Source organism: Streptomyces sp. E-08 (assembly GCF_049913095.1).
Lineage (GTDB): Bacteria > Actinomycetota > Actinomycetes > Streptomycetales > Streptomycetaceae > Streptomyces.
In genome coordinates this window covers 6,229,313-6,286,219 of the sequence record NZ_CP183971.1, presented here as the reverse complement: position 1 = coordinate 6,286,219, position 56,907 = coordinate 6,229,313, and the positions used below count along the sequence as shown (strand labels likewise).

The window sequence follows — 56,907 nt, the reverse complement described above, 5'->3', positions numbered from 1 at the left end:
TTGGCCACCAGCGGACCCCCGCTGTCGCCCTGGCACGCGTCCTTCCCGCCCTGCGGGTCGCCGGCGCACAGCATCGTCCTGCGCTGGTAGCGGACACCGAAACCGCCCGGGTACGCACGCTCGCACGCCGTGTGCGGCAGCACCTGGACGCCCGCCGTCCGCAGCGTGGAGGCATAGGCCCCGTTGCCGGTGGTGTCGCCCCAGCCGTAGACGTCCGCCTCCGTCCCCGGTGCGTACGCCGCGTCTCCCGAGCGGGCGACGCCGATCACGTACGACTGCGGCAGCGCGCTCACGAGCGTCAGCACGGCCAGATCGCCCGAGTTGGTCGTCGGGTCGTAGTCCGGGTTGACCCAGGTGTCCGAGATCCGGACCTCCTGGCCCTCCTGTCCGCCCAGCGCCGCACGGCCCGCGATGACCACGAAGTCGCGGACCTCCCACGGCTCGCCGCCGAGCACCTCACGGCCCATGCAGTGAGCCGCCGTGAGCACCTTGGTCGGCGCGACGACCACACCCCCGCAGAACTGCCCCGCGCGCGTACCCCCGAACCGGTCACGGCTGGACAGCGCCACGACCCACGGCGCGTCCGTGATCTGGGCCGGCCGGCCGCCCACCACGACGCTGTCGGCGGCCACGGGACCGGCGGTGGCAAGCTGTCCCGCCGCCGCGGTGATCAGGCCCAGAGCACCCGTCAATGCTCGGGTGAGGGAACCACGCATGGAGCCTCCTGACTCTCCGGTGATGTCGGTTCACCCAGCGTCCAGCACGAGTCCCCGCCGTGCACCCGCGCAAAGCCGGAGGGCCCGGCTCCCCCTCTCGGGGAACCGGGCCCTTCCGTGTGCCGATGCCTACCTCGTACGGATCAGTCGAGGTAGTCGCGCAGGACCTGCGAGCGCGACGGATGACGGAGCTTCGACATCGTCTTCGACTCGATCTGACGGATCCGCTCGCGCGTCACGCCGTAGACCTTGCCGATCTCGTCCAGCGTCTTCGGCTGGCCGTCGGTGAGGCCGAAGCGCATGGAGACGACGCCCGCCTCACGCTCGGAGAGCGTGTCGAGGACGGAGTGCAGCTGCTCCTGGAGCAGGGTGAAGCTGACCGCGTCGGCCGGCACGACCGCCTCGGAGTCCTCGATGAGGTCACCGAACTCGCTGTCGCCGTCCTCACCCAGGGGGGTGTGGAGGGAGATCGGCTCACGGCCGTACTTCTGGACCTCGATGACCTTCTCAGGGGTCATGTCGAGCTCCTTGGCCAGCTCCTCCGGGGTGGGCTCACGGCCCAGGTCCTGGAGCATCTGGCGCTGGACGCGCGCGAGCTTGTTGATGACCTCGACCATGTGCACCGGGATACGGATGGTGCGGGCCTGGTCGGCCATGGCGCGGGTGATCGCCTGACGGATCCACCAGGTGGCGTACGTGGAGAACTTGTAGCCCTTGGTGTAGTCGAACTTCTCGACGGCGCGGATCAGACCCAGGTTGCCCTCCTGGATCAGGTCCAGGAAGAGCATGCCGCGGCCGGTGTAGCGCTTGGCCAGCGAGACCACCAGACGGAGGTTGGCCTCCAGGAGGTGGTTCTTGGCCCGGCGGCCGTCCTCGGCGATGATCTCCAGCTCGCGCTTGAGCTTCGGGGCGAGCTTGTCGGAGTTGGCGAGCTTGTCCTCGGCGAACAGACCGGCCTCGATGCGCTTGGCGAGCTCGACCTCCTGCTCGGCGTTGAGCAGCGGGACCTTGCCGATCTGCTTGAGGTAGTCCTTGACCGGGTCGGCGGTGGCACCGGCGACGGCGACCTGCTGCGCCGGAGCGTCGTCCTCGTCCTCGTCGGACAGGACGAAGCCCTTGCTCTCGCCCTCGGTCTCCTCTTCCTCACCCTTGCCGGGCGCCACGTCCTCGATGAGCTCCTCGCCCTCGGCGAGCTCGTCGTCCTTCTTGGACGTGGTCTTCTTGGCCGCCGTCTTCTTGGCGACGGTCTTCTTGGCGACCGCCTTCTTCGCGACGGTCTTCTTCGCGGCCGCCTTCTTGGCGGGCGATCCGGCCTCGTCGGCCGGGTCGGTGCCCTCTGCCGCGGAGGCCGTGGAGGCCGAGACGGTGGTCTTCGTCACGGTCGTCCTGGCGGTGACGGTCTTGGTGGCGGTGCGCTTGGCCGGGCTCTTCGCCGCGACGCTCTTGCGGGCGCGCTTCGGCGACTCCGCTGCACTGACCATCAGCGTCACACCCTCTTCCTCGAGGATCTGATTGAGGCTGCGCAGAACATTCTTCCACTGGGTTGGCGGAATCTGGTCAGCTTCGAAGGCCCGACGCACGTCATCGCCGGCGATCTGCCCATCAGCCTTTCCCCGCTCGATGAGCGCCATCACAGACTCGGACTCGGCGATCTCCGGCGGGAGCGTACGGGATGTGCTGGCCGACACGAACAACCTCTCGGAACGATGGAAACGGCTTCCGGCCCCGCCCTGGATCGGGTTGGAGCCGACGACCGTCGACGGGGAATGTGTCGACGGCGCGGGTTGGACCGGGGAACTGCACAGCGCCTCCACGGGCTGCTGTATTCCTTCCTCGGCTGTCACCTCTTAGGTCATCGCACGGCTCGGAGGAGTGTTACGCCCAATCTTCGTGGCCCGAGTCACACCTCATTTGCGACGTAACACCCAGAGCGTCCGATCACTACACATTGTGCCGCCGGAACCCGGGCGCCACCCGGGGAGACCCTCTCGGCCCCCCGGGTGGTGCTCGGACCCGGCGGCACGCGGTGCGTGCACCTCCGCGCTCCCGGCCACGGCTCGCGAATCAGTGTTCGCGAGGGGCGGGGACGACGCGCTCCACCTCGGGATGGACCGTGAGCAGCTGCCGCATGGCGCTCTCGGCGCCGTGCGCGTCCCCGGCGGCGAGGGCGTCCACGATCCGGGCGTGGTGCGCGAGGCAGGCCTCACTCGGACGGTCACAGCCGGTGGCGGGGCCTCCGGAGACCTGGAGGGCGGCGGCGACGATGCCGGAGAGGTGCTCCAGCATGCGGTTCCCGGCCAGCTGGATGAGGAGGGAGTGGAACTCCGTGTCGGCCCGGGAGAAGGTGATGCCGTCGCCCTGGGCGAACGCGTGCCCCATGATCTCGACCATGTCGGCGAGGCGCTGCTGCACGTCCTCACGGCCGTGCCCGGCGGCGAGGCGGGCGGCGAGGGGCTCGATGGTCCACCGCAGCTCGTTCAGCTCACGGCGCTGGTCGTCGCGCTGCGGGCCGAAGGCGCGCCATTCGATGATGTCGGGGTCGAGGAGGTTCCAGTCGCTGACGGGCCTGACCCGCGTCCCGACGTTCGGGCGGGCACTGACGAGCCCCTTCGCCTCCAGTACGCGCAGCGACTCGCGCACGACGGTGCGCGAGACCTCGAAGCGCTGACCGATCTCCTCGGGGACGAGCGGGCGGTCGGCTCCGAGGTCGCCGGAGACGATCATCTGACCGAGCTGCTGGACGAGCTGCCCGTGCAGCCCGCGGCCCCTGTTGCCGGTGGTCCGGCGGCCGACACGGCCGAGGTCGGTGTCCACCCCCTCCCAGGAGGGCGGGCCCACACGGCCGGCGGCGGGCGCCTCCGCGTAGGGGTAGCGGTCGAGATCGCCCGGGGCGCCGAGGCCGGTGTCGACGGGGCGGGCGGCGGTCATCATGGTGTGCGCAAGGGTACTCACGCATCCTTTGTCGGCGTTGCCTCCGTGACCCTTGAGGTCTTTGGTGAAAAGCACACGAAAGGGTGATCGGCACCCCCTACACAATTGACGATTAATCGGACATACGAGGCAGAGTTCAAGGGAGTTGACGGCAAACCGGAACCTCTTGATCCGAAAGTGGTCACCAACGGGCCCTGCGTCGAAGGCCGGTGAACACATAGGCGCAGAGCAGGCCCGTCAACGTCAGCGAGAGCGCCACCCCCGCAGGCTGGGCGACCACCTTCAGCGCCCCCGCCAGCCACCGATCGAGGGCCGGGGCCCACTGCGGCCCCGCGAACTCGCGCAGCCGCGCAGGAAGTCCGGCAGCCGAGCGCACCGACGGCCCCGTCAGCACCTTCTGCAGCACCGGAACGATGGCGACCGGCACCGCGAGCACCGCCGCCACCCCGGCGGCGGCGGCCCTGAACACCCCGGCGCCGAGCACTCCGGCCCATGCGCAGCCGACCACCAAGCACAGCCAACTCGCGCAGAGATTCGGCCAGTTCTTCGGTAGGGGGATCAACTCACCCCCGTGGATGAAGCGCAGGGCCTCCAGGTCCACCGCCACGACGAGCACCCCGAGCACCAGGGCGACGCCGGCGGCCACGGCGAGCTTCGCGAGCAGCAGACCCGGCCTGCGGGGCACGGCCCCGCGCCCCGTGGTGAGCGCGGGATAGCGGTACTCCTCGCCGAAGGAGAAGGCACCGAGCAGCCCTGCGCCGAGAGCCGCGGGCGGCAGCGGGGAAAGCGCGGGCCAGCCGGTCAGGACCGCGGGCAGCTCGGCCCGGCCGCTGCGGCCCAGGAGCAGGGCGAGCGTCAGGGAGACGAGCAGGACGGCAGCCAGGACGAGCGGGGTGGAGGGCACGCCCAGGAGCCGGTGGAGCTCGTACCGCAGCGGACGCAGGGGCGAACGCGCCGGCCTCCGCGCGGCACATCGGCCGGTGTCCGAGGCCCGGGAACCTCGGCCGATGTCCGGGGGCACGGCTGCCCGTCCGGGGCCTGAGGTCGCGGAACCCCGCCCGGGGTCTGAAGCCTCGGCGCTTCGCCCGGAGCCCGAGGCCGCGGCAGTTCCTCCGGGGCCCGAGGCCTTCCCCGCGGCCCCGGAGGGCTGTCCGGCACCCTTCGGGGCCACCGGGCGGCTCTCCGGGGTCCCGGACCCTTCGCCCGCCGCCGTCCGCCGCACCTCCCCTCCCACGGCACGGCCGCGCCCGGGAGCGGCGTCTCGTTCGCCCCCTCTCTCGTCGGCGAGCCGGTGGATCGGTACACCGTGCCGGAACGCGGTGTCACCGACGGCCGCGCAGTCGCTGCCGTAGACGGACAGCCGGTTGCCGCCCTCGGCGACCACCTCGACCGGGCGGCGGGCGGCCCTGGCCTCCTGGGTCACGGCCGCGGCCAGGCGCGCCGCGTGCGGGGTACGGACGACGACCCTGGGGCGCAGGCGGGTGCGGGCGAACTCGACGGCGTCCTGGTCGGCGACGAGCCGGCCGCCGCCGAGCGTGACGACGCGGTCGGCGTTGCACGCCGCGTCCCTGGGGTCCGCCGTGGTGTAGAGGACGGTTCCCCCGTCGGCGGCGTGCGCCCGCAGCAGCTCGTGCAGCCACGCACTCTCGGGTACGGAGAGACCCGCGGCCGGTTCGTCCAGCAGGAGGGTGTGGGGGGTGCCCAACAGGGCTGACGCGAGCCCGAGTCGACGGTCCGCGCCGATCGACAGGGTGCCGATCCGGCGACGCTCCAGGCCGCTGAGGCCCACGGTCCGGACCAGCTCCTCGGCCCGCGCGGGGGGCACCCCGGTGGCCGCGCAGAGCATCCGGAGCTGGCCCCGGAGCGTGCGGGAGGGGTGCCCGGGGACGTCACCGAGGAGCACGCCGACCTCGCGCGGGGGGTGCGCGATGCGGTGCAGCGGCCGACCGCGGAAGTAGGTGATCCCCCGGCCCGGCTCGAGTTCGAGCATGAGCCGGAGAGCGGTGGTCTTGCCGGCGCCCCGCGGGCCGAGCAGGGCGGTCACGGCACCCGGCCGCGCCTCGAAGGTCAGATCGTCCACGGCGGGCGGGCGATCGCGGCGGGGAGTGCTGGTCAGTCCGATTGCCTGGAGCATCGCTTCTCTCGCGGTAGATGACACCGCTCCGCGGCAGGGCGGCGCTTCCGCAGCAAGATAACGCTCTATTTCGGACTTTCGGCGCAGGGTCGGAACGCAGGGGCGCCGGTGCGCCCGGGTATCAGACCTCGGGGCGCAGCATCGGCGGGTTGAGAAGGGTCGCCCCACCTGCCCGGAAGAGCTGCGCGGGGCGCCCTCCCTGACGGGTCGTGGTTCCTCCGGCCGGTACCAGGAAGCCGGGCGTGCCGGTCACCTTGCGGTGGAAGTTCCGCGGGTCGAGGGACACGCCCCAGACGGCCTCGTAGACGCGCCGCAGCTCTCCGACCGTGAACTCCGGCGGACAGAAGGCCGTGGCGAGGGAGGAGTATTCGATCTTGGAGCGGGCGCGCTCCACCCCGTCGGCGAGGATCCGGGCGTGGTCGAAGGCGAGCGCCCCCGGCCCTCCGTCCCCGGCCCTGGCGGTCTCGTCCTCGCCCAGGAGCTCTTCGACCGGGGCCCAGCGGGCGCTGTTCGCGTCGCCGCCCGCGCGCGGTGCGGGGAGGTCGGGTGCCAGCGCCAGGTGGGCGACGCTCACGACCCGCATGCGCGGGTCGCGGTCGGGTGCCCCGTACGTCGCAAGCTGCTCCAGGTGCGCGCCGTTGCTCGGCACGGGCGGCGGGGCGGCCGGGTCGTGCGCGCAGAGGCCCGTCTCCTCGACCAGTTCGCGCGCGGCCGCGGTCCCGAGGTCCTCCTCCGCCTGCACGAAACCGCCGGGCAGCGCCCAACGACCCTGGTACGGCGACTCTCCCCGCCGAACGACCAGGGTGCACAGTGCGTGGCGCCGCACGGTGAGCACGACCAGATCGACGGTCACGGCGAAGGGAGGAAAGGCCGACGGGTCGTAGGGAGGCATGCCGCGATCATAGTCGTCTTCCTGACGATAAACACGTCCCGCGGAAGCATCGGCCGCGACTTCCTCACCGCGCCGCGAGGCTTCCCTCGTCTCCGTGCCCGGCATCCCGTCACACCCCCAGTTGAAGGCCCTCAGCGGCCTCCTCGACCATACCGAGACCCAGCCTGCCGACCCGCACGGCGAACGGTTCGCCGGCGACCACGAGCCCCGAGAACCTGATGGCGCCGAGCGGGGCCGAGCCCAGCGGGTACACCGCCACGGACCGGCCCGGGACATCGGGTCTGACGCCCGCGAGGGCGAGCAGCGCGTGGACCGCCCCGGCGGCCGCGACGGCCGCGGGACGGCACGCCGCCGGGTGAGGCACCGGGCGTCCCCCCGTCGTCCGCTGCTCACCCGCGTACATCTCGGGGAGCCGGTACGTGAAGGCCGCCGCCGCGTCGAGCAGCCCCCGCAGGAGGGAGGCGGCCTCCTTCTCGTGACCCGCGGCGGCGAGACCGGCCACGGCGACCGCCGTCTCGTGCACCCGGACCGCACCGGCCCGGTGCCCGAACGGGTTGTGGCCCGGTTCCTTGGCGCCGAGACCGCGCAGCCCCCAGCCGGAGTCGAGCGCCGGGGTGCCGAGCAGCCTCGCCACCTGTTCGGTCTCCGTCCGGTCCAGGAGGCCCGCCGCGTACCGCCCGCCGCCCAGCAACCCGGTGTCGAGCAGATGCGCCGCCCAACCGCCCTGGTGGGGCCAGGTCCGGCCGTCCGGACCGCGGGCCACGGCGGGGCGTCCACCCGCCGGGTCGTCGAGCCAGAACTCGCGCCGGAACCGCTCGCGCAGGGTCCGCGCCCCGTCGCGCAGGGCGTCGCCTCCGGGCCGCCCACAGCCGTCGAGGAGGTCGGCGCCGAGCAGGGCGGCGCGGTGCGCGTGGGCCTGGGTCTCGGCCCGCCAGGGCCCGGCGGGCCCCGGGTCCGGAACGAATCCGTCCCGGCCTGCGGTACGCCGGAGCCAGTCGAGGCAGCGCTCCGCCACGGGAAGCAGCTCCTCCAGATCCGCGGCCGGAAGCCCCCAGCGGCGGGCCTCGGCGAGCACAGCGGGAAAGGCGAGGGTGGCTTCGATGCCGGTGCAGCGGGGCGGAAGGTGCGGGCCGGCGTCCCTGAGGGGCCCCTGGAGGCGACCGGACTCGGGTCCGCCACCGGAGAGTTGGGTGTGTCCGAGGGCGCGGAGGGTGGTGGCGGCGAGCCGGGTGCCGAGGGGCAGGGCCATGCGGGCCGCCCAGAGCGCCTCGGCGGTGACCGGTCCGCAGCGCCAGGGCACGCCGGCCGCGAGGTGGACGTCCGCGGGGCGGGCGGGGTCACGTTGGAGCAGGGCCCGCAGGTCCTCGACCGAGCTGCGAAGCAGGTCCCCCGGTCGCGGGTCGTCGCCCTCGGCGCGGGCTTCGGCGAGCAGGTGGCCGCCGGGCCGTCCGGAGCCCGCACCCGTGGAGGTGGTGGGGCGGCCCGCCAACTCCCCTCGCACCCGCAGCCGGACCGTGAACGCCGCTCCCGGCGCCAGCTCGGCTTCCCAGCGGAGCACTCCCGCCGCCGCCAGGGAGTCCATGGGCGGCGGGTCCGCCGTGACGGCGGCGGATCGGCCGTCGGCGCCGGTCCACCGCAGTCCGGTGCCGTGGACGCTGGCGGCGAGTTCCGGGCCGGTTCTCCCCGACGCCACGGCGCCCAGGTCCGCGAGATCCGTGCCCAGAGCGACTTCCACCGAGAGCCGGAGGGGCCGTGCCGCGGCGCTGCGCAGGGTGATCCGCTCGGTTCCGTCGGCGCTCCGCGTGCGTTCGACGGTGAGGGCGGGGTCGGGCCCGGTGTCCCCGGGGACGCGGACGGCGCCGAGAAACACCGCCCGGTCGGCGGTCGCCATGCGTCCCTGGAGTGCGACGGGTTCACGGCCGGCGACCCGCAGGACGCAGCGGGACAGGAGCCGTCGCCCGGTGTCGTACACCCCCTCGGGTCCTTCTCCGGTGAGCTGGCCGTGCTCGGCGCAGACGGCGAGGGCGGGCAGGGCCACGCAGAGGAGCGCTCCGTGCACCGAGGGGAGTTCCGCAGGACGCGGCGCTCGCGGGAGTGCGATGCCGGCGCCGGACGTGTGTCCGGAGGCGGGTCCGGACGGCTGGGCGGTGGGCCGGCCGGGGGCCGGGACGGGGCTGGGAGCCATGGCGGGTACGGGCTGCTCTCTGTGCGAACCGGGCGGCCGGCGGGGCGGCGGCGGGACGGTTCGTGCGACTCCGCCAGAGAGCTGAACGCGCTCGCGGGCGGCGGGGTCACGGTCGTCATCGGCCGCTCCTGGAGCCGCGCGTCCCGCCGGGCCGCGGAGTCCCGCTCCCCGGCCTCCCCTTCGCGGGTCCGCCGGGGCGGACTCCCGCCGTCGTCCGGCGCTCGTTCCCGCCGGTCTGGCGCCCCGGCTTCCTGAGGGTCGGCGGGGTGCCTGGGCGGCGGCCGGCGCGCATCCGGATCCGCCGGGAGGGCGGCGGAGCCTCCTGGTCCGGGGCCGACCGGGCGTCCCGCTCGCTCCTCAGACAGGAGCGGAGCGACTCGGGGTCCAGCCCTTCGTTGCACGCCTGGTGCAGCAGCCGGGCGAAGACGTATTCGGGGTCGGCGTCGAGCGCGAGCCCGAGGGCGACCCGGGCGGTCGGCTCGTCGCCCGTGGACCAGGCCGTCCAGCCCGCGAGGGTGAGGGGCGCGGCGGCGTGCTCCTGGTAGGGCGTGACGCAGCGCCGGGCCAGGACGCGCCACAGCCGCAGGGCGGCGGTGCCCTCCCAGCCCTCCATCCACTCGGCGGCGCGGTCCCGGGTGACGCGGTCCTGGAGACCGAGGACCAGGGCGGCGGCCTCCTCGGTGGTGACCAGTGCGTCGTCGGCCGCGTCGTCCTTCGCCGTCGAACCGACGGGCCGTCCCGGGAGGACCGACCGCACCGGCCCTACCGTGCTCGGCGGGGCCGCCACACCGACCTGGCCGCTCGCAACCCCCGGCCGCTCCGGGCTCCGACCGTTCCTGGTGCCGGCGAAGCGGCGGAGGATCTCGCGGGCGAGGCCCAGGGTCGTCTCGCGCACCTCCAAGCGGCCCTGTTCTTCGGGCCCTTCCAGGACGCGGGGGACGATCGAGCGGGCGGCCGCGTCCAGGGCGGCCCGCTGCTCCTCGTCCCGGGGCCCGCCGCGCGGCTTCAGACGGGCCTCCATCTCGCGCTGGGTGCCGCGTACCTGCACGCCCGCGTACGCGGCGGTCGCCGCCATGACCGAGGTGCCGTTGAGCGCGAGCGGGGTGCCGTCCGGCGGGCAGCAGCGCTGGTCGGGGCAGCAGTAGGAGAAGTAGAGCCCGTCGGTGATGCAGAGGGCCTCGTAGACGGGGATGTCGAGGGCGCCGCAGGCGGTCCGCAGTCGCTGGGCGAAGGGTCGCAGTCGCTCCATGACCCTGCGGCCCGTCTCGCCGGGGGCGGGGTCCTGGCAGAGGAAGACGACGATGCCGTCCGGCCGGGCGCCGGATCGGGCGCCTCCCTCGGCAAGGCACTCGGCGAGGTGGTCCGCGGTGGACGCCCACTCCCGGGGCGAGCGCGGGATCCCGAGCCTGACCCGGCCGCCGAAGCGGCCGAGCTCGCCGTGGAGGGCGACCAGGACGACGGAGTCGGTGGGATGGAAGCCCAGCACGAACGGCAGGGCGTCGGCCAGTTCCGCCGGGCCGCGCAGGGTGATCTGCTGGGGACGGGCAGGGCTGCTGGATTCGTGGTGATTCGCGTTCATGGTCAGGACGGTCTCGTGATCTCCCGAAATCCGAAACCCCTGTGGATAACTCCCGGATCGCGGCATCCGCCGTCCTGCCGAGTTGTCCACAGGTTCGATGTCTCATTCGCGCGATGTCCGAGGCATCGGGTTGCATGGGGGCATGACCCAAGCAGCCCCGCAGGAAGACCGCGCCGCCCTCCGAGCCGCCGCCGATGCCGTGCTCGCCCGTCTCGTCTCCGACCCGACGGGCAGGGCCAGACTGCGCGAGGACCAGTGGCGGGCCATCGAGGCGCTGGTCGCCGACCGGCGCCGGGCGCTGGTGGTGCAGCGGACCGGGTGGGGCAAGTCGGCCGTGTACTTCGTGGCGACCTCGCTCCTCCGTGAGCGCGGCAGTGGCCCGACCGTGATCGTCTCCCCCCTGCTCGCGCTGATGCGCAACCAGGTGGAGGCGGCGGCCCGGGCGGGCATCCGCGCCCGGACGATCAACTCGTCGAACACCGAGGAGTGGGACACGGTCCAGGAGGAGGTCGCCGCCGGCGAGGTGGACGTGCTCCTGGTGAGCCCGGAGCGGCTCAACAATCCCGACTTCCGCGACCAGGTGCTCCCCCGGCTGGCCGCCGCCACCGGTCTGCTCGTGGTCGACGAGGCGCACTGCATCTCGGACTGGGGTCACGACTTCCGGCCCGACTACCGCCGACTGCGGACGATGCTGGCCGACCTGCCGTCCGGCGTCCCGGTGCTGGCCACCACGGCGACGGCGAACGCGCGGGTGACCGCGGACGTGGCCGAGCAGCTCGGCACCGGTGCGGGCACGGACGCCCTGGTCCTGCGCGGGCCCCTCGACCGGGAGAGCCTGAGCCTGGGTGTGGTCAGGCTTCCGGACGCGGCTCACCGGCTGGCCTGGCTCGCCGACCACCTCGGTGAGCTGCCCGGCTCCGGCATCATCTACACCCTGACGGTCGCCGCGGCCGACGAGGTCACCGCCTATCTGCGCCAGTGCGGGCACACCGTCTCCTCGTACACCGGCCGTACGGAGAACGCCGACCGGCAGCAGGCGGAGGACGACCTGCAGGCCAACCGGGTCAAGGCGCTCGTCGCGACCTCGGCCCTCGGCATGGGCTTCGACAAGCCGGACCTGGGGTTCGTGGTGCACCTCGGGTCGCCTTCCTCCCCCATCGCGTACTACCAGCAGGTCGGCCGGGCCGGGCGCGGGGTGGAGCACGCCGAGGTGCTGCTGCTGCCCGGGCAGGAGGACGAGGCGATCTGGCGCTACTTCGCCTCGGTGGCCTTTCCGCCCGAGGAGCAGGTGCGTCGCACGATCGACGTGCTCGCGCAGGCGGGGCGGCCCCTGTCCCTGCCCGCCCTGGAGCCGCTGGTCGAGCTGCGCAGGACCCGGCTGGAGACCATGCTCAAGGTCCTGGACGTCGACGGCGCCGTGCATCGGGTGAAGGGCGGCTGGGAGAGCACCGGGCAGCCGTGGGTGTACGACACCGAGCGGTACGCCTGGGTGGCCCGGCAGCGGTCGGCCGAGCAGCAGGCGATGCGCGACTACGCGGCGACGACCGGGTGCCGGATGGAGTTCCTGCGGCGCCAGTTGGACGACGAGGAGGCCGCTCCGTGCGGCCGTTGCGACAACTGCGCGGGGAACCGCTTCGACCCGAAGGTTTCCGTGGCCGCTCTGGACGCCGCCAAGGGCGAGCTGGGACGGCCCGGCGTGGAGGTCGAGCCCCGGAAGATGTGGCCCACCGGGCTCGCCGCGGTCGGGGTCGACCTCAAGGGCCGCATTCCCCCCGGGGAGCAGTCGTTCGGCGGCCGGGCCCTGGGACGGCTGTCCGACATCGGCTGGGGCAACCGGCTGCGGCCGCTGTTGGCGGACGGCACGCCGGACGGGCCCGTGCCGGACGACGTGGTGCAGGCCGTGGTGCACGTGCTCGCGGACTGGGCCAAGGGACCCGGCGGCTGGGCCTCCGGGGCGCCGGACGCACCGGCCCGGCCCGCCGGTGTGGTCACCGTCGCCTCGCACCGCAAGCCGCAGCTGGTCGGCTCGCTCGGGCAGCGGATCGCCGAGATCGGCAGGATGCCCCTCCTCGGAGTGGTGGAGTACGCGCCGGAGGCTGAGGAACTCCGGCTCTCGCGGACCAACAGCGCCCAGCGGGTCGTCGGTCTCCAGCGCACGCTGACGGTCCCTCCGGAGCTGGCCGGGCAGCTGGCGGGCGCGGGCGGGCCGGTTCTCCTCGTGGACGATCTCTCGGACACCGGCTGGACGTTGGCGGTGGCATCGCGGCTGCTGCGCCGGGCCGGAGCGGAAGGGGTGTTTCCGCTGGTGCTCGCCGTCCAGGGGTGAAACAGGAGAGAGAACGGGGAGTGAACAGTGGGCAACTGGGCAGGGATATGAGTGGCATACCTACTCATTACCGTCAGCGGTCTCAATTGCTCGTTGCCGCCCGCGCACGGGCCCGCAAGAATTGGGAAACCGCCCCGCACGGCCCGTCAGCGGTCCGGAAGGACTGTGCTGTGGTGCGCCCTCACCCGACCTTGCCCGCCCAGCGGGCGCGTATCCGAAGGGAGGACCGTGACCCTCGGATTCGCTCCGCCCACAGCCGCCTCGCTCAGATCGTCGTCCCAGTCCGCCAGCCGCCTCGCTCGGATGGTCGAACCGTCCGAGTGGACCGCGGCGGGGATTCCCTTGCTGCGCAACCCGCGTGAGGTCGTCAGCGGCCTCCACTCGCGGCACGCGCCCACGCCCTCGACGGCGGTCCTCGCCGTCCTGGACCACGAGGAGCGGCTCGCCGCCAGCGCCTCGTTCGTCCGCCGCCCCGTCGCGGCGGACGGCTGGGAGTTCCGCAACGCGCTGCTCGCGCATCTGCGGCGGGTCATTCCGCACGACCTCCGGAGACGGGCGCCCGTGCGGACCGCGGTCCTGCTGTACTGCCGTGAGGGCGACGAGCGGTGGACGGAGGAGGACGGGGCCTGGATGTGGGGGCTCCGGGACGCCTGCACGCTGCACGGGCTCCGCTGCGGCGCGTACATCACGCTGACCGGAGGGGGCTGGCAGGTGCTCGGCGAGGGCCGGGGCGGCCGTCGGCCGAGCTCTGACTCGCTCCCCCTGCCGCTGGGTGACGGGCCGGCCGAGCTCGGCCTGCTCGCACCGAGAACCGCGAGCGGCGCGACCGAACCCCTGCGGCGGGCGGCCGCACGCTGATCGCGCACGAAGCCCTCGTGCGGCGGGTCGGCGCACGCTGATCGCGAAGGCCTCGCATGCCGGACCGGCACACTCTGATCGCGAAGGCCTCGTGTGGCGCCGCCGCACGCTGATTGCGAGAGTCTCGCGCGGCAGGGCCGGACGGCCTCCGCCCGACCTCCGCCGGTCCCCGTGGGGTCCGGCGGAGGAGCGGTCGGTCAGACGCCGGCGCCGGCTCCGAGGAGCGCCGTGGCGCCCTGCGCGTCACCGCACACGACGAGCAGCGCGCCCGCGCGGGCCATCGCCGACGGAAGGGTCCTGGCAGCCGTCTCCTCGTCGCCGCCGTTGACGGCGACGATCACCACGGGACGGGCGGTGGCCCGCTCCACGGCGGAGGCGTCCGCGAAGAACACGTCGTCGCCGGTGTCCTGCTGGGCCCAGTAGGCGGCCTCGCCGAAGGACAGCTCGTGAGCCGCCCACGGGTGCGGGTCGCCGGTGGTGAGCACCAGGATCTCGCCGGGCGCGCGTCCGCTCTCCAGGAGCAGGTCCAGGGCCTCCTCGGCGGCGTCGAGCGCGCCGTCGACCGGGGCCGGGATCAGCTGGAGCTGCGGGGTGGATCGCTGGTCGGAACGATTCTCCGGGCGCTTGGCCGGAGACTGTCCGGCACCGGGGTGCGGCGCCGGCGCCGCGGGTCCGGCCGGACCGGGACCGGGGCGCCCGGGGCGCGGAGAGGCCGCGGAACGCGGGCCGGGTACGGGACGGGGGGTCGACGCGGGGCGGCCGGCGGCCGCGGTGGCGCGGGGACCCTGGGCGCTCTCGTGAATCTGAGGCTCCTCGGGGATGAGAGGCATGAATGGATGTCTATCAAACGCCGCTGCGCGAGGCACCGGCGGGTGGGCACACATGTGCACCCCGACCGCGTGGGCGGCCGTTGGACGGGCCCCCCGCGACCGGAAGTTCAGAAGTCGAAGCCGAGTTGGCCCCCGCTTTCCAGCGCGGCCGCCTCGGCGGAGAGGCGGACCTTCTTGAGGTGGCGCCACTGGGGCAGCGCGTCCAGGTACGACCAGGAGAGTCGGTGGTACGGGGTCGGCCCCAGCTCTTCGAGCGCCGCCTTGTGGACCGGCGAAGGGTAGCCCGCGTTGGCACCGAAGGCGTACGCGGCGTACGGGCCGCCCTCGGCCTCCAGCTCCGCCATGAGGGCGTCACGCCGGACCTTCGCGATGACGGAGGCGGCCGCGACGGCGATGCAGGACTGGTCGCCCTTGATCACCGTACGGACCCGCCAGGGGCTGCCGAGGTAGTCGTGCTTGCCGTCCAGGATCACCGCGTCGGGCCGCACGGGAAGGCCTTCGAGGGCCCGGACCGCCGCGAGCCGCAGCGCCGCGGTCATCCCGAGGTCGTCGATCTCCTGCGGGGAGGCGTCGCCGAGCGCGTACGCGGTGACCCACCCCTCCAGCTCCGCGGCCAGCACGTTCCGGCGCTTGGGGGTGATCAGCTTCGAGTCGGTGAGCCCTTCCGGGGGGCGGCGCAGGCCGGTGACGGCCGCGCACACCGTGACGGGGCCGGCCCACGCCCCGCGTCCGACCTCGTCGACCCCGGCGACGATCTTGGCGCCGGTGGTGGCTCGGAGCGACCGCTCGACAGTGTGGGTGGGAGGTTCATACGGCATGGCGCCAGACAGGTTACGCCGCCTGACGCCACCCGCGATACCCGGTTTCGCCCCAGCCACCCGAAGTCCCGTGCGATCACGCGCCGAAGACCGGGAAACCCGTCGTCCGGCGACCCGCCCAACAGCCCACACGGCAGCCCGCCCACCGACCACACCGCGGCCCGCCCACCGACCGCGCCGCGACCCGTCCCCCGACCGCGCCGCAGCCCGCCCACCGTCCCGCGCCGCAGCCCGTTCACCGACCCGCGCCGGGGCCCATCCCCGTACCCTCGCACGCCCCGTTCCGGCCTCAGGCGCGCAGCAGCGGCACCATGATCCGGTCGATCACATCGGCGATCTCACTGTCCGGCCATTCGCTTCCGCACACCTTGGATCGGTACATCATCATCGCGGGAATGACATCGAGTACGAGATCGTCGATCGCGTCATGGCGCACCTCTCCCCGCGAGATTCCACGCCACAGCACCTCCCGGAAGAGGCTCTTCGACGGTTCGACCACGCCCGTCTCGATCAGCCCGTGGAAGCGCGCGGCGGCCTCGGCATCGCATTCGTGAAGCACAGCACGAAGGGCGAAACCGGGCTTGGAATACATCACGTCCCGGACCCGGAGGCATAGCTGGTACAGGTCTTCACGCACGCGACCGGTGTCCGGAGCCTCGTCGAGCCTCGGCAGCCCGGCCTGGAGAGCGTCCGCGACGAGGTCTTCCTTCGACGGCCACCGCCGGTACACCGCGGCTTTGCCGGTCTGCGCGCCGACCGCGACACCCTCCATCGTGAGGCCGCTCCAGCCGACACTGCTCAGCTGGTCGAGCGCGGCCTCCAGGATCGCCCGCTCGAGCACGGGGCCGCGGCGCCGTAGCGCCACCCCCTCCGGCCGGGCGGCGGCCGTGGAGCGCGAAGTAACCATCAGGATCTCTCCGTTGACGCGATTCGATTCTTCGGCAGTGCTCAGTGAACGGTTGCGTTCACTGAGGGGGACTCACTACCGTGGCGAAAAGTGAACGGGTGCGTTCACTAATTCTTCCGTGGGGGATCCATAGTGACAACTTCTCCGGTGGACACACAGACCAAGGACGAGCCAGCTCGCGCCGCAGGTCGGCCGGGCATCGCCTTGACCGTCATCGCCGCCTGCCAGCTGATGGTCGTCCTCGACGCCACCATCGTGAACATCGCGCTGCCGCACATCCAGGACGCGCTGTCCTTCTCGACCACCGACCTGTCGTGGGTGCTCAGCGCCTACACGCTCACCTTCGGCGGCCTCCTGCTCCTCGGCGGCCGCGCCGGCGACATCCTGGGCCGCCGCCGGGTGTTCATGGCCGGAATCCTGCTCTTCACGTTCGCCTCGCTGCTCGGCGGCTTCGCCCAGGAGCCCTGGCAGCTGCTCGCGGCGCGCGCCCTGCAGGGCGTGGGTGGCGCGATCGCGTCGCCCACCTCGCTCGCGCTGATCACCACGACGTTCCCCGAAGGACCGGAGCGCAACCGGGCGTTCGGCGTGTTCGCCGCGGTCTCCGCCGGTGGCGGCGCGATCGGTCTGCTCGCCGGCGGAGCGCTCACGGAGTGGCTCGACTGGCGCTGGGTCTTCTTCGTCAACGTGCCGATCGGCCTGCTGATCGCCTTCCTCACCCCGCGCTACATCGCGGAGTCCGAGCGCCACCCGGGCCGGTTCGACATCGCGGGCGCCGCGACGTCGACGCTGGGCATGGCGGCACTGGTCTACGGCTTCATCAGGGCTTCCGAGAAGGGCTGGAAGGACAGCCTGACCATCGGCTCCTTCGTCGCCGCGGTGGTCCTGCTCGTGGCGTTCGCCGTCGTCGAGTCGCGGGCCAGGGAACCGATCACGCCGCTGCGCATGTTCGCGGACCGCAACCGCTCGGGCACGTACGTCATCATGCTCAGCCTGTCGGCCGCGATGTTCGGCATGTTCTTCTTCATCGTGCTGTGGGTGCAGAACGTCCTGGGCTACAGCCCGGTCCAGGCCGGACTCGCCTTCCTTCCGGTGACCGTCGCGATCGGTGGCGGCGCGGGGCTCGCCCAGCGGCTGCTGCCGGTCCTCGGCCCCAAGCCGTTCATGGTGGCCGGGGCGACGCTCACCGGCGTCGGCCTCTTCTGGCTGACGTTCATCTCCTCGGGCAGCAGTTACGTCGGCGGGGTCCTCGGCCCGATGGTCGTGTTCGGCTTCGGCATGGGCCTCAACTTCGTGACGCTGACGCTCACCGCGGTCTCCGGGGTCGCCCAGCACGAGGCGGGCGCCGCCTCGGGTCTGCTCAACGCGACCCAGCAGGTCGGCGGCTCGCTCGGCCTCTCCATCCTGGTCACCGTCTTCGGCACGGCCAGCCGTGAGGAGGGCGAGAAGCAGCTGCCCGACTTCCTCGCGCACTCCACGCCCGAGCAGCAGGCCGAGGCGCTGAAGACGAAGGAGCTGCCCGCGCCCTGGGGCCACGAGGTGCTGACCTCCGGCATCTCCTCGGCCTTCACCGCCGCCGTCGGCATGGTGCTGATCGCGCTGGTCACGGCCGTCCTGGTGATCCGGGTCCGCAAGAGCGACCTGGAGGCGCTGAGCGGCCGTGCCGAGGCCGCCGGTCCGGTGGCCTGAGCACACAACCACCTGCAGTCCGGTGGCCTGAGCACACACACCTGCGGTCCGGCGACCTGAGCACACACCACCTGCAGTCCGGTGGCCTGAGAACGCACCACTACAGACCGGTGGCCTGAGCACACACCGCCCGATCCGCACCCGTGCGGCCTATGTCCCCTGTGCCCCCGAAACGGGGCCCAGGGGACATCGCGCTCACCAGGGCCCCAGGGCCGCCGCGCCGCGTCAGACCTTGCCGTCCGGGACCCACCCCGGAAGCTCCTCCGTCTGCCGCAGCCAGTCCTCCGGCGGCGCGCCGGCCGCCGCGGAGGCGACCACGCCCCCGGCGATGGCGCAGGTCGTGTCGACGTCGCCGCCGACCTGCGCGGTCGTCCAGAACACCCGCTCGAAGTCGCCGAGCCCGCGGGCGGCCGACCACAGCGCGAAGGGGACCGTGTCGTGCGCGCTCGTGCGGCGTCCGCTGCCGAGCACCGCGGCGACCGTGCTCGCGTCGCCGTAGTCGAGCATGTCCCGGGCCCTGCGCAGGCCCGCCCCGACCGCGCTGCGCGGGACCAGGGCGATGACTCCGTCGAGCAGCGCCTCGGGCGTCGGCGGTCCGGCGGGGTCGGCGGCGATCGCGGCCGCGGCGGCGACGGCCATGGCTCCCACCACGGCCTCCCGGTGCTGGTGCGTCGTGTAGGCGGAGATCTCGGCCTGGTGCGTCGCCTGCTCGGGGTCGTCGGCGTACCAGGCGCCCAGCGGGGCGATCCGCATCGCGGCGCCGTTGCCCCAGGACCCCTGGCCCTTGAAGAGCGCGGCGGCGAGTTCCCGCCAGTCGCCACCCTCCCGGATGAGCCGGAGCATCCGGTTGACCGCCGGGCCGTAGCCCCGGTCGAAGTCGTGGTGATGTGCGAAGGACAGGGCCAGGGCGTCCTGGTCGATCCGGTCGTGGTGGACGAGGACGGCCAGGACGGAGCAGGCCATCTCGGTGTCGTCGGTCCACTGCCAGGGGCCGGCGGGCAGCTCGCGCCGCTTCAGCAGGGGGTAGTGGGCGGGTACGAAGAACTGGGAGCCCAGGGCGTCTCCCACGGACAGCCCGCGCAGGCTGGCCAGGGCGCGGTCGAAGCGCCGGTCGGGTGAGGAGTCAGCGGTCATCGGTCTGCCACTCTATCCGGTGGGGCCGTACGGTTCCGGGGTACGCCAGCGTTCGAACGGCCGGTCCAGGCTGTACCGGCCGTCCTCTCCGAGCAGGAGCGTGCGGGTCTCGGCGTTGCCGGGATTCGACAGCGACTCGAAGTCCGCGACCGTCCAGTGGAACCAGCGCATGCAGAACAGCCGCATGGTCAGCCCGTGGGTGACAAGGAGGACGTTGGGCGGGTGGTCGGGCGCCTCGAAGCTGCGGTACAGACTCTCCAGGAAGGCGCCGACCCGGTCGTACACGTCGGCACCGGACTCGCCCTGGGCGAAGCGGTAGAAGAAGTGCCCGTACGCGTCCCGGTAGACCTTCTGCAGGCGTACGTCCTCCCGTTCCTGCCAGTTGCCCCAGTCCTGCTCCCGCAGCCGCGGCTCCTCCCGCACCCTGACCTGCTCCGCGGGGAGCCGGAAGGCCCGGAGGGTCTCATGCGTGCGGCGGTACGGCGAGACGTAGACGCTGACCGGCTCCTCCCCGAAGAGCTCCCGCAGCCTCTCCCCCGTCTCCTCGGCCTGCCGCCACCCGGTCTCGGTCATCCTCAGGGCGTGGTCGGGCTCGCGCTCGTACACCGTGTCATCGGCATTGCCCTCGGACTCTCCGTGCCGTACGAGAACGATGCGCCGCGGTCGTGCCATACCCCGACCCTAGAACGCCGCTCTCCGGCAGGCTCAGCCGAGGCGGTGCCCGGGCGCCATCCGGGGGAGGAGCGGGCGTTCGGAGGCGCGGGAGGGATCAGACCGTCCAGGCCGCTTCGAGCTGCACGACGTCCCCGTTCAGCGCCGCCACGTCGGCCGCGGTCCGGGCCCGCAGCCCGAGCCGCTCCACGCGCTCGACCCGGTATTTTCCGTGCTCGGCGGCCGACTGCCACATCGAGAGGACCAGGAACTCGCTGCCGGGCGCCTCGCCGAACAGGCCCCGCAGCATGCCGGGAGACCCGGCCATGGCGGGGTTCCACACCTTCTCCTGCATGAGCGCGAAGTGCTCGGCACGGTCCTCGTGGACCCGGCAGTGCGCCACCCTCGCCACGTCGGCGTCGGCGAACCGCGGCTCGAACCCCGTCTTCACGTCGAAACGGTGGTCGAAGAGCTTGACCTGGATGTCCTTGAACGTGCCCACCTGGGCGGCCGCCAGACGATCGTGCGACCGCGCCATGAACGAGTCGTAGAAGGCCCGGCTCTCCCAGAACCCGAAGATGTGGGCGACGTCCGGGCGACCCCGGCTCCACCCGCCGCCCTGTCCCCGGAATCCCGGCTCACCGAGCAGCCCCGCCCATTTCCGCTGTCCCCGCTCGAACCCTCGACGGTCCACCACGGTGCAGCGAATCCACTTGACCAGCACCGCGCCATCGTACGGGGCGGGAGAGCGCCCCGGCAGACCCTGTCAGGCTCCCGCCGCGTGCACGTGCTCCAGGCCCGTGCGCTCCTCGTCGTCCAGTTCGATTCCGAACTCGGTCTTGAGCGCCTCCGCCAACTCGGCCACGCCGACGTTCCGTTCCCCGGTGGTGCCGTCCACGTGCACGGCGGACAGCCTCTCGCGCAGCAGTGACCTGCGCACGTCCGCGCCGGGCTGCTGGACCACGACCTGGCCGAGGAAGCGGGACAGCGGATGGCTGGAGCTGTAGTGGTTCATGATGAGGAAGTCCCCGGGGTAGAGGCTCTGCGGCGAGAACGCGTACAGATCGGTCCAGCCCTCCGGCCGCAGCGAGCGCAGCACGTGGATGCCCTCGTCCTCGACGGTGATCCCGAACGTCCACCCGCTCTGTTCCACGCGCGCGCCGTCCCGCAGAGGCACGGGCTCCAGTGGGCCCTGCCAGCCGAACCCGACGTCGGCGAGCCACTGTTCGCCCTCGATGGTGACGGCGAGGAGCGCGTGCGTGACCGGCGGCAGCGTGGCGCCTCGTGAGCGGTTGCGCGCGCCGCGACCGGCCACCTGGAAGCCGATCCGTTCGAGGACCGCCGCGAAGAGGGAGTTCTGCTCGTAGCAGCAGCCTCCTCTGCGCCGCTCGACGAGCTTCGCCTGAAGGCTCTTCAGGTCCAGGGGGATGTGCCGTCCGAGGGCGACGTCGAGGTTCTCGAACGGAACGGCCGTGACGTGCGCCCGGTGAAGGGCCGTCAAGGTGCGCAGATCGGGGCCGAGTTCCCCGCCCCGTGCGCTGTCGTAACCGATTCGAGCCAGATATGCGTCGAGATCCAGCTCCTCACCGCTCCACAAACCGCTCTCCCCCTCCAGCGCCGGGTCCTCTGTCGTAGGCACATGACACCATGAGCAACCGGCCCACGACCACGGGCTTTTGAACGGGTCGACGGTACGAGGCGAGGCGCGCGCGGGGGCGTGCGCGGAGAGGGGAAGCACCATGAGCGGACTCAACAAAGGGGTGGGACGCATCGAGGTCACGCTCAAGTGGGACCCCGCCCCGGCCGGAAGCCCGGCCCACGACCTGGACCTGGTCGCCGGGGTGTTCCCCGCCGGCGACCCGCACGGTGCCCCGGCCCATCTGGTGTACTTCGGCAGCCGCTCCCCGGACGGCACGATCACGCTGCACCGCGACAGCCGCACGGGCCAGGGCTTCGGCTACGACGAGGCCATGACCCTGGAGCTGGACCGGCTGGACGCGCGGTACGCGCGCGTGGTGGTGGGCGTGGCCATACAGCAGGGCGGCGGGCGGCTGACCTTCGGCGACGTGGTGAACACGGGCATACGGGTCCGCGAGGGCTACACCGACCTGCTGACCCATGACTTCGCGGACGTCCCCGGTGCCCGTGCGGCGACGGTCGTCGAGTTCACCCGTGACGGAGCGGACGGCTGGGCGTACCGCTCGATCAGCCGCGGCTTCGACGCCGATCCGCAGACCTTCGGCACGCTCATGGGCTCCGCACCCTCCTGAGCCCACCGGCCCCACGCGAAAAGGGGCGCCGACCGGTGGTCGGCGCCCCCTCACGGGCGGTCCGGTGCGCTCAGCGGCTTCCGCCGCTCAGCGCACCGGGCGGCGTCAGCTGCAGCCGCTGGTCGAGCCGCAGCCCTCGCAGATGTAGCAGGAGCCGGCTCGCTGCATCTTCGTGCCGCAGGAGAAGCAGAGCGGGGCGTCGGCGCTGATGCCGAGCTGCATCTCGACGAGTTCCGCGGAGGTGTGGGCCTGCTTCGGGGCCGGGACCTCGACCTTCGGGGCCGGGACCGCGACGGCCTTCAGCTCCTGGGTGCGGGGCGCGGACTGGGCCAGGGCCTCGACGTCGACGTCCTCGTCCTCGGACTGCTCGTACGAGCCGGTGTCGAGGTGACGCTGGCGCTCCTCGGCCGAGTGGATGCCGAGGGCGGAACGGGTCTCGAAGGGCAGGAAGTCGAGCGCCAGGCGGCGGAAGATGTAGTCGACGATCGACTGCGCCATCCGCACGTCCGGGTCGTCCGTCATGCCGGCCGGCTCGAAGCGCATGTTGGTGAACTTCGAGACGTACGTCTCCAGCGGGACGCCGTACTGCAGACCGACGGAGACGGCGATGGAGAAGGCGTCCATCATGCCCGCGAGGGTCGAACCCTGCTTCGACATCTTCAGGAAGACCTCGCCGAGACCGTCGTCCGGGTAGGAGTTGGCGGTCATGTAGCCCTCGGCGCCACCAACGGTGAAGGAGGTGGTGATCCCCGGGCGGCCCTTGGGCAGACGCTTGCGGACCGGACGGTACTCGACGACCTTCTCGACGGCCTCGCGGATCGTCGCCTCGGTCTTCGCGGTGACCTCGGCCTTCTCCTCCTCCTTCTTCTTGGCGGAGAGGGGCTGGCCGACCTTGCAGTTGTCGCGGTAGATGGCGAGCGCCTTGACGCCCATCTTCCAGGCCTCGAAGTAGACCTCTTCGACGTCCTCGACCGTGGCCGTCTCCGGCAGGTTCACGGTCTTGGAGAGAGCGCCGGAGATCCACGGCTGGATGGCGGCCATCATGCGGACGTGGCCCATCGCGGAGATGGAGCGCTCGCCCATGGCGCAGTCGAAGACCTCGTAGTGCTCGGTCTTCAGGCCGGGGGCGTCGATCACATTGCCGTTCTCGGCGATGTGGGCGACGATCGCCTCGATCTGCTCCTCCTGGTAGCCCAGGCGGCGCAGGGCCTGCGGGACGGTGCCGTTGACGATCTGCATCGAGCCGCCGCCGACGAGCTTCTTGAACTTGACCAGGGCGAGGTCGGGCTCGAGGCCGGTGGTGTCGCAGGACATCGCGAGACCGATGGTGCCGGTGGGGGCGATGACCGAGGCCTGGGCGTTGCGGAAGCCGTTCTTGGCGCCGAGGCGGATCACGTCCTGCCAGGCCTCCGTGGCGGCGGCCCAGATCGGCGAGTCCAGGTCGTCGACGCGGACGGCCTTGGTGTTCTCGTCGGCGTGCTGCTGCATGACGCGCTGGTGCGGCTCGGCGTTGAGGGCGTAGCCGTCGTACGCGCCGACGACCGCGGCGAGCTCGGCGGAGCGCTTGTACGAGGTGCCGGTCATCAGGGAGGTGATGGCGCCGGCGAGGGCGCGGCCGCCGTCGGAGTCGTACGCGTGGCCGGTCGCCATCAGCAGGGCGCCGAGGTTGGCGTAGCCGATGCCGAGCTGGCGGTAGGCGCGGGTGTTCTCACCGATCTTCTGGGTGGGGAAGTCGGCGAAGCAGATGGAGATGTCCATCGCGGTGATGACGAGCTCGACGACCTTGGCGAAGCGCTCGACGTCGAAGGACTGGTTGCCCTTGCCGTCGTCCTTGAGGAACTTCATCAGGTTCAGCGAGGCGAGGTTGCAGGACGTGTTGTCCAGGTGCATGTACTCGCTGCACGGGTTCGAGCCGTTGATGCGGCCGGACTCGGGGCAGGTGTGCCAGTGGTTGATCGTGTCGTCGTACTGGATGCCCGGGTCGGCACAGGCCCACGCGGCCTCGGCCATCTTGCGGAAGAGCGACTTGGCGTCGACCTCCTCGATGACCTCGCCGGTCATGCGCGAGGTGAGGCCGAACTTCCCGCCGGACTCGACGGCCTTCATGAACGTGTCGTTCACGCGGACGGAGTTGTTGGCGTTCTGGTACTGGACGGACGTGATGTCGTCGCCGCCCAGGTCCATGTCGAAGCCCGCGTCACGGAGGGCGCGGATCTTCTCCTCCTCCTTGACCTTGGTCTCGATGAAGTCCTCGATGTCGGGGTGGTCGACGTCGAGGATGACCATCTTGGCCGCGCGGCGGGTGGCGCCGCCCGACTTGATGGTTCCCGCGGAGGCGTCGGCGCCGCGCATGAAGGAGACCGGGCCGGAGGCGTTGCCGCCGGAGGAGAGCAGCTCCTTGGAGGAGCGGATGCGGGAGAGGTTCAGGCCGGCGCCGGAGCCGCCCTTGAAGATCATGCCCTCTTCCTTGTACCAGTCGAGGATGGACTCCATGGAGTCGTCGACGGACAGGATGAAGCAGGCGGAGACCTGCTGGGGCTGCGGGGTGCCGACGTTGAACCAGACCGGCGAGTTGAAGCTGAAGATCTGGTGCAGGAGGGCGTAGGCCAGCTCGTGCTCGAAGATCTCGGCGTCGGCGGGCGAGGCGAAGTAGCCGTAGTCCTCGCCGGCCTTCGTGTACGTCTTCACGATCCGGTCGATGAGCTGCTTGAGACCGGTCTCGCGCTGCGGGGTGCCGACGGCCCCGCGGAAGTACTTGCTGGTGACGATGTTGACCGCGTTCACCGACCAGAAGTCGGGGAACTCGACGCCACGCTGCTCGAAGTTGATCGAGCCGTCGCGCCAGTTGGTCATGACGACGTCACGGCGCTCCCACGCCACCTCGTCGTACGGATGCACGCCGGGGGTGGTGTGGATGCGCTCGATACGCAGGCCCTTGCTCGCCGACTTGGCTCCCTTGGTGCGGGAACCACGTGCCGGGCCGCTCGCCGTCTCTGTCATGCCGCCTCCCATATACGGGCAAAACACACTTTGGCGCCCAGATAGTCCCAGGGCACCGTCTTCTGTACGCACTTCTGTACTGCTGCCACGGGGACCACAGGGGTCGCCCGGGGCACGTCTGCCGGGCCGCACGGCGGCCGATCGCCGGGCCGTCGAGCGGCCCGGTCCGCCGGTCAGTCGGCGGCGGTGGCGGGAACGGGGACCTCGGGGGTCGCACCGGTCCCGCGGTTCTCAGCGGGAGGCCGCACGCGGAGTTCCGCGATGGCGGCCTCGAAGTCTTCGAGGCTGTCGAAGGCCTTGTACACGGACGCGAAGCGCAGGTACGCGACGAGGTCGAGCTCCTGCAAGGGGCCGAGGATGGCCAGGCCCACGTCGTGGGTGGTCAGCTCGGCGCTTCCGGTGGCGCGCACCGCCTCCTCGACCCGCTGGCCGAGCTTGGCGAGGGCGTCCTCGGTGACCGGTCGCCCCTGGCACGCCTTGCGCACGCCGGAGATGACCTTGTTACGACTGAAGGGTTCGGTGACACCGGAGCGCTTCACCACCATGAGCGAGCACGTCTCCACCGTCGTGAAACGACGGGAGCAGTCGGGGCACTGGCGGCGGCGTCGGATCGACGTCCCGTCGTCCGTGGTGCGACTGTCGACGACACGGCTGTCGGGGTGCCTGCAGAAGGGGCAGTGCATAGGTTCCGACCCTCCTCACGGCACGACTGACGAGCCTCACCGGCCCGTCAAGGCCCTGCGAAGCGACCTCCAGCATAGGCGATGCGAGCACCCCCGGCAGACCGGGGACCACTACCCCTGGGTGGTCGATGCCATCCAACCACTAGATCTTGGGTTGTGGCCTATTCGGGGCCCTCCGCGTGTCGCGGCCCGGGCGCTCCCGCGGATCCACGCGCGCGGGTGCGACACTGGGACGGCGCACCGGCCCCTCGCGGTCCAGCGGCGAAGGCTACCGTAACGGCAGATTCGGGACGCCCGAGTGAGCGTGCTCATACACCCCCGCACATACACGCGTAAGGCAATCCGCGAATTTTCACTCGAACGTGTGTTTGGCGCAACCTTTCGAAAGCCACTACCGTTGTGCCAGCCAGGGAGACCATTCGAGAGGGGCCGACGACGTGACCACCACCGCAGACAGTGCCACCATCACCGCCCAGGACCGCTCCCAGGGCCGACTCGAGCCGGTGCACGCCATGAATGACGCAAGCATGAACGGCGAGGAGCCCGGGCGACCCGCCCGCGCCCTCCCCGGGCGACCTCCAGGCATCCGCGCCGACAGCTCCGGACTCACCGACCGGCAGCGCAGGGTCATCGAAGTCATCCGCGACTCGGTCCAGCGCCGCGGCTACCCGCCGTCGATGCGGGAGATCGGGCAGGCGGTCGGCCTCTCCAGCACCTCCTCCGTGGCGCACCAGCTCATGGCCCTGGAGCGCAAGGGCTTCCTCCGCCGCGACCCTCACCGGCCCCGCGCCTACGAGGTCCGCGGCTCCGACCAGCCGAGCACCCAGCCGACCGACACCACCGGCAAGCCGGCCGCGTCGTACGTCCCGCTGGTCGGCCGCATCGCGGCCGGTGGCCCGATCCTGGCCGAGGAGTCCGTCGAGGACGTCTTCCCCCTCCCCCGGCAGCTGGTCGGCGACGGCGAGCTGTTCGTCCTGAAGGTCGTCGGCGACTCGATGATCGAGGCCGCCATCTGTGACGGCGACTGGGTCACCGTCCGCCGCCAGCCCGTCGCGGAGAACGGCGACATCGTCGCCGCGATGCTCGACGGCGAGGCCACCGTCAAGCGCTTCAAGCGCGAGGACGGCCACGTCTGGCTGCTCCCGCACAACGCGGCGTACCAGCCCATCCCCGGCGACGAGGCCACCATCCTCGGCAAGGTCGTGGCGGTGCTGCGGCGGGTGTGACGCACCCGCCGGCTCTGACCGGGCCCCGGGACCCACTGCGCCGGTCCCGGGGCCCTGCCGTGTCCCGACGAGCACGGCCTCCCTGCTCGCCAGGCGTGTCCTGGCGGGCAGGGCCTACGCACCGGCCGTCGCAGGGCCTACGCGCCGGCCGTCTTCGAGGCCGCGTCGATGGCCGCGAGCGACTTCCGCACCTGGTTGCGGTCCGTGGTGTACCAGAAGTCCGGCAGCGAGGCCTTCAGATAGCTGCCGTACCGGGCGGTGGCCAGCCGGGGATCGAGGACCGCCACGACGCCCCGGTCACCCGTGGCCCGCACCAGCCGGCCGGCCCCCTGGGCCATCAGCAGGGCCGCGTGGGTCGCCGCGACCGCCATGAAGCCGTTCCCACCGGCCTCCTCCACGGCCTTCTGCCGTGCGCTCATCAGCGGGTCGTCCGGGCGCGGGAACGGGATCTTGTCCATGACGACGAGCTGACAGCTGGCCCCCGGGACGTCCACTCCCTGCCAGAGCGAGAGCGTGCCGAACAGGCAGGTCTTCGGGTCGGCCGCGAAGTTCTTGATCAGCTCGCCCAGGGTGTCTTCGCCCTGGAGCAGGATCGGCAGCTCCGGGATCCGGGTCCGCAGCTCCTCCGCGGCCTGCTGCGCGGCACGCATGGAGGAGAAGAGACCGAGCGTGCGCCCGCCGGCCGCCTGCATCAGTTCGGTGAGCTCGTCGAGCATGTCGCTCCGCTCCCCGTCGCGCGCGGGGCGCGAGAGGTGCTTGGCGACGTACAGGATGCCCTGCTTCGGGTAGTCGAACGGGGAGCCGACGTCGATGCCCTTCCAGACGGGCAGGTCGTCGCCCTTGGTGCCCTCCGGGGCCAGCCCGAGAGAGGCCCCGACGCCGTTGAAGTCGCCGCCCAGCTTGAGCGTGGCCGAGGCCAGCACCACGGACCGCTCCGTGAAGAGCTTCTCCCGCAGCAGGCCCGAGACGGTCAGCGGCGCGACCCGCAGCGAGGCCCCGAAACGGTCATGACGCTCGTACCAGACGACGTCGTACTCCGAACCCTGCGTGATCCGCTCCGCCACGCCGTGCACGGTCTCCACCGAGGCCATGGCCTGCTTGCGCACCGCGTCCTCGTCCTGCACGGCCCGGTCCCGGGTGTTGCCCAGGGCCGTGATCACCGCGCGGGCCGCGTCGCGCAGCGCCATCAGCGCGTACGCGAGGTCCTCCGGGATCTCCTCCAGGCGGCCCGGCAGCGCCAGCTCCATGACCCGCTCGAAGCCCTCCGCGGCGGTCTGCAGCTGGTCGGCCGTCTTCTCGTCCACGAGCTTCGCGGAGCGCCGTACGGCGCGGTTGACCTGGCCCGGCGTGAGCTCGCCGGTGGCGACGCCGGTGACCCGGGAGACCAGCTCATGCGCCTCGTCGACGATCAGCACCTCGTGCTGCGGGAGCACCGGGGCGCCCTCGATGGCGTCGATGGCGAGCAGGGCGTGGTTCGTCACGACGACGTCCGCGAGCTTGGCGCGCTCGCGGGCCGCCTCGGCGAAGCACTCCGGCCCGTACGCGCACTTGCTCGCGCCGAGGCACTCGCGGGAGGAGACCGAGACCTGGGCCCATGCCTTGTCGGAGACGCCCGGCGTCAGGTCGTCCCGGTCGCCTGTCTCCGTCTCGTCCGACCAGTCCCGGAGGCGCAGCAGGTCCTGGCCGAGCTTGCTCGTGGGCGCCGCCGCCTCGAAGGGGTCGAAGAGGCCGTCCTCCTCGTCCTGCGGGACGCCTTCGTGCAGCCGGTGCAGGCAGAGGTAGTTCGACCGGCCCTTGAGCATGGCGAACTGCGGGCGGCGGCGCAGCTGCGGGTGCAGCGCGTCGACCGTCCGGGGAAGATCGCGCTCGACGAGCTGGCGCTGGAGCGCCAGGGTGGCCGTGGCCACCACCACCCGCTCGCCCTGGGCCAGTGCCGGCACGAGATAGCCGAGCGACTTGCCCGTGCCGGTGCCGGCCTGGACGAGGAGGTGGGAGTTGTCGTCGATGGCCTCGGCCACGGCCTCGGCCATGGTGACCTGGCCGGGCCGCTCCGTGCCGCCGACGGCGGAGACGGCGGCGTGGAGGAGGTCGGGGAGGGATGGCTTCGTCATAGCGCTTCCACCCTACGGGGCGGCACTGACAGCCGGGTCACACGAGCACCTCACGCGAGCGGGTTGGGGACGGTCCCGTGGACGGCCGCGTGCGGACGCTCGGGCCGGTCCCGGTAGCCGTCCAGGTGCAGACGGTTGCGGTTGAGGCAGAGCCGCTCGATGCGCGGGGTGAGGAGGTCGAAGAGCTCGAACCGTTCCTTCAGCTCGGGGAAGCGGGCCTGGTGCCGCAGGATCTCCGCCCGGACGAGGCCCCAGAAGTCTTCCTCCGGCACTCCGAGTTGTTCCTCGCAGAGCGGTGCCAGGTAGCGGAAGACGCCGACGAAGAGCCCCGAATGGATGAACTGGATCAGGAATTCGGGTTCCTCGGTGAGGAGGACGGCGCGGACGTCGTCGGGCAGCGTGTCGTGCTCGGGGAGCGGCTGGGCGCTGATGTTGACGTCGTCGACGAAGTCCTTGATCGCGAGGCGGACGGGGACGTCCTCGCCGTCGTAGACGACGATGGCGTTCTCGCCGTGCGGGGAGAAGACCGTGCCGTAGCGGTACAGGAAGTGCAGCAGCGGCGGCAGCAGGGCGGCGAAGAGGCGCTGGAGCCAGACGGTGGGGGCGAGCCCCGAGCGCTCGACGAGTTCGGCGACGAAGGCCCGCCCCTCGGGGTCGGTGTGCAGGAGGGAGGCGAGGGTGCGGGCCCGCTCGCCCGGGGGCAGTCGCAACGGCTCGCGCCAGATCGCGCCGAGGAGTTCCTTGTACTGGTACGGGACTTCGGGCAGCCGGTCGTACAGGGGGTGCTCGACCGTGACGGAGGCGACCTCGCCGAGGAGGATCACTCCGCACTCGTCCCGCAGGAACGGGTCGGTTTCGCGCAGGCCGTGGACCCAGGCGGTCACGGCGGGCGCGGCGAGGGTCCGCTCGGTGGGCAGTCCGCGCCAGACGAGGGTGTTGAGCACGGACAGCGGCAGTTTGACGGTGTGCCGGTCGGGGCGGCTGGTGTTGAGGAAGGTACGGACGGACTGCTGCGGCAGGCGGAGGTCGCCGTCGGCGGGGAGCGGGACGACGGTCCCGGCCGCGATGGCCGGGGCGTAGAGCGGCAGCAGGATCTCGTCCCACTGCCAGGGGTGGACGGGCAGCAGGAGGTAGTCGTCGGGTTCGTGGCCGCGGGCGGTCAGCGCGGCGCGGAATGCGGCGTGCACCTCGGGGTCGAGCTCCCGGGCGTACAGCAGGTCGGGGGTGCCGAGGCCGGACACGCCCCGGTAGGCGGCGAGGTGGTTGCTGACGGCGATCCAGGGCAGCCGGGTCTCGCGACGGGCCTCGGGGGCCCAGCGGGCGGCGTCGGCGGCGGAGAAGCCGATGCGGCCCTTGTTGAGGACGAGCCAGGGGTGGCCGGTCTGGTGGCCTTCGAGTTCCGCGTAGGAGAGCTGGGCGAGGCCGGCGGCGGGGAGGGCCGTGTGGTCGAGGCGGGCGTCGGCGGCGAGGGTGGCGGACAGCTCGCGGATCAGGTGGCCGAGGGTGGCGCCGTCGAGCCGGAGGAGGTGGCGCGCCCGGACCAGGAAGTCGAAGGGGTCGGTGAGGGGGCGGCCCTCGTGGGTGACCGAGCCGGCGGTGACGTGCCAGCTGCCGTAGGCGCCGCGGCGGGCACGGAAGGTGAGCGTGGTGCCGTCGTCGAGCCGCAGGGCGTGACGGTCGGGTTCGCCACCGGCCGCGGGGACGGGTTCGACGATCTCCTCGTAGGCGAACTCGGAGAGGGCCTTGGCGAGGAGCCGGGCGGACGCCCGGGCCCAGGCCTCGGCGTTGAGCTCGGGCGGCGCGAGCAGCTCGGGGGGTGTTTCGGGCCCGGTGCCCGGCTCCGGAGCGGGCGGGGTGGGTGGTGCGGAGTCGTGAGGTGCAGGGGACGTCGACACGAGGACTCCTCGGGGTGGGAACCGCTGTGGGTCGAGCGGTGTATTTAAGACAGAGGTGTTCACAGAACGTGACGGAGGGCCCGGTCACGGATCATGAGCGCGGCTCTTTTGTCGGGGAGGTCGACTTCCGCCGCGTAGCGGAAGCCGCCGCTGAGGAACGCGGAGACGGAGGGGGTGTTGCGGATGTCGGGTTCGGCGACGACGCGGGTGCAGCGGGGACGGTGGTCGAGGACGAGGTCGGCGACGGCGCGCAGGAGTGTGGTGCCGACGCCACGGCCCCGGTCGGTGACGCCTCCGATCAGCAGGTGGATACCCGTGTCGTGGGGCAGCGCCGGGTAGTACCGGGCGATCGGGTCGAGATCGGCGCGGTAGATCTCGAAGTAGCTCATGGGCGTGCCGTCGAGGACGCCGAGGCAGGGGACACTCCGGCCGTCGCCTTCGAGCTGGGCGAGGACGTGCTCGGCGGTGACGGTGTCGGGTCCCGCGAGCTCCCAGAAGGCGGCGACGGCGGGGTCGTTCATCCATCCGGTGATCAGCGGCAGATCCCGTTCGAGTCGCACGGGTTCGAGGCGGAAGGAGCCGGCGGTGGTGTCGGCGGGGCTCCAGGCGGCGACGGAGTCCAGCAGGTCGCCGTCGAGGAGGGCGACGAGGTCGTCGACTCTCAGGTCCAGGGTGTCGTCCCCGGGCGGGTCGACCGGTGGGCGGGTGGGTGACACGGTGTCGCTCTCCTCTCGGCGGTGTGGTCGGGGTGCGGCGCTCCGGCGGGTTCAGGTACGGAGGGGGTTGGTGACGGTGACGTAGACGGACTGGGTGTCGACGGGTCCGACGAGCTCGTCCAGGCCGTGCAGGCGGGTGAGGAGATTGGCCTTGCTGCGCAGGGTCGCCGCTTCCAGGAGCCGGTGCGGAAGGGGCGAGCCCAGGCTGGTGGCGGAGGTGAGGAAGCTGCGGAAGGCGGCGAGCAGGACGCGTTCGTCGGCGAGGTGCTGGGCGCCGAAGGCGCCGATCAGACCGAGGACGTTGTTGATGCCGAGGTAGTAGGCGAAGCGCTCGTCGGTGACCTGGTCGGAGACGAAGGTGTCGCTGTCGTCGCCGATGCCGGGGAGGCGGCTCTCCAGCTCGCCGCGGTGGGACTCGCGGAAGTAGTAGCCCTGGTTGTCGCGGTAGCGGCCGCCGACCGGCCAGCCGTCCGGGTCCAGGAGCACCAGGGTGTTCTGCTGGTGGGCCTCCAGGGCGATGCCGGCGTGGCCGTCGAGCCAGAGGACGGGGCGGACGACCTGGTCGAGGTAGCGGAGGAACCACTCGGCGGCGACGGCGGTCGTGGGGCGGCCGGTGCGGGCGGCGAGGCGTCCGATGACGTCGGCGAGCCGGGAGCGCATGGTGGTGGCTCCGGGCCAGGGGCGGGGCGCCGTGAGGGAGGCGATGCAGACGGCGTCGTCGCCGGGACCGAAGGGGTTGTGGCGGACCATGACGTCGAGGCCGGGGACGGGGGTGCCGTCCGGGGCGTCGACGGCGAGCCAGGCGGGGTCGCGGACGATGTCGAAACCGGGGTGGGCGGCCTGCCACTCGTCGACGAGGCCGGTGCGGAGGAGCCGGTGGACCTCGACGCCACGGTGGAGCTCCTTGCGGAGGTTCTCGCGGCGGGAGTTGGTGATGCGCAGGCCGAGGGAGAGTTTGAGCATCGCCCGGGCTCCGGGGCGGTGCACGGTGCGGACGGAGGAGGTGGGGTGCCAGGGGCTGCCGTGGAGGCCGAGGTCGTGGAGGAGACCCGCGTCCAGGAGGGCCCGGACGTCGGGGCGGTGCAGGAGTTCGCGAGCCTGCCAGGGGTGCACGGGCAGTGGTGCCGTTCCGGCGGGGAGTGCCAGCCCTTCGGCGAGGCCGGAGGCGAGTTGTTCGGCGGTGACGGGCCGGCCCTGTTCGGTCCAGGCGGAGTCGGTGGCGAGGAGGGTGTGGTCGACGGCGATCCAGTGGAGGGGGAAGGAGCCGTGGAGTTCGGGTGAGTAGAGCCGGCCCTCGGCCTCGGACAGTCCTTCGCGGCTCTTGGGGGTGGGGTGGAGCGGGTGGCCGAGCAGCAGGGACTGTTCGGCGGCGAGGAAGAGGTCGGCGTCCGGGTGCGGCTCGGGGTGGCGGCGGCGCTCGGTGAGGAAGTCGGCGGTGCGGCGGGCGGAGTCGGCGACGCGGCCGACGAGATCCGTGCCCTCGGAGCGGCCGCTCTCCCGGCTGAGCAGGGCGGCCACCGTGACGGCGTCGGCGGCCGGCGCTGTGGCCGGGAGCCCTTCGAGGGCGGGGGCGCCGAACCGGTGCCAGCCGGTGGGCGACCAGTAGCGGACGGGGACGAGGAGGGCGGTGCCGCTGGCGTCGAGGGGGATGCGCAGGATGCTGGATCCGGGGGCCGGCAGGTTCTTCTCCCGGACCCAGCAGCGGAGGAGGTTCTCGACGGCGGCGGCGTCGGCGGCGCGCTGGGGGTCGAGGTCGTCCAGGGGGTCGGGGGCGCCGGCCGGGCGCTGGGGCCGGGGCTCGTGCAGTCCGGTGTGCTGGCGCGGGACGGTCGGTTCCACGGAGCCGAACGGATCCGCTCCGGCCTCCTCGACGCCGAACGGAGCCTGCCCGAACGGCGCCTGCCCGAACTGCTCGGCACCGAACGGCTCGGCGCCGAACGGGGCCGGGCCCAGGGCCTCGGGGTCGTACGGGGCCGTGGCCAGGGCTTCGGACCTGAGCGTTGCCGGGAGGGGGGCCTGGGTGCTCTGTCGCTCGCTGTGGAGGGGTTCCGTGTGGTGGGGGGCCAGGGTGTGGGGGTGTCCGGGGTGGGGTGGTTCGGTCGTGGGGGCCGGAGTGGTGGGGGTGGCGTTCACGGGGGCTTCCTTGGGGGTGGGGCCGGGGCGGTCCGGGGTCAGTGGGACGGTCCGGAGGCGTTCCGGGGGGCCGTGGCCCGGTGGGAGGCGGACAGGTGGGGGGTGTGCGCCCGTTCGGCCGCGGCCAGGGCGTCGGCGAAGCGGTCCAGGACGGCGGTGGCCTGCTCGTCGGTGAGGGTGAGCGGGGGCAGGAGCCGGACCACGGCGGAGTGGCGGCCGCCGAGTTCGACGATGAGCCCGCGGGCAAGGCACTCCTGCTGGACGGCGAGGGCCAGGGCGGGGGCGGGCGGCGGGACGGGGTCGTCCGGTCCGGCCGCTTCGGGGTCGACGAGTTCGACGCCGATCATCAGGCCCCGGCCGCGGACGTCGCCGACGCAGGGGTGGGCGGCGGCAAGGCCCTGGAGTCGGCCGAGGATACGGGCGCCGAGGGTGCCGGCCCGTTCGGCGAGCTTGTTCTCGCGGACGTACGCGAGGGTGGCCGCTCCGGCGGCCATGGCGAGCTGGTTGCCGCGGAAGGTGCCGGCGTGGGCGCCGGGTTCCCAGGCGTCGAGCTCCGACCTGTAGACGATGACCGCGAGCGGGAGGGAGCCGCCGATGGCCTTGGAGAGGACCATCACGTCGGGGACGACGCCGCTGTGCTCGACGGCCCAGAAGGTGCCGGTGCGGCCGACGCCGGTCTGGACCTCGTCGACGATCAGGGGCACGGAGCGGTCGGCGGTGATCCGGCGCATCCGGCGCATCCAGTCGTCGGGCGCGGGGATGACCCCGCCCTCGCCCTGGACGGCCTCGACGATCATTCCAGCGGGGGTGGTGACACCGCTCTTGGGGTCGTCGAGGAGGTTCTCGGTCCAGCGCGCGGCCAGTTCGGCGCCGCGCTCGCCGCCGACTCCGAAGGGGCAGCGGTACTGCTGGGGGTAGGGCAGCCGGGTCACGCGGACGTCCGTCGCCCCTCCGGAGGCGTCGAGGGCTCCGGCCGTCATGCCGTGGTAGGCGCCGGTGAAGGCGAGGAGCCCGCTCCGGCCGGTGGCCGTCCGGACGAGCTTGAGGGCCGCCTCGACCGCGTCCGTGCCCGCGGGTCCGCAGAACTGGATGCGGGCGTCGTCGGCGAGTCCGCCGGGGAGGGTGGCGAAGAGTTCGGTGGTGAAGGCGTCCTTGACGGGGGTGGCGAGGTCGAGGACGTGGAGGGGCGCCCCCGAGTCGAGGACCTTCCTGATGGCTTCCAGGACCACGGGGTGGTTGTGGCCGAGGGCGAGTGTCCCGGCGCCGGACAGACAGTCCAGGTAGCGGCGGCCGTCGGCTCCCTCGATGGTCAGCCCCCGGGCCCGCACGGGGACGATCGGCAGGGAGCGGGCGTAGGTGCGTGCGGCGGACTCGCGCTGGGCCTGGCGGCGCAGGATTCCCTCGTACTCGCCACCCCCTTGCCGCCCCCTCTGGTCCTGCCGGTCCCCCAGTTCCCGCTGCTCCTGCCGGTCCCCCAGTACCCTCTGGACCTGCCGGTCCCTCTGGTCCTGCTGGTCCTGCCGGCCCCTCTGGTCCGCCTCGTCGCACGGGTCGCGCTGATCCGTCGGCCGGGTCTGCGTGCGCGCGGCCGGTGGGACGGCCGGAGCTGGTTCGGTCACGGCCACGGCTCGGTGTCCTCCCGCTGTAACAGTTGCGTTGCACATCGGGGCGTCGTGGAGCCGCCTCAAGGGCCGCCCAGAACGCCTCCGTTGTGTCCCCCGTACGTACCAACGACGGGAACTGCCGGGGATCACGGGCCGGGAGGCGGGAACTTGGCGTGTCCCGGATCACGGCACGGCAACGGCTGATCGATGCCCGGAACCGTGGACGGGGCGCGTACCGTCCCCTCCGGCACCGGCATAGTGGGGCCGTCGGTCGAGTCCGCGAGGGCCCGGCCGCTGTTCGTCCCGGCAAGAAGATGCACAAGTAGACGTAGTCCCAGGGGGATCACGAGATGCGATCGATTCGTCCGCTGCTGATGGCGGCTTCCGCCGTCGCGGCGCTGACGCTCACCGTCACGGCCTGCGGTCCGAGCGAGGAGAACGCGGGTGGGGACAAGCCCGTCGCGCCCGTCAGCCTGGACCCGGACAAGATCAAGATTCCGGAGGACCTGAAGGAGCGCCTGAAGGAACACGGGATCGACCTCGACAAGTGGCGGAACGGCGACTGGAAGAACTGGGACCGCGACAAGTGGCTGCGTGAGGCCAAGGACTTCGTCAACCCGATCATCGAGGACCTCTGGGACCCGGACCGGATGCGCGAGGCCGAGCGGCCGGACAAGCCGGTCGAGGAGGAGGACATCTCGGGCGACAAGGGTGTCACCGACCCGACGCCCGAGCCGGTGAAGGCGAAGGCCGTCGCGGCGAAGTACCACGACAGCGCACCCGAGTCGGGCAAGGTCTTCTTCGACAGCCCCGAGGGCTCGATGGTCTGCTCGGCCACGGTCGTGCAGGACCCGGCGCACCCGGGCAAGTCCAACCTGGTCTGGACGGCCGGCCACTGCGTGCACAAGGGCAAGCAGGGCGGCTGGTACCGCAACATCGCCTTCGTGCCCTCGTACAACGACGCGGCGATGGAGACCGCCCAGCTGGAGAAGGCGACGCGGGAGCAGATCGCCCCGTACGGCGTGTGGTGGGCTGACTGGGTCAAGACCTCCGACCAGTGGATCTCCGAGGGCGCGTCCACCGGCGGTGCCGGTGCCCCCTACGACTTCGCGGTCATCAAGGTGACCCCGGAGAAGGGTTCCTCGGGGAAGTCGCTGGAGGAGACGGTCGGTTCGGCGCTCCCGGTCGACTTCAACGCCCCCGCCGTGCCGAAGATCGCGAGCATGACGGCGACCGGCTACCCGGCGGCGCCGCCGTTCGACGGCCAGAAGGCGTTCCAGTGCCAGGACAAGCCGGGCCGGCTGTCCCTGAAGGCCGAGCAGCCGACGATGTACCGGATCGGCTGCACGATGACCGGTGGTTCGTCCGGTGGCGGCTGGGTCGCCAAGGGCAGTGACGGCAAGCCGGCGCTGGTGTCGAACACCTCGATCGGCCCGTCGACGGCCGGTTGGCTCGCGGGCCCGCGCTTCGGTCCCGAGGCCAAGGCCATCTACGACGAGGTCAGCAAGAAGTACGCCGGCCAGTAGGCACGGCACCGCACGGCACACCGCGCCGTACCGCACGGCACGGCACCGCACGGAGGCGGGACCGCAGGGTCCCGCCTCCCCCCGTGCCCGGCCCGACCGGCATACTGTGCACCGCTCATGACACGTCCATGGCAACACCAACGGGGAATACATCCATGCGTTCCGTACGACTCATACCCGCTGCCCTCGGCCTGGTCACCGCGCTCGCGCTGACCGCCACGGCCTGCGGCCCCACCGAAACGCCGGCGGCCGACGCCAAGCCGTCCGCCGGAGCGAGCAGCTCCGCACCCGCCACCGACGGCGGCGACGCCGGCACCGACCTCACCAAGGACCTCGCCGACACGCTCAAGAAGCACGGCGTCGACCTGGACAAGTGGAAGGGCGGCGAGTGGAAGAACTGGGACCAGGACACCTGGCTCCGTGAGGCCCAGGACTTCGTCAACCCCGTGATCGAGGGCCTCTGGGACCCCGCTCGCATGCAGTCGGCGAAGAGCCCGGACCAGACGATCACCGCGCAGGCCGGCTCCGGCGGCACCGACCCGACGCCCCGGCCCGTCAAGGCACAGCGCGAGAAGACGCCGTACCACAGCAACGCGGCCCCGGTCGGCAAGATCTTCTTCGACTCGCCCGAGGGCTCCATGGTCTGCTCCGGCACCATCGTGAAGGACCCGCGCCGCCCCGGGAAGTCGAACCTGGTCTGGACGGCCGGCCACTGCGTCCACGCCGGCAAGAAGGGCGGCTGGTACCGCAACATCACCTTCGTCCCGGCCTTCAACGACCTGGGCAAGTCCCCCGCCGCGCTGCAGAACGCGCAGCCGCACGAGGTGTACCCGTACGGCCAGTTCTGGGCCGACTGGGCCGTGACCTCGGGCGAGTGGATCAACGCGGGCGGCACCAACCAGGCCTGGCCGTACGACTACGCCGTGCTGCACGTGCAGCCGGAGCGCGGCGGCAAGTCCCTGGAGGAGACGGTCGGTGCGGCCCTGCCGGTCGACTTCTCCGCGCCGACGGCCGCGCAGTCCGGGACGATGGGCGCCTGGGGCTACCCGGCGGCGCCGCCGTACAACGGCATGATCATGCACAAGTGCCTCGACCGGCCGACGCGGCTCACCACGGCCGCGGCCACGCCGACGATGTACCGGATCGGCTGCACGATGACCGGCGGTTCCTCGGGCGGCGGCTGGTTCCGCGTGCTGCCGAACGGCAAGACGGCCCTGGTGTCGAACACCTCGATCGGCCCGGCCGGTGGCAACGGCTGGCTCGCCGGACCGCAGCTGGGACGCGGCGGCAAGGCCGTGCACGAGATGGTCAGCAAGAAGTTCGCGCGCTGACCCGGACCACACCGGGAAGCACAGCGAAGGGCGCTGCCCCCTCCCCGTCGGGGAGGGGGCAGCGCCCTTCGGTCGTACGGCCGTGGATCAGTGCGCGGCCGGAACGTACGGCGCGAGCAGCGCCGCCAGCTCCTCGTGGACGCGGGCCTTGAGCAGGGTGCCCTCCGGGGTGTGCTCCTCGGACTCCACCTCGCCCTCGGCGTGCACGCGCGAGACGAGACCGCCCTGCGTGTACGGCACGAGGACCTCCAGCTCGACCTCCGGGCGCGGCAGCTCGGAGTCGATGAGCGCGAGGAGCTCGTCGATGCCCTGGCCCGACCGGGCCGAGACCACGATGGAGTGCTTCTCCATGCGCAGCAGGCGCTGGAGCACCAGCGGGTCGGCCGCGTCCGCCTTGTTGACGACGACGATCTCCGGCACGTTCACCGCGCCGACGTCGCGGAAGACCTCGCGCACGGCGGCCAGCTGCTCCTCCGGAGCCGGGTGCGAGCCGTCCACCACGTGCAGGATGAGGTCGGACTCGGCGACCTCCTCCATGGTGGAGCGGAACGCCTCGACCAGGTGGTGCGGCAGGTGCCGGACGAAGCCGACGGTGTCGGCCAGGGTGTAGATCCGGCCGGTGGGCGTCTCGGCCCGGCGGACGGTCGGGTCGAGGGTGGCGAACAGCGCGTTCTCCACGAGGACGCCCGCGCCCGTGAGCCGGTTGAGCAGGGAGGACTTGCCGGCGTTGGTGTATCCGGCGATGGCTACCGACGGGACCTTGTTCCGGCGGCGCTCCTGCCGCTTGATGTCACGGCCGGTCTTCATGTCCGCGATCTCCCGGCGCATCTTCGCCATCTTCTCGCGGATGCGGCGCCGGTCGGTCTCGATCTTGGTCTCACCGGGGCCACGGGTGGCCATGCCGCCACCGCCGCCGCCACCCATCTGACGGGAGAGCGACTGACCCCAGCCGCGCAGTCGCGGCAGCATGTACTGCATCTGCGCGAGTGCGACCTGCGCCTTGCCCTCTCGGGACTTGGCGTGCTGGGCGAAGATGTCGAGGATGAGGGCGGTCCGGTCGACCACCTTCACCTTGACGACGTCTTCGAGGGCGATGAGCTGGCCGGGGCTGAGCTCGCCGTCGCAGACGACGGTGTCGGCGCCGGTCTCGAGCACGATGTCGCGCAGCTCGCGCGCCTTGCCCGAACCGATGAAGGTGGCCGGGTCCGGCTTGTCACGGCGCTGGATCACGCCGTCGAGCACGAGGGCGCCCGCCGTCTCGGCGAGGGCCGCGAGCTCCGCGAGGGAGTTCTCCGCGTCCTGGACGGTCCCGGAGGTCCAGACACCGACCAGCACGACGCGCTCCAGGCGCAGCTGGCGGTACTCGACCTCGGTGACGTCCTCGAGCTCGGTGGAGAGGCCCGCGACACGGCGCAGGGCCGCACGCTCGGAGCGGTCGAACTGCTCGCCGTCCCGCTCTCCGTCGATCTCGTGGCTCCAGGCGACGTCCTCTTCCATCAGGGCATCGGCCCGAAGGCTCTCGGTACGGCTCGTCTCCGCGAAGCTCTGCTCGTCCTGGGAAGGGGAAGAAGAGGAGGTCATTGGATCCTTACGTCGATGAGGTGATGTCTGTCTGTGCCGGTCACAACGTCCGCGGGCGCCGGAAGATTCCCGGTCGCGGCACGTCCTGGGGCCCCGGAACGTTCCCGGTCGTGGCCGCGTCGCCGACCTGAAGATGGTGACACGGCCCCGCCGGGCCCGTCACCCGGGTTTCGGCGCGGTCCTCGCTGCCCCGGCGGGGCGGCTGCGCCAGTCCGGGTGCCCGGGCATCGCCGGGGTCTTCGCCTGGTACAGCCAGCCGTGGAGGAAGGCGGTGAGGTCCCGGCCCGCGGCCTCTCCGGCGAGGGCGATGAAGTCGGCGGTGGTGGCGGTCCCGTCCCGGTGCTCGGCGACCCAGCGGCGTTCCAGGCGCTGGAAGGCCTCGGTGCCGATCTCCTGGCGGAGCGCGTAGAGGACGAGGGCGCTGCCGTCGTAGACGACGGGCCGGAAGAGGCTGATCTTGTGGTCGGGGGTGGGGGGTTCCGGGGCGGCCGGCGGGCCGCCGTCGGCGCGCCAGCCGTCGGAGGCGGCGTAGGCGGCCTTCATGCGCCGCTCCAGGGACTTGCCGGCCGTCTCCTCGGCGTACAGCGCCTCGTACCAGCTGGCGTGTCCCTCGTTGAGCCACAGGTCGGACCAGGTGCGGGGCGAGACGCTGTCGCCGAACCACTGGTGGGCCAGCTCGTGGACCATGACGGAGTCCACGTACCACTCGGGGTAGGCGGGCTCGGTGAAGAGGCCGCGCTCGAAGAGCGAGAGGGTCTGGGTCTCCAGCTCGAAGCCGGTGTCCGCGTCGGCGATGAGCACGCCGTACGTCTCGAAGGGGTACGGGCCGACCTGCCGTTCCATCCACTCCAGGTGGCCGGGGGTGCGGCGGAGCCAGGGCTCCATGCGCTGCCGGTCGGCGGTGGCCACCACGTCCCGTACGGGAAGCCCGTGGGGGCCGGCGCGGTGGACGACGGTGGAGCGGCCGATGGAGACCTGGGCGAGCTCCGTGGCCATGGGGTGCCGGCTGCGGTACGTCCAGGTGGTGGTGGGGCCGTGGTCGACGCGGCCTTCGGGGAGCCCGTTGGCGACCACGGTGAGGTCGCTGGGGGCGGTGATCCGGAAGGTGAACCAGGCCTTGTCGGCCGGGTGGTCGTTGGAGGGGAAGACCCGGTGGGCGGCGTCGGCCTGGTTGGCCATGGCGAGCCCGTCGCCGGTGCGGACCCAGCCACCGGTGGCGGCGGGGCCGGCGGGGTCGCTGGTGTGGGTGACGGTGATCCTGACCTCCTCCCCGGCGTCGATCGGGGCGACCGGGGTGACGACCAGGTCCTCGCCGCTCGTGGCGTACTCGGCGGGCACCCCGTCGACGGTGACGGCGGAGACCGTGCCGTGGGTGAAGTCGAGGTTGAGCCGCTCCAGGTCCTGGGTGGCGCGGGCGTCGATCCGGGTGACCGCGGCGAGGGGCTTCGTGTTGACGCCCGGATAGGTGAGGTCGAGCGTGTACGCGAGGACGTCGTATCCGGGGTTGCCGAGGTACGGGAAGAGCGGGTCCCCGATGCCGAGCGGTGCCGGGGCGGGCAGCGCGGCGGCGACGAGTCCGGCCGAGGCGGCGACCAGGACGGCGGAGCGGAGCCACCGTGCGCGGGGCAGGGGGGTTCGGACGAGCGGCATGGGCCAGGGCCTTTCCGGAGGAATGGCCCTACGGCTACCAGGGCCGCCGCCGCACGCCGGGGCGACGCGCGCGCCGGACACCCGAAGGGGGTCACCTGAGGGGTCACCCGAGGGCGGTCACCGGAAGGACGTGTCCCGGGGGTCGTGTCGAGGACCGTGTCCGGAGGGAGGTCGCCCGGAGGCCGTGTCCCGGACCCGGCGCCTCAGCCCAGGCCGCCCGAGTGGCGGGCGCGGCTGACGTCGTACACCCCGGGCACGTCCCGCATGGCCCGGATGAGCGCGGCGAGGCCCGCCGCGTCGGGGAGGTGGAGGGTGTACGTGTGGCGGACCCGCTGCTCGCTGGGCGGCTCGACGTTCGCCGAGACGACGGCCGCCCCGAAGCCCGCGATGGCCTCGGTGAGGTCGGCGAGCAGCCCCGGCCGTCCGAAGGACTCGGCGACGAGGGTGACCCGGCCCTGGGGGGTGTCGCCCCAGCGGACGGTGACGGGCTCGCGGCCGAGACCGCGCATGGCGTCGACGGCCGAGCAGCGCGCGCGGTGGACGGTCACCGATCCGCCGCGCACCCGGAAGCCGGTGATCTCGTCGGGCGGTACGGGGGTGCAGCAGCCCGCGGGGCGGGCGGCCGCGGGCGGCTCGCCGTCGACGGGCTCGGCGTGGAGCTCGGCGCCGGTGCGGCGGTCGGCGGGAACGCTGACCTGGGGGCGGGGGTCCCGGGGGGCGGCGGGGGGCGCGGCGCTCTCGGGGTGGGCCCGGAGCCAGCCGGTGATCGCGATCCGCGCGGCGGGGGTGCGGGCGTGGTCGAGCCACTCCGGGGACGGTCCGGACACCGTGTCCTGGGCGAGCAGCAGCTGGACGGTGTCCCCGTCGCCGAGGACGGTGCTCAGCGGCGCGAGGCGGCCGTTGACGCGGGCGCCGAGGCAGGCGTGGGCGGCCTCGCCGTGCTGTGCGTACGCGGCGTCGACGCAGCTGGCTCCGGCGGGCAGGCTGATCGTGCCGGGGGCGCTGCCGTCGGCGCGGAAGACGGTGATCTCGTCGTCCTCGGCGAGGTCGGCGCGGAGCGAGGTCCAGAAGGTGTCGGGGTCGGGGGCGGACTGCTGCCAGTCGAGGAGCCGGGAGAGCCAGCCGGGGCGGGTGGGGTCGACGCGTTCGCCGTCGTCGGTCCCCGTCCCCGGGGCGGCGGCGCCGTCCGGCTCGTGGCCCACGTGGGGGTTGCCGAGGGCGACGACGCCGGCCTCGGCGACCTTGTGCATGCGGTGGGTCCGGATGAGGATCTCGGCGACGGCGCCGTCGGGGGCGGCGATCGCGGTGTGCAGCGACTGGTACAGGTTGAACTTGGGGGCCGCGATGAAGTCCTTGAACTCGGAGATCACCGGGGTGAAACAGGTGTGGAGCTCGCCGAGGACGGCGTAGCAGTCGGCGTCCTCGGCGACGAGGACGAGGAGCCGTCCGAAGTCGCAGCCGCGCAGCTCGCCGCGCTTGAGGCGGACCCGGTGGACGGAGACGAAGTGCCGTGGGCGGACGAGGACTTCGGCGCCGATGTCCGCCTCGCGCAGGACGGCGGTGACCTGATCGGCGACGCCGTCGAGCGCGGTCGCGGCGCCGGGGTTGTCCGCGATGAGCGCGCGGGTGGTCGCGTACTCCTCGGGGTGGAGGATCGAGAAGACCAGGTCCTCCAGCTCGGTCTTGAGGGCCTGGACGCCGAGCCGCTCGGCGAGCGGGATGAGGACGTCCCTGGTGACCTTGGCGATCCGGGCCTGTTTCTCGGGGCGCATCACGCCGAGGGTGCGCATGTTGTGCAGGCGGTCGGCGAGTTTGATCGACATGACCCGGACGTCGCTGCCGGTGGCGACGAGCATCTTGCGGAAGGTCTCGGGCTCCGCGGCGGCGCCGTAGTCGATCTTCTCGACCTTGGTGACGCCGTCGACGAGGTAGGCGACCTCGTCACCGAACTCGCGGCGCACCTGGTCGAGCGTCACCTCGGTGTCCTCGACGGTGTCGTGGAGGAGGGAGGCGGTCAGGGTGGTGGTCTCCGCGCCGAGTTCGGCGAGGAGGAGGGTGACCGCGAGCGGGTGGGTGATGTACGCCTCGCCGCTCTTGCGGAACTGGCCGCGGTGCGAGGACTCGGCGAGGACGTACGCCCGGCCGAGCACCGTCAGGTCGGCCTCGGGATGGTGGGCGCGGTGCGCTTCCGCCACATGGCCGATGGCGTCGGGCAGCCGGTCACGGGGCGCCGGTCCGGCGGTGGCGCCGAGCAGGGCGGCGCGGCCGAGGCGGCGCAGGTCGATCCGGGCGCGTCCGCGTCTGCGGACGGCCACGTCGGTGGTGGCGGCCTCGGCCGCACTCACGGGGTTGGTGGCCTCTGCGCTCATGGGGCACCTCCGGCAACGTCGACCGGCGGTGGGCGGGCCAGGCGTGCCCGGGGGGCCGGTGCTTGATGCTACCGACCCCACCACGCGGCGCAGTCACGCTCTCGCCCAGCGTGAATCGGATCACCCATTCGAGCGACAGATCAGTCGTTGACAGTTTCGATTCCGTCGCGCGTGATCACGGCGTCCCGGCGTCCTGCCCGAGCCACGCCGGGTCGACGGTGCCCTCGGCGACGATGACGGCGGGGCCCGTCATGTCGATCCGGCCGTCGGGGTGCTCGGTGATGACCAGGGTCCCGCCGAGGACGTCGACGGTGTACGTGACGGGGGTGCCGCTCTCGGCGGGGTCGAAGCCGTCCCGGCGGGCGGTGGCGACGGCGACGGCGCACGCGCCGGTGCCGCAGGAGCGGGTCTCGGCGGCGCCGCGCTCGTGGACGCGCATCGCGACGTGGCGGGGGCCCCGGTCGGCGACGAACTCGATGTTGACCCCGTCCGGGTAGACCGCGGCGGGCTCGTAGGGCGGCTCGGTGAACAGGTTGCCCGCGTGGTCGAGCTCCTCGACGAAGGCGACCGCGTGCGGGTTGCCCATGTTCACGTTGCGCGCGGGCCAGCTGCGGCCGTCGACGGTGACGGTGACGCCGGGCTCGGGGAGCACCGCGCGGCCCATGGCGACGGTGACGGAGCCGTCCTTGTCCAGGTGGACGTGCTTGACTCCGCCCCGGGTGGCGACGGCGACCTCGCCCGCGGTGACGTGGCCCGCGTGCTCCAGGTACCGGGCGAAGACCCGGACCCCGTTCCCGCACATCTCGGCGACGGAGCCGTCGGCGTTGCGGTAGTCCATGAACCACTCGGCCTCGTCGGCCAGGTGGCGCGCCTCGGGGTGGGCGGCGCTGCGCACGACGTGCAGCAGCCCGTCGCCCCCGATGCCGGCCCGCCGGTCGCAGAGCCGCGCCACGACGGCGGGCGGCAGGTCGACGGCGTTCTCCGCGTCGGGGACGATCACGAAGTCGTTCTCGGTGCCGTGGCCCTTGAGGAACTTGAGGAAGGGGAGCGGCGAGGTCTGCGTGCTGGTCACGCGATCAACTGTACGGGGCGGGCCCGACAGGCCGCCCGCCCTGTCCACGACCCGGCCCACGGGCACGGCCACACCCGGCCCTCCCCCACCCCGGGCCCCACTCCGCCCGGGGCCGGGCCGGGGCGGATACGGGGCGAGGGACTCCGGACGGCGTGTGGGCGCCGCCGCGCGCCGGGGCGGGAGTCAGCGCAGGCGGGCGACTCGCCAGACCGCGAGGGCGACCAGGGCCGCGATCGTCGACAGGTACAGGGCGAGGACGCGCCAGTTCGGGCGCTCGCCCGAGCCGCGCGGCGGGAGTCCCGGCCAGGTGTAGCCGACCTTGCGGGCGGCCATCATGCCCCAGCCCGCCGCGCAGGAGCTGATGAGCAGTCCGAGCATGGCGACGACCGCGCCGCCGTCCCCCGAACCGAAGGCCAGCGGAAAGGCGAACATCAGCGAGCCGACGGCCGCCAGCCCCACGATCGGGGCGAGCTGCCAGATCCGCAGTCGGCGCTGGGGACGGAGCTCGACCTCGACCTCGTCGGCGTCGATCTCGACGGCGGTGCCCACGGCATCGTCGGGACCGTCCGTGGCCAGCCCGGGGGCACCGGCGGAGGTGTCGTCCGTCGGATGGCCCGGTGTGTCGCCCGATGGATCCGCCGTCGGGTCACCCAGGGCCGCCTCGTGCTGTTCTCTGTCGCGAGGGCCGGCCTCCATCGCCACGCGCCCTCCCCACTCGGACTCCACTTGGTCGATCGATGCTCGATGATGGCACGCTCATGACCGCCGAAATGACGGGCAGTGCGTCCCGATGCCATCACGTGATCAGGCTGTAACCGCTCGTTCGACCAACGACAGCGCCTCCCGCGGGAGTTCCCCGCGGTGATCCGCGGCTCCGCTGAGCCAGTGCACGCGCGGGTCGCGGCGGAACCACGAGTCCTGGCGGCGGGCGAAGCGCTTCGTGGCCCGCACGGTCTCGGCGCGCGCCTCGTCCTCGGTGCACTCCCCCGCGAGCGCCGCGAGCACCTGCTGGTAGCCGAGGGCGCGGGCCGCCGTACGGCCCTCGCGCAGCCCCCGCGCCTCCAGGGCGCGCACCTCGTCGACGAGACCGGCCTCCCACATCCGGTCCACGCGCGTGGTGATCCGCTCGTCGAGCTCGGGGCGGGCCACGTCGACGCCGATCTGGACGGTGTCGTAGACCGAGTCGGGACCCGGGAGGTTGGCGGTGAACGGCTTGCCGGTGATCTCGATCACCTCAAGCGCCCGGACGATGCGCCGGCCGTTGCTGGGCAGGATCGCGCGGGCCGCCTCGGGGTCGGCCGCGGCGAGCCGGGCGTGCAGGACGCCGGAGCCGCGCTCCTCGAGTTCGGCCTCCAGGCGGGCCCTGACGGCCGGGTCGGTGCCGGGGAACTCGAGGGCGTCGACGGCCCCCCGTACGTACAGGCCCGAGCCGCCGACGAGGACCGGGGTGCGCCCCGTGGCGAGCAGCCGGTCGATCTCGGCGCGGGCGAGGCGCTGGTACTCGGCGACGCTGGCGGCCTCGGTCACGTCCCAGATGTCGAGGAGGTGGTGCGGGACTCCGCCGCGTTCCTCCGGCGTCAGCTTGGCGGTCCCGATGTCCATCCCCCGGTACAGCTGCATCGAGTCGGCGTTGACGACCTCGCCGCCGAGCTGCTGCGCCAGGAATACACCCAGATCGGACTTTCCGGCTGCCGTGGGGCCGACGACGGCGATGACCCGCGGGGCGGGAGCTGCGCTTCTCACCGTCCCAGTCTCGCAAACCTCGGGGCCGGTCCCCGAACGAGCTACGTGACGGGCCCCATCCGGGTTCGTTGCCTGTTGCGAGGTTCCGACCGTCGATCACCGCGGATTCCGGCCGTCGAACATCACGGAACCCCTCCCATCCGAGTACGCTATGGAGTGAATATGGGCGTTTTTGCAATGTTTCGCCGTAAGAAGCAGGACGCGGTCGAAACCTCCGCCGAGGAGACCGGGGCCGGGACCGAAGCCGGGGCGGACCTCACGGCGGAGGCCCCGAAGGCTCCGGTGGAGGACGGGACCGGCGTCGCGGACGGCACGGACGGTGCGGAGGACGTCGAGACGGGCGAGGTGACGGCCGGCGCGGCCGCCGAGTCCGTGGAGATCCCGAAGCAGCAGTCGGCCGAGGCCGCCGCCGACAACGAGGCGGGCGACGGCGCCCGCAGGTAGCCCCCCGGGGTCCTGGGGGCAGAAGCAGGACACGGAACGCGACACGGAACACGGACCCCCGGGGTCCGCGGAGGGAAGGTGCCCCATGGGTCTCCTGGATTCGCTGAAGGCCAAGCTCGCCCCGGCCAAGGACAAGGTCGCCGACCTCGCGCAGCAGCACGGCGAGAAGATCGACCACGGTCTGGACAAGGCCGCGAAGATGGTCGACGAGAAGACCAAGGGCAAGTACAGCGACAAGATCCAGTCCGGTACCGGCAAGGCGAAGGACGCCATCGACCGGATCGGTCACGGTCACAAGGACGACGGCACGCCCGGGAGCGGTGGCGCCACGCCGCCGCCGGCCGCCTGACGAACGGCGTCACCCCACCCGGCGGTTCCACCGTCGGTCCCTCCGCACGGCGGACGGCCGCGGAGCATCGCGCTCCGCGGCCGTCCGCCGTTCTCGTGCCCGCGGCTGCTCAGGACCAGGCCGCCACGAAGTACCCCACGCCGTACGGGGCGTCCTCGAAGAGCAGGCGGCCGTCGAGCCCGGCGCCCTCGGCGGCGCCCGCCAGGACCTGCCAGGGGGCGCGGCCGGCCGCCCGCAGCTCCGCCGCGAGCCCGGCGTCCAGCGCGAGCAGCGCAGCGACATCGGCCGTGCCGAGGGCCCGGGCGGCCTCGGCGTCGAAGCCGGCGGCCCGCTCGTCCAGGTAGCCCGGCGCCTTCACGGTCCGGCAGGCGCTGCCGTCGCCCAGCACCAGGAGGGCGACGCGCTCGGCGGAGGCGGCGAGCTCACGGCCGGACGCGGCGCAGTCGTCCGCCGTCGTCGCCCCGGCCACGGCCAGGCCCTCGATCGGGGCGTCGGCCCAGGCGGCGCGGGTCAGGAGCCAGGCGCCGACGGCGAGGGAGGCAGGCAGGGGGCGGTCGCCGTCCGGGCCTTCTCCCAGCCGTACGTCGAGGTCGACGCCGAATCCGGCGAAGGAGCCGCGGGCGCCGGCCGGGAAGACGCCCTGCGCGCCCTCGTCGGCGGGTCCGACGACGTACAGCCGGTCCGGGCGGGCGGCGGCGAGCAGCCCGACGGCGTCCGCGCAGGCCGCCCGCGCGGCGTCCAGCTCGGGGGCGGCGCCGGTCGCGACGTAGGGGAGGAGGAGGGGCGGGCAGGGGGTGACGGCTGCGGCGACAAGCATGATCGGCAGCCTACTGTGCGACGCCGGCGTGGTCCGGGTGCGGCTCGGGGCGGCCGTCGTCGGGGCTGCGCCCCGTCCGTTGCCCTTGCCGGTGCCGGAGGCTTACGGGCCTGCCCCCGCACCCCTGGTGACGGCACCTGGTGGTGCGGGTCCGGGCACAGGGAGCCGAGGCGCCCGCCAAGCGCGCCGTCCCGTGTGCCCACCCGTCCCGCCCTGCGGGACGGGTGGGCACACGGGGGTGGGCGACGGCCCACACGGCACGGCCGACGCGCCGCCCCGCGCGGGCGGCACCGCCCCGGCCCGGGCGCGGGCGGTGGGGTGTCGCCCGGCGGAGGCGTGGCGTCAGTGCGTGCCGCAGGCCGGGGTTTCCATCGGCGGGAGGGGGGCCGGGGCGCCGATCTGGGGGAGGCCCAGGAGGACGCCCGTCGGCTTCGGGGCGGCCGTGCGCTTCTCCCAGGCGTCGCCCGCGCGCGTACGGCGGACCGAGGAGACCGGGCCCTCGGCGAGCAGGTGGTGCGGGGCGGCGTAGGTGATCTCGACGGTGACGACGTCGCCGGGGCGGACGTCCTCGTCCGGCTTGGTGAAGTGGACGAGCCGGTTGTCGGGGGCGCGGCCCGAGAGCCGGTCGGTGGCGCCGTCCTTGCGGCCCTCGCCCTCGGCGACCATGACCTCCAGCGTGCGGCCGACCTGCTTCTTGTTCTCCTCCCAGGAGATCTCCTCCTGGAGGGCCACCAGGCGCATGTAGCGGTCCTGGACGACCTCCTTGGGGATCTGTCCCTCCATGTCGGCGGCAGGCGTGCCGGGGCGCTTGGAGTACTGGAAGGTGAAGGCGTTCGCGAAGCGGGCCTCGCGCACGGCGTGCATCGTCTGCTCGAAGTCCTCCTCGGTCTCGCCGGGGAAGCCCACGATGATGTCGGTGGAGATCGCCGCGTGCGGGATCGCGGCGCGGACCTTCTCGATGATGCCGAGGAAGCGCTCCTGCCGGTACGAGCGGCGCATCGCCTTCAGGATCGTGTCCGATCCGGACTGCATGGGCATGTGCAGCTGCGGCATGACGTTCGGCGTCTCGGCCATGGCCGCGATGACGTCGTCCGTGAAGTCGCGCGGGTGCGGGGAGGTGAAGCGGACGCGCTCCAGGCCCTCGATCTGGCCGCAGGCGCGCAGCAGCTTGCTGAAGGCCTCGCGGTCGCCGAGGTCGGAGCCGTACGCGTTGACGTTCTGGCCGAGCAGGGTGATCTCGGAGACGCCCTCGGCGACCAGCGCCTCGATCTCGGCGAGGATGTCGCCGGGCCGGCGGTCCTCCTCCTTGCCGCGCAGGGCCGGGACGATGCAGAAGGTGCAGGTGTTGTTGCAGCCGACGGAGATCGAGACCCAGGCGGCGTAGGCGGACTCGCGGCGGGTCGGCAGCGTGGAGGGGAAGGCCTCCAGGGACTCGGCGATCTCGATCTGCGCCTCCTCCTGCACGCGGGCGCGCTCCAGGAGGACCGGCAGCTTGCCGATGTTGTGGGTGCCGAAGACCACGTCGACCCAGGGGGCCTTCTTGACGATGGTGTCGCGGTCCTTCTGGGCGAGACAGCCGCCGACGGCGATCTGCATGCCGGGGCGCGTGGTCTTCATGGGGGCGAGCCGGCCGAGGTTGCCGTACAGCTTGTTGTCGGCGTTCTCGCGGACCGCGCAGGTGTTGAAGACGACGACGTCGGCGTCGCCGTCCGCGCCCTTGGGGGCCCGGACGTAACCCGCCTCTTCCAGCAGACCGGAGAGCCGCTCGGAGTCGTGGACGTTCATCTGGCACCCATAGGTGCGGATCTCGTAGGTCTTGGTGCCGTCAACGCTCACTGCGGTGCTCCGGTCGCTGCTGCTCGTCATGCGTCCAAGGGTAGGCGGTCCGGCGGACCGCCCCGTCCCGTCGGCCCGGAGGCGGGAACTCCACCGCACGCTCTCATTCGCACATGCCGATGTTCATTCGGACATCGGAGTGATAGAAAGGGGCGCATGGGTGTCGCCAATCGTCTGGACCTGACCCTGCGATTGGTGCAGGGCTCCGACCGGGTCTCCGTGTCGGAGCTCTCCCTTCGCCTGGGAGTCTCCGAGATGACCGTCCGCAGGGACCTCGACGCGCTGGAGCGCCAGGGGCTCGTGCGCAGGGTGCACGGCGGCGCCGTCGCCACGCGCGCACGTGAGGAACAGGCCGGGTTCGCCGCCCGGGAGCCGTGGCAGGCCACGACCAAGGACCGTCTCGGCGCGGCCGCGGCCGCGCTCGTGGAGCCCGGTTCGCGCGTGCTCCTCGACGCGGGGACCACGACCGTGCACGTCGCCGAGCACCTCGCCGCCCGTGGCCCGCTGACCGTCGCCGTGCTCAGTCTCCAGGCGGCCGTGGCCCTGGCCGACCGGCCCGGGATCGAACTCCTCGTCGTGGGCGGCCGGTCCCGTCCCGGCGAGCGCTCCCTCGTCGGCCCGCTCGCGCTGCGCACCCTCGAAGCCCTGGCCTTCGACTGCTTCGTGATGTCCATCGGCGGGGTGCACGCCGAGCACGGCTGGTCGGAGTTCTCCCTGGACGACGCGGCCGTCAAGCAGGCCGGACTCGACCGGGCCGCCCGCACGGTCGCGGTCGCGGACGCGACCAAGCTGGGCGTGCGCGCGTTCAGCAGGGTCGCTCCTCTCGACGCGGTGGACCGGTTCGTGACCGACCGGGCCGCCGGGGACCCCGCCACCCACCCGGGTGGCCCCCGGACCCTGGAGGCCCTGCGCGACGCGGGTGTCGAGACGGTGCTCGCCTGAGCCGGGACGCACCCCGGCCGTCCCCGCCCCCGCCCCGTACCCGTACCCCTGAGCAAGGAGTGATGCGGTCGTGATCCCCGCACCCCGGCCCCTGATGATCCTCGTCGCCGGCCCCTACCGGTCCGGCACCGGCGACGACCCCCACAAGCTGGCCGCCCACGTGCGGGCCATGAACGAGGCCGCACTCGTGCTCTTCCGCGCCGGGCACCTGCCCGTGACCGGCGAGGCCCTCGCGCTGCCGCTCCTGGAGACGGCCGGCGGCGCCCTCCCCGGCGAGCCGCTCTTCGACGAGATCTTCCACCCCGTCGCCGAACGGCTGCTGTCCCGCTGCGACGCGGTACTGCGGATCAGCGGCCCCTCCGAGGGCGCCGACCGGATGGTCGCCCTGGCCCGCGCGCGGGGCTCGGCCGTCTACGGCGACATCGCCGACGTCCCGGCCGCCCGGTGACCGCCGGCATCGACACCCCCGACCGCCGCGGCCGGACCGGGCTCGACCGGCACGGCCGCGACCTGACCGGCAACCCGGACGTGCGGATCCGCGACGTCGAGGTGCTGTCCTGCGACTGGTACGTCCTGCGGAAGACCAGCTTCGACCAGCGGCACCGCGACGGGCACTGGAGCCGCGAACAGCGCGAGACCTACGACCGCGGTGACGGGGCGACCGTCCTGCTCCACGACACCGTGCGCCGCACCGTGCTGCTGGTCCGCCAGTTCCGCCTCCCCGCCTACGTCAACGGACACCCCGACGGCATGCTCCTCGAGACCGCCGCGGGCCTCCTCGACGACGAGAGCCCCGAGGAGGCGATCCGCCGCGAGGCCCAGGAGGAGACCGGGCACCTCATCGGCGTCCCCGAGCGGGTCTTCGAGGTCTACATGAGTCCCGGCTCGGTCACCGAGCGCCTGCACTTCTTCGCCGCTCCGTACGACCGGGCGCACTCCCGCGGCGACGCCCACGGTGTCGCGGCCGAGGGCGAGGACATCACCACGGTCGAGCTCCCCTTCGACGAAGCCCTCGCCATGGTCCGCGACGGCAGGATCGCCGACGCGAAGACCGTCATGCTGCTCCAGTGGGCCGCGCTCCACGGCCCGTTCCGCGCCGGGGCCTGATCCCGGTGGCCCGGCACCCTGCGGTTTTCCGCAGGGGGGCCGGGCGGGAAGCCTCGTACCGGGGCGGAGCTGGGATTTCTAGCGTGGAGGGGTGCCGGGGCGACCGCCTCGGGAAGCCTGCTCGTCCCTTGGAGACCCCCTGTGCTCGTCTCTCATCCGACCCTGCCCCTCGCCCTGGCCGGGGAGCCCGCCGACGGGTTCGCCGGGTGGGCCGCCGGGCTCGTCGACACGATGGGCGGGCCCGGTGCCGGGCTCGCCATCGCGCTGGAGAACCTCTTCCCTCCGCTGCCCAGCGAGGTGATCCTGCCGCTGACCGGCTTCGCCGCCGGGCAGGGCGTACTCAGCCTGGCGTCCGCGCTGTTCTGGACGACGCTGGGTTCGGTGGTCGGGGCGGTGGCGCTCTACTGGATCGGCGCGCTCTTCGGACGGCAGCGGATGCACGCGCTCTGGGCCCGGCTGCCGCTGGTGAAGGTCTCCGATCTGGAGCGCACCGAGCGGTGGTTCGCCCGGCACGGCACCAAGGCGGTGTTCCTGGGCCGGATGGTGCCGATCTTCCGGAGTCTCATCTCGGTCCCGGCGGGCGTCGAGCGGATGCCGATGCACGTCTTCGTCACGCTCACGACGCTCGGCAGTCTCCTGTGGAACAGCGTGCTCGTGATGGCCGGCTACTGGCTCGGGGACCGCTGGGACCTGGTCGAGGGGTACGTGGGCGTGCTGTCCAGGATCGTCCTGGTGCTCGTGGTGGTGGCGCTGGCCGCGTTCCTCGCCGTACGCCTCCGGGGGCGCGGGCGGGGTGCCGGCCACGACCGGGGGCGCGCCCAGCACCGCCGTACCCCGTGAGCGGGGGGCCGTTCCCCGTACCGTACGGACGATCTTGTCCGGGGCAGGAGCCGGAACTAGGCTCCGGGACCGTGCGAGGGGACGAGGAGGAGGTCGGGGCGGGCCGGCGGCTGGCGGGTGTGCTGCTCGGCTGTCTGAGCGCCCTCCTCGGCGCCCTGTTCTTCCTGGCCGCCGGAGCCCTGCTCGGCCCGTTCCTTCTGTGGCCCCGCACCCGGCCCCGCGCGCGAGAGGTCCTGATGGCCGGGGGCCGGCGGCTGGTGGCCCTGGAGCGGAGCCGCCGCTCGGTCTTCTTCGGCGACCGTTTCCCCGGTCCGTACGAGGTCCCCGACCGGCGTCTCCTGCGGTACCTCGCCGCCCGCGTCGGCACCGGTCTCGTGTCCGGGATCGTCCTCGGGCTCCTCGTCTTCGGCGAGGTCCTGGCCGTCCTGCTCGTCCGGGGCATCGTCCGGGGCTCGCTCGGCTGGACCGAACTCCTCACCCAGCTCCTGCTCGGCGGCGTCCTGCTCTTCCTGGACGTCCAGGGCCTGTACGCGCTGAGCGCGCTCGACGCCCGCCTCGCGCGCGCGTGCTTCGGGCCCTCCGAGCAGGAGCTGCTGCGCCGGCGCATCGACGAACTCGCGCTCAGCCGGGCCGCCGTGGTCCAGGCCGTCGACACCGAGCGGCGGCGGATCGAACGCGACCTCCACGACGGCGTCCAGCAGCGGCTCGTGGCCCTGGCCATGCTGCTCGGCCGGGCGCGCCGGGGTCGCGCGCGCGACCCCGAACAGGCCGACGCCCTGCTGCGGCAGGCCCACGCGGAGGCCCAGGACGTGCTGGCCGAGCTGCGGGACGTGGCCTGGCGGGTCTACCCCGCGGCCCTCGACAGCCTCGGACTGGAAGAGGCGCTCGGCGGGGTGGCGCAGCGCTGCGGGATCCCGCTGCGGGTCCGGTTCGAGGCGGGGGACGCGCCACTGCCGCCGCCGGTGGAGGCCGCCGCGTACTTCGTGGTCTCGGAGGCCGTCACGAACGCCGCCAAGCACTCCTCCGCCTCCGCCGTCTCCGTGCGCGTGACCCGCGCCGGCCCGCTGCTCACCGTGCGGGTCGAGGACGACGGCCGGGGCGGCGCGGACCCGGCCGGCAGCGGGCTCACCGGGCTGCGCAGCCGGGTCGCCGCGCTCGACGGGACCCTGCACGTCGAAAGCCCCCTCGGGGGACCCACCACTCTTGTCGCGGAGCTGCCGTGCGCGTGATCCTGGCCGAGGACTCGACCCTGCTGCGGGAGGGCCTGGTGCGGCTGCTCGTCGAGGAGGGCCACGAGGTGCTCGCCTCGTTCGGCGACGCGGAGGGCCTCGTCGACGAGGTGGCGGCGCGGCGCCCGGACGTCGTGGTCGCCGACATCCGGATGCCGCCGACCCACACCGACGAGGGGCTGCGGGCCGCCGTGGAGATCCGCGAGCGGCTGCCGGAGACGGGGGTGCTCGTGCTCTCCCAGTACGTCGAACGCAGCTACGCGGCCCGGCTGCTCACCGCCGGCGCGGAACGGGTCGGCTACCTCCTCAAGGACCGGGTGGCCCAGGTCGAGGAGTTCCTCGACGCGCTGGAACGGATCCACGCGGGCGGGGCGGCGATCGATCCGGAGGTCGTGCACCAGCTCGTCGTGCGCAGCACGCACGCAGACCCCCTGGCCCGGCTCACCCCGCGCGAGCGGGAGGTGCTGGAGGTGCTGGCCCAGGGGTACACGAACGCGGCCATCGCGCGGCAGCTGCACCTCTCGCTGAGCGCGGTGGAGAAGTACCTCAACGCCGTCTTCGACAAGCTGGAGCTCCACCGGACCGACGGCTACAGCCGCCGGATCCTGGCCGTGCTGCGCTACCTGGAGGCCTGAGCCCATGCGGCCAGCACCTCGTCGGTGTGCTCGCCGGGGAGCGGGGCGCGGCCCGGCGCCCCGGCCGGGGTGCGGCCGAAGCGGGAGGCGGGGGCCGGCTGGAGGCTGTCGCCGACCTCCACGAAGGCCCCGCGCGCGGCCAGCTGGTGGTGCTCGGCCGCCTCGGCGGCGGTCAGGACCGGGGCCACTCCGGCGTCCACGGCGTCGAAGACCTTGACCCAGTGCGCGCGGTCGCGGGTCGCGAACCGGGCGGCGATCAGGGCACGGAGCTCGGGCCAGGCGGCCGGGTCGGCTCGGTCGGGAAGACCGTCGTCGCCCGAGAGGCCCAGCTGCTCCAGGAGGTTCTGGTAGAGCCGGGGTTCGATGGCGGCGACGGCGAGGTGCAGGCCGTCGGCGGCCGCGTAGAAGGAGTAGTGCGGGGCGTCGGTCACCGTGTGGTTGCCGGGGACGGCCCGCCACTGGTGGATCAGGGTCGCGATCAGGGCTGCGCCGTCGGCGAGCGCGGTGTCGACGACCTGGCCCCGGCCGGAGCGCTCCCGCTCGTGGAGCGCGGCGAGCAGCCCGTGCACATGGGCGTTGGCGCCGCCGGCGAAGCTGGAGAGGTACGCGGTCGGGGGCGGCACCGGCGCCCCGGTCGCCGGGTCGGTGTCGAGTGCGCCGGTGAGGGCGAGGACCGCGAGGTCGTGGGCGGCGCGCCCGGCCCACTCGCCCTGGCCGCCCCAGCCGCTGAGCCGCCCGTACACGAGGCGCGGGTTGCGGGCGAGGGCCGCCTCGGGGCCGATGCCGAGGCGGTCGGCGACACCGGGCCGGAAGCCCTCGACGAGGAGGTCGGCGTGCTCGGCGAGCCGGAGCGCCGCTTCGATGCCCTCGGGGCTCTTGAGGTCCAGGGCGACCGAACGGCGGCCGCGGGAGAGCGGGTTCTCCGCGGGGCGCTCCGCGTCGGGGCCGGGTGCGGTGGCGGGCGCCCGGTCGACGCGTACGACATCGGCGCCGAGACCGGACAGGACGGTGCCGACGAACGCGGTGGGCGCCGAGCCCGCGAATTCCAGTACGCGTACTCCGGTCAGCGGTCCGGCCATGGCCAACTCCCTTGAATTCATGCGTCGGTGAGGCTTCACACGCTATTCGGCGACGTCCCGGAAAGGACTGCGGAGATCCGTAGCGCCGGGAATTCGGGGGCGCCGGAGACTGGGGGAATTCCCCTTCGCCCCTTTCGAAAGGCATGAAATGGCCGTCGTCTACACCGCCGAGGTCGCTTCCACCGGGGACGGGCGCAACGGCGCCGTGCGCTCCTCCGACGGGCTCCTCGACCTGCCGCTGTCGAGCCCCAAGGCCGTAGGGGGCTCCGGCACCGCGACCAACCCCGAGCAGCTCTTCGCCGCCGGCTACGCCGCCTGCTTCCACAGCGCGCTCCGGGTCTCCGCGCGCGAGTCCAGGACCGCGCTGTCGGACGACACCGTGACCGCGGAGGTGGCGCTGCACAAGGAGGAGGGCGGCTTCCACCTGTCGGTGGTCCTCACCGTCGAGCTGCCCGGGCTCGACGCCGCCGAGGCCCGGCGGCTCGCCGACGCCGCCCACGGCCGCTGCCCGTACTCGAGGGCGATCCGGGGGAACGTCGAGGTGCGGATCGATCTCGCCGGCTGACACGCGGAACCGGAAAAGGGAAGAGCCCCCGTGGTCCACGGGGGCTCTTCCCTTTCCGATGTGCCGTCAGCTCTTCGCCGCCGCCGCGGCCGCCGCCGCGGCCGGGAGCGCCTCGACCACCCGGCTCACGGCCCGGTCGTCGTGCGAGGCCGAGATGAACCAGGCCTCGAACGGCGAGGGCGGCAGATAGACGCCCTGCCGCAGCAGTTCGTGGAAGAACGGGGTGTAGCGGTACGCCTCGGTGGCGCGGACGCCGTCGAAGTCCACCACCTCGTCCTCGCCGAAGAAGACCGAGAACATGGTGCCGGAGTACTGCAGCCGGTGCGCGACGCCCTCCTTGGCGAGGGCGGCGGAGACCTCGGCGCCGATCGTGGTCGAGACCTGGTCGAGCCGCTCGTACACCTCGGGGGTGCTGTGCCGCAGGGTGGCGAGGCCCGCGGCGGTGGCGACCGGGTTCCCCGAGAGGGTGCCCGCCTGGTAGACGGGGCCCGCCGGGGCGAGGTGGGC

Annotated in this window: 47 protein-coding genes (2 of these 47 only partly in view); 16 read left to right on the top strand and 31 right to left on the bottom strand. The window is 72.8% G+C overall.

Annotation, left to right across the window (positions count from 1 at the left end; translation table 11 throughout):
* From ACN9MM_RS29015 to ACN9MM_RS28985, 7 genes are all read right to left on the bottom strand, one after another.
* A protein-coding gene (locus ACN9MM_RS29015; protein WP_426366654.1) for a S1 family serine peptidase crosses the window boundary here: on the bottom strand, positions 1-716 show its 5' portion. Its footprint begins 103 nt before the window's first position; only the first 716 of its 819 coding nucleotides appear in the window; its start codon is at positions 714-716; the stop codon falls past the left edge of the window.
* A gap of 143 nt (positions 717-859) precedes the next feature.
* Positions 860-2,404, bottom strand: a complete 1,545-nt coding sequence (locus ACN9MM_RS29010; protein WP_426366652.1) for an RNA polymerase sigma factor — start codon at positions 2,402-2,404, stop codon at positions 860-862.
* Between the two features lie 376 nt (positions 2,405-2,780).
* Positions 2,781-3,668: a FadR/GntR family transcriptional regulator gene (locus tag ACN9MM_RS29005; RefSeq protein ID WP_426366650.1), complete on the bottom strand. Its 888-nt coding sequence runs from the start codon at positions 3,666-3,668 to the stop codon at positions 2,781-2,783.
* 160 nt (positions 3,669-3,828) lie between these two features.
* A complete protein-coding gene (locus tag ACN9MM_RS29000) occupies positions 3,829-5,781 on the bottom strand; it encodes an ATP-binding cassette domain-containing protein (RefSeq protein ID WP_426366648.1) in 1,953 nt (650 codons plus the stop codon).
* Between the two features lie 121 nt (positions 5,782-5,902).
* Positions 5,903-6,673, bottom strand: a complete 771-nt coding sequence (locus ACN9MM_RS28995) for an NUDIX hydrolase (RefSeq protein WP_383664743.1) — start codon at positions 6,671-6,673, stop codon at positions 5,903-5,905.
* Positions 6,674-6,782: 109 nt separating this feature from the next.
* Positions 6,783-8,858, bottom strand: coding sequence for a glycogen debranching N-terminal domain-containing protein (locus tag ACN9MM_RS28990; RefSeq protein WP_426366647.1), 2,076 nt, complete (start codon positions 8,856-8,858; stop codon positions 6,783-6,785).
* A gap of 115 nt (positions 8,859-8,973) precedes the next feature.
* A complete protein-coding gene (locus tag ACN9MM_RS28985; protein WP_426366645.1) occupies positions 8,974-10,437 on the bottom strand; it encodes a DUF4192 domain-containing protein in 1,464 nt (487 codons plus the stop codon).
* 142 nt (positions 10,438-10,579) lie between these two features.
* On the opposite strand from ACN9MM_RS28985, the gene ACN9MM_RS28980 reads away from it, so the two are divergent.
* Positions 10,580-12,763: a RecQ family ATP-dependent DNA helicase gene (locus ACN9MM_RS28980; RefSeq protein ID WP_426366644.1), complete on the top strand. Its 2,184-nt coding sequence runs from the start codon at positions 10,580-10,582 to the stop codon at positions 12,761-12,763.
* Positions 12,764-12,991: 228 nt separating this feature from the next.
* Positions 12,992-13,621 (top strand): hypothetical protein, encoded by a 630-nt coding sequence (locus tag ACN9MM_RS28975; protein ID WP_426366642.1) that lies wholly within the window; start codon positions 12,992-12,994, stop codon positions 13,619-13,621.
* Positions 13,622-13,818: 197 nt separating this feature from the next.
* Here ACN9MM_RS28975 and ACN9MM_RS28970 read toward each other — a convergent pair whose 3' ends face one another.
* From ACN9MM_RS28970 to ACN9MM_RS28960, 3 genes are all read right to left on the bottom strand, one after another.
* Positions 13,819-14,451, bottom strand: a complete 633-nt coding sequence (locus ACN9MM_RS28970; protein ID WP_426366641.1) for a hypothetical protein — start codon at positions 14,449-14,451, stop codon at positions 13,819-13,821.
* A 107-nt stretch (positions 14,452-14,558) separates the two neighbouring features.
* On the bottom strand, positions 14,559-15,269 hold the full coding sequence (locus ACN9MM_RS28965) for a ribonuclease HII (RefSeq protein WP_426366640.1): 711 nt from the start codon (positions 15,267-15,269) through the stop codon (positions 14,559-14,561).
* Positions 15,270-15,558: 289 nt separating this feature from the next.
* Entirely contained in the window at positions 15,559-16,176 is a 618-nt protein-coding gene (locus ACN9MM_RS28960; RefSeq protein ID WP_426366639.1) for a TetR/AcrR family transcriptional regulator, read from the bottom strand.
* 132 nt (positions 16,177-16,308) lie between these two features.
* Here ACN9MM_RS28960 and ACN9MM_RS28955 point away from each other — a divergent pair, with 132 nt between their 5' ends.
* Positions 16,309-17,862 (top strand): MFS transporter, encoded by a 1,554-nt coding sequence (locus ACN9MM_RS28955; protein ID WP_426366638.1) that lies wholly within the window; start codon positions 16,309-16,311, stop codon positions 17,860-17,862.
* A gap of 225 nt (positions 17,863-18,087) precedes the next feature.
* Here ACN9MM_RS28955 and ACN9MM_RS28950 read toward each other — a convergent pair whose 3' ends face one another.
* From ACN9MM_RS28950 to ACN9MM_RS28935, 4 genes are all read right to left on the bottom strand, one after another.
* Entirely contained in the window at positions 18,088-18,996 is a 909-nt protein-coding gene (locus ACN9MM_RS28950; RefSeq protein ID WP_426366637.1) for an ADP-ribosylglycohydrolase family protein, read from the bottom strand.
* A 12-nt stretch (positions 18,997-19,008) separates the two neighbouring features.
* Positions 19,009-19,668, bottom strand: coding sequence for a histidine phosphatase family protein (locus tag ACN9MM_RS28945; protein WP_426366635.1), 660 nt, complete (start codon positions 19,666-19,668; stop codon positions 19,009-19,011).
* A 97-nt stretch (positions 19,669-19,765) separates the two neighbouring features.
* Complete coding sequence (locus ACN9MM_RS28940; protein ID WP_426366634.1) at positions 19,766-20,371, bottom strand: YdbC family protein; 606 nt, start codon at positions 20,369-20,371, stop codon at positions 19,766-19,768.
* Between the two features lie 42 nt (positions 20,372-20,413).
* On the bottom strand, positions 20,414-21,286 hold the full coding sequence (locus tag ACN9MM_RS28935) for an arylamine N-acetyltransferase family protein (RefSeq protein WP_426366632.1): 873 nt from the start codon (positions 21,284-21,286) through the stop codon (positions 20,414-20,416).
* Positions 21,287-21,386: 100 nt separating this feature from the next.
* On the opposite strand from ACN9MM_RS28935, the gene ACN9MM_RS28930 reads away from it, so the two are divergent.
* On the top strand, positions 21,387-21,917 hold the full coding sequence (locus ACN9MM_RS28930) for a TerD family protein (protein ID WP_426366630.1): 531 nt from the start codon (positions 21,387-21,389) through the stop codon (positions 21,915-21,917).
* A 105-nt stretch (positions 21,918-22,022) separates the two neighbouring features.
* Here ACN9MM_RS28930 and ACN9MM_RS28925 read toward each other — a convergent pair whose 3' ends face one another.
* Both ACN9MM_RS28925 and nrdR read right to left on the bottom strand, forming a co-directional pair.
* Positions 22,023-24,917 (bottom strand): vitamin B12-dependent ribonucleotide reductase, encoded by a 2,895-nt coding sequence (locus tag ACN9MM_RS28925; protein WP_426366628.1) that lies wholly within the window; start codon positions 24,915-24,917, stop codon positions 22,023-22,025.
* A gap of 173 nt (positions 24,918-25,090) precedes the next feature.
* On the bottom strand, positions 25,091-25,600 hold the full coding sequence (nrdR, locus tag ACN9MM_RS28920; protein ID WP_351186993.1) for a transcriptional regulator NrdR: 510 nt from the start codon (positions 25,598-25,600) through the stop codon (positions 25,091-25,093).
* Between the two features lie 437 nt (positions 25,601-26,037).
* On the opposite strand from nrdR, the gene lexA reads away from it, so the two are divergent.
* Complete coding sequence (lexA, locus tag ACN9MM_RS28915) at positions 26,038-26,826, top strand: transcriptional repressor LexA (RefSeq protein ID WP_015036661.1); 789 nt, start codon at positions 26,038-26,040, stop codon at positions 26,824-26,826.
* A 137-nt stretch (positions 26,827-26,963) separates the two neighbouring features.
* Here lexA and ACN9MM_RS28910 read toward each other — a convergent pair whose 3' ends face one another.
* The 5 genes from ACN9MM_RS28910 to ACN9MM_RS28890 are packed head-to-tail and all read right to left on the bottom strand — an operon-like array spanning position 26,964 to position 35,132.
* Complete coding sequence (locus ACN9MM_RS28910; RefSeq protein ID WP_426366627.1) at positions 26,964-28,937, bottom strand: ATP-dependent DNA helicase; 1,974 nt, start codon at positions 28,935-28,937, stop codon at positions 26,964-26,966.
* Positions 28,938-28,987: 50 nt separating this feature from the next.
* Entirely contained in the window at positions 28,988-30,832 is a 1,845-nt protein-coding gene (locus ACN9MM_RS28905) for an IucA/IucC family protein (protein ID WP_426366625.1), read from the bottom strand.
* A gap of 59 nt (positions 30,833-30,891) precedes the next feature.
* Complete coding sequence (locus ACN9MM_RS28900) at positions 30,892-31,548, bottom strand: GNAT family N-acetyltransferase (protein ID WP_382868245.1); 657 nt, start codon at positions 31,546-31,548, stop codon at positions 30,892-30,894.
* Positions 31,549-31,599: 51 nt separating this feature from the next.
* Positions 31,600-33,681, bottom strand: a complete 2,082-nt coding sequence (locus ACN9MM_RS28895) for an IucA/IucC family protein (protein ID WP_426366623.1) — start codon at positions 33,679-33,681, stop codon at positions 31,600-31,602.
* Positions 33,682-33,719: 38 nt separating this feature from the next.
* A complete protein-coding gene (locus ACN9MM_RS28890) occupies positions 33,720-35,132 on the bottom strand; it encodes a diaminobutyrate--2-oxoglutarate transaminase family protein (RefSeq protein WP_426368853.1) in 1,413 nt (470 codons plus the stop codon).
* 503 nt (positions 35,133-35,635) lie between these two features.
* Between ACN9MM_RS28890 and ACN9MM_RS28885 the strand changes: the two genes are divergently transcribed.
* Together ACN9MM_RS28885 and ACN9MM_RS28880 are read left to right on the top strand one after the other, a co-directional pair.
* Positions 35,636-36,811 carry a trypsin-like serine peptidase gene (locus tag ACN9MM_RS28885; protein WP_426366621.1) on the top strand — a complete coding sequence of 392 codons (1,176 nt, stop codon included), beginning with the start codon at positions 35,636-35,638 and terminating at the stop codon, positions 36,809-36,811.
* A 155-nt stretch (positions 36,812-36,966) separates the two neighbouring features.
* Entirely contained in the window at positions 36,967-38,142 is a 1,176-nt protein-coding gene (locus ACN9MM_RS28880; RefSeq protein ID WP_426366619.1) for a trypsin-like serine peptidase, read from the top strand.
* Between the two features lie 87 nt (positions 38,143-38,229).
* On the opposite strand, the gene hflX is transcribed toward ACN9MM_RS28880, so the two are convergent.
* From hflX to miaA, 6 genes are all read right to left on the bottom strand, one after another.
* Entirely contained in the window at positions 38,230-39,723 is a 1,494-nt protein-coding gene (gene hflX / locus ACN9MM_RS28875; protein WP_426366618.1) for a GTPase HflX, read from the bottom strand.
* Between the two features lie 159 nt (positions 39,724-39,882).
* Positions 39,883-41,373: a M1 family metallopeptidase gene (locus ACN9MM_RS28870; protein WP_426366616.1), complete on the bottom strand. Its 1,491-nt coding sequence runs from the start codon at positions 41,371-41,373 to the stop codon at positions 39,883-39,885.
* A gap of 203 nt (positions 41,374-41,576) precedes the next feature.
* The gene (locus ACN9MM_RS28865; RefSeq protein WP_426366615.1) at positions 41,577-43,742 is read right to left on the bottom strand and encodes a RelA/SpoT family protein; all 2,166 of its coding nucleotides are present in this window, start codon (positions 43,740-43,742) and stop codon (positions 41,577-41,579) included.
* Between the two features lie 175 nt (positions 43,743-43,917).
* Complete coding sequence (gene dapF / locus ACN9MM_RS28860; RefSeq protein WP_426366613.1) at positions 43,918-44,814, bottom strand: diaminopimelate epimerase; 897 nt, start codon at positions 44,812-44,814, stop codon at positions 43,918-43,920.
* 183 nt (positions 44,815-44,997) lie between these two features.
* On the bottom strand, positions 44,998-45,510 hold the full coding sequence (locus ACN9MM_RS28855; protein ID WP_426368852.1) for a hypothetical protein: 513 nt from the start codon (positions 45,508-45,510) through the stop codon (positions 44,998-45,000).
* A 108-nt stretch (positions 45,511-45,618) separates the two neighbouring features.
* Positions 45,619-46,557: a tRNA (adenosine(37)-N6)-dimethylallyltransferase MiaA gene (miaA, locus tag ACN9MM_RS28850; RefSeq protein WP_426366611.1), complete on the bottom strand. Its 939-nt coding sequence runs from the start codon at positions 46,555-46,557 to the stop codon at positions 45,619-45,621.
* A 162-nt stretch (positions 46,558-46,719) separates the two neighbouring features.
* Here miaA and ACN9MM_RS28845 point away from each other — a divergent pair, with 162 nt between their 5' ends.
* Together ACN9MM_RS28845 and ACN9MM_RS28840 are read left to right on the top strand one after the other, a co-directional pair.
* On the top strand, positions 46,720-47,001 hold the full coding sequence (locus ACN9MM_RS28845) for a hypothetical protein (RefSeq protein ID WP_426366609.1): 282 nt from the start codon (positions 46,720-46,722) through the stop codon (positions 46,999-47,001).
* An 85-nt stretch (positions 47,002-47,086) separates the two neighbouring features.
* On the top strand, positions 47,087-47,350 hold the full coding sequence (locus ACN9MM_RS28840) for an antitoxin (RefSeq protein WP_426366607.1): 264 nt from the start codon (positions 47,087-47,089) through the stop codon (positions 47,348-47,350).
* A 109-nt stretch (positions 47,351-47,459) separates the two neighbouring features.
* Here ACN9MM_RS28840 and ACN9MM_RS28835 read toward each other — a convergent pair whose 3' ends face one another.
* Positions 47,460-48,167 carry a class III extradiol dioxygenase subunit B-like domain-containing protein gene (locus tag ACN9MM_RS28835; RefSeq protein WP_426366606.1) on the bottom strand — a complete coding sequence of 236 codons (708 nt, stop codon included), beginning with the start codon at positions 48,165-48,167 and terminating at the stop codon, positions 47,460-47,462.
* Between the two features lie 342 nt (positions 48,168-48,509).
* Positions 48,510-50,033, bottom strand: coding sequence for a tRNA (N6-isopentenyl adenosine(37)-C2)-methylthiotransferase MiaB (gene miaB, locus ACN9MM_RS28830; protein ID WP_426366605.1), 1,524 nt, complete (start codon positions 50,031-50,033; stop codon positions 48,510-48,512).
* Between the two features lie 126 nt (positions 50,034-50,159).
* Here miaB and ACN9MM_RS28825 point away from each other — a divergent pair, with 126 nt between their 5' ends.
* The 6 genes from ACN9MM_RS28825 (at position 50,160) to ACN9MM_RS28800 (ending at position 54,756) form a co-directional block, all read left to right on the top strand.
* Positions 50,160-50,945 carry a DeoR/GlpR family DNA-binding transcription regulator gene (locus ACN9MM_RS28825; RefSeq protein WP_426366603.1) on the top strand — a complete coding sequence of 262 codons (786 nt, stop codon included), beginning with the start codon at positions 50,160-50,162 and terminating at the stop codon, positions 50,943-50,945.
* Between the two features lie 94 nt (positions 50,946-51,039).
* Positions 51,040-51,393, top strand: coding sequence for a DUF4406 domain-containing protein (locus ACN9MM_RS28820; protein ID WP_426368851.1), 354 nt, complete (start codon positions 51,040-51,042; stop codon positions 51,391-51,393).
* Positions 51,390-52,052, top strand: coding sequence for an NUDIX domain-containing protein (locus ACN9MM_RS28815; protein ID WP_426366602.1), 663 nt, complete (start codon positions 51,390-51,392; stop codon positions 52,050-52,052). Before ACN9MM_RS28820 ends, ACN9MM_RS28815 begins: the two co-directional genes overlap by 4 nt.
* Before the next feature lie 141 nt (positions 52,053-52,193).
* Complete coding sequence (locus ACN9MM_RS28810) at positions 52,194-52,892, top strand: DedA family protein (RefSeq protein WP_426366601.1); 699 nt, start codon at positions 52,194-52,196, stop codon at positions 52,890-52,892.
* Positions 52,893-52,963: 71 nt separating this feature from the next.
* A complete protein-coding gene (locus ACN9MM_RS28805; RefSeq protein WP_426366600.1) occupies positions 52,964-54,121 on the top strand; it encodes a sensor histidine kinase in 1,158 nt (385 codons plus the stop codon).
* Complete coding sequence (locus ACN9MM_RS28800) at positions 54,112-54,756, top strand: response regulator (RefSeq protein WP_426366599.1); 645 nt, start codon at positions 54,112-54,114, stop codon at positions 54,754-54,756. Before ACN9MM_RS28805 ends, ACN9MM_RS28800 begins: the two co-directional genes overlap by 10 nt.
* Here ACN9MM_RS28800 and ACN9MM_RS28795 read toward each other — a convergent pair.
* Positions 54,741-55,835, bottom strand: a complete 1,095-nt coding sequence (locus ACN9MM_RS28795) for a CaiB/BaiF CoA transferase family protein (protein WP_426366597.1) — start codon at positions 55,833-55,835, stop codon at positions 54,741-54,743. The genes ACN9MM_RS28800 and ACN9MM_RS28795 overlap by 16 nt on opposite strands.
* A 148-nt stretch (positions 55,836-55,983) precedes the next feature.
* Here ACN9MM_RS28795 and ACN9MM_RS28790 point away from each other — a divergent pair, with 148 nt between their 5' ends.
* Positions 55,984-56,400, top strand: coding sequence for an organic hydroperoxide resistance protein (locus ACN9MM_RS28790; protein WP_426366595.1), 417 nt, complete (start codon positions 55,984-55,986; stop codon positions 56,398-56,400).
* A gap of 66 nt (positions 56,401-56,466) precedes the next feature.
* On the opposite strand, the gene hemL is transcribed toward ACN9MM_RS28790, so the two are convergent.
* On the bottom strand, positions 56,467-56,907 hold the end of the coding sequence (hemL, locus tag ACN9MM_RS28785) for a glutamate-1-semialdehyde 2,1-aminomutase (protein ID WP_426366594.1). The gene runs 861 nt beyond the window's last position; only the last 441 of its 1,302 coding nucleotides appear in the window; the start codon falls outside the window, past its right edge; it ends in the stop codon at positions 56,467-56,469.

What these genes read in the sequence shown, in the direction of transcription:
- ACN9MM_RS29000 (WP_426366648.1), bottom strand. Translation starts at nt 5,781, where the DNA reads ATGCTCCAGGCAATCGGACTGACCAGCACTCCCCGCCGCGATCGCCCG.
- ACN9MM_RS28995 (WP_383664743.1), bottom strand. Translation starts at nt 6,673, where the DNA reads ATGCCTCCCTACGACCCGTCGGCCTTTCCTCCCTTCGCCGTGACCGTC.
- ACN9MM_RS28990 (WP_426366647.1), bottom strand. Translation starts at nt 8,858, where the DNA reads ATGGCTCCCAGCCCCGTCCCGGCCCCCGGCCGGCCCACCGCCCAGCCG.
- ACN9MM_RS28985 (WP_426366645.1), bottom strand. Translation starts at nt 10,437, where the DNA reads ATGAACGCGAATCACCACGAATCCAGCAGCCCTGCCCGTCCCCAGCAG.
- ACN9MM_RS28980 (WP_426366644.1), top strand. Translation starts at nt 10,580, where the DNA reads ATGACCCAAGCAGCCCCGCAGGAAGACCGCGCCGCCCTCCGAGCCGCC.
- ACN9MM_RS28970 (WP_426366641.1), bottom strand. Translation starts at nt 14,451, where the DNA reads ATGCCTCTCATCCCCGAGGAGCCTCAGATTCACGAGAGCGCCCAGGGT.
- ACN9MM_RS28965 (WP_426366640.1), bottom strand. Translation starts at nt 15,269, where the DNA reads ATGCCGTATGAACCTCCCACCCACACTGTCGAGCGGTCGCTCCGAGCC.
- ACN9MM_RS28960 (WP_426366639.1), bottom strand. Translation starts at nt 16,176, where the DNA reads ATGGTTACTTCGCGCTCCACGGCCGCCGCCCGGCCGGAGGGGGTGGCG.
- ACN9MM_RS28950 (WP_426366637.1), bottom strand. Translation starts at nt 18,996, where the DNA reads ATGACCGCTGACTCCTCACCCGACCGGCGCTTCGACCGCGCCCTGGCC.
- ACN9MM_RS28945 (WP_426366635.1), bottom strand. Translation starts at nt 19,668, where the DNA reads ATGGCACGACCGCGGCGCATCGTTCTCGTACGGCACGGAGAGTCCGAG.
- ACN9MM_RS28930 (WP_426366630.1), top strand. Translation starts at nt 21,387, where the DNA reads ATGAGCGGACTCAACAAAGGGGTGGGACGCATCGAGGTCACGCTCAAG.
- ACN9MM_RS28925 (WP_426366628.1), bottom strand. Translation starts at nt 24,917, where the DNA reads ATGACAGAGACGGCGAGCGGCCCGGCACGTGGTTCCCGCACCAAGGGA.
- nrdR (WP_351186993.1), bottom strand. Translation starts at nt 25,600, where the DNA reads ATGCACTGCCCCTTCTGCAGGCACCCCGACAGCCGTGTCGTCGACAGT.
- ACN9MM_RS28910 (WP_426366627.1), bottom strand. Translation starts at nt 28,937, where the DNA reads ATGACGAAGCCATCCCTCCCCGACCTCCTCCACGCCGCCGTCTCCGCC.
- ACN9MM_RS28885 (WP_426366621.1), top strand. Translation starts at nt 35,636, where the DNA reads ATGCGATCGATTCGTCCGCTGCTGATGGCGGCTTCCGCCGTCGCGGCG.
- ACN9MM_RS28880 (WP_426366619.1), top strand. Translation starts at nt 36,967, where the DNA reads ATGCGTTCCGTACGACTCATACCCGCTGCCCTCGGCCTGGTCACCGCG.
- hflX (WP_426366618.1), bottom strand. Translation starts at nt 39,723, where the DNA reads ATGACCTCCTCTTCTTCCCCTTCCCAGGACGAGCAGAGCTTCGCGGAG.
- ACN9MM_RS28870 (WP_426366616.1), bottom strand. Translation starts at nt 41,373, where the DNA reads ATGCCGCTCGTCCGAACCCCCCTGCCCCGCGCACGGTGGCTCCGCTCC.
- ACN9MM_RS28865 (WP_426366615.1), bottom strand. Translation starts at nt 43,742, where the DNA reads ATGAGCGCAGAGGCCACCAACCCCGTGAGTGCGGCCGAGGCCGCCACC.
- ACN9MM_RS28855 (WP_426368852.1), bottom strand. Translation starts at nt 45,510, where the DNA reads ATGGAGGCCGGCCCTCGCGACAGAGAACAGCACGAGGCGGCCCTGGGT.
- ACN9MM_RS28845 (WP_426366609.1), top strand. Translation starts at nt 46,720, where the DNA reads ATGGGCGTTTTTGCAATGTTTCGCCGTAAGAAGCAGGACGCGGTCGAA.
- ACN9MM_RS28840 (WP_426366607.1), top strand. Translation starts at nt 47,087, where the DNA reads ATGGGTCTCCTGGATTCGCTGAAGGCCAAGCTCGCCCCGGCCAAGGAC.
- ACN9MM_RS28835 (WP_426366606.1), bottom strand. Translation starts at nt 48,167, where the DNA reads ATGCTTGTCGCCGCAGCCGTCACCCCCTGCCCGCCCCTCCTCCTCCCC.
- miaB (WP_426366605.1), bottom strand. Translation starts at nt 50,033, where the DNA reads ATGACGAGCAGCAGCGACCGGAGCACCGCAGTGAGCGTTGACGGCACC.
- ACN9MM_RS28825 (WP_426366603.1), top strand. Translation starts at nt 50,160, where the DNA reads ATGGGTGTCGCCAATCGTCTGGACCTGACCCTGCGATTGGTGCAGGGC.
- ACN9MM_RS28820 (WP_426368851.1), top strand. Translation starts at nt 51,040, where the DNA reads ATGATCCTCGTCGCCGGCCCCTACCGGTCCGGCACCGGCGACGACCCC.
- ACN9MM_RS28795 (WP_426366597.1), bottom strand. Translation starts at nt 55,835, where the DNA reads ATGGCCGGACCGCTGACCGGAGTACGCGTACTGGAATTCGCGGGCTCG.
- ACN9MM_RS28790 (WP_426366595.1), top strand. Translation starts at nt 55,984, where the DNA reads ATGGCCGTCGTCTACACCGCCGAGGTCGCTTCCACCGGGGACGGGCGC.